The sequence below is a fragment of the Anaerobacillus sp. QJM3NY_17 genome (assembly GCF_056173665.1).
Genome location: NZ_CM149685.1, coordinates 2,068,820 through 2,126,490 on the forward strand (window position 1 = coordinate 2,068,820; position 57,671 = coordinate 2,126,490).

Genomic DNA, 57,671 nt, shown 5'->3' on the forward strand with positions numbered 1-57,671 from the left:
TCCTCAAACATCGGTTGATAGGACTCATTTTGATGAAGCGTCGCCTCAAGAAAGCCAGCAACATATGTGCGGGCTATTTGTCGTTGTTCAGTGCCTTTAAGAAGAGGCTCTTTATTTAATAAAAGCGTGAAAGGGAAATACGTATCGTTTTCTCCCCACGTTGTGTTAAATTGTCCGTGATTGGCGCGATCAATATAAAGGGCTGCTTTCATAGCTTCTTTACTGCCAGTTAAATCAATCCCATTATACTGTCGGTCGCCTTCGAATTCCGATAAATCACTATCATAAGAACCTTGAAGTAATAAATAATTGACATCATCCACTTCGATTTTTCGATCTGAAAGTGTTTGATAATCCGTCGGTGCAAGTGCGATAACAGATTCAATATTATAATGGAAATCAAAAGTCATGTTCCCGTTATTTGGGTAACGATCAAGGTCATTGAATTTTGCTGCTAAAATCGCAGCTTGACCACCGCGAGAATGACCTATTAAAGCAATTTGATCCATCTTCACTTTGTTGAATAATGGATTATCTTTTTGAGAAGATAATTTCTCCATTTCTTCAATATGTTTAAGCAGCAACCAAGCGCGTCCATTAATGTCTCCTGCGAGGCCACCAGACCATGATGAATTGAAGAAGTTCTCATCTACTGATACTGTTAAAAAGCCACGACTAGCGAGTAACTCACCTAAATAATTGTAGCCTTCATCTGAGAAGTCCTCCATCTTATGGTTTCCATGGACAATAAGGACAAGAGGAAAAGAACCATTTCCTTTAGGCACCCATACACGTCCATTAAGTGGCACATTGGTGTCTTTAAAGCCCCAGAACCACTCGCGTTCTTTGGACCATTCTCCAATCATACTTGAAGCGTTAACTGACATCGTTTGAATATCTACTTGCTCCCCAAATTCAGGACGTTGCTTATCCTTTCCACTTCCATATGTATAAGTAGTTACATCAAATGAGCCGTATTCTGAAGGGTTATCACTAACAGGTGAGAGCGGCTCTACATTAATAGAGAGACGATCATTCATTAAACCAGGTGTGAATAACCAGTATGAAAAAGCTGACGTTGCTAAAACACCAAACAGTAGCATGATCATAGACATTGGCTTTTTGATGCCTTTAGAAAGAGGGTATCCGAACATAGCGCCAAGGATGATACCGACTGCAATTAAGAGATAGGAGAGCGGAAGGATGTTCTCTAATTGACGAAATTGATCTAATGTATAAATGGTTATAGCAAGCGAGACTCCAATACTTGCAATGAGAAGAGAGGGTAATCTTTTGAAATGCTCTATGAACCATGTACCAATCTTAACGGTGAGCAGTGTACTGACAACTGCTATTAGTAGGAAAAGAATAACGTCCATTATTTGACCCAGTCCAGTATGAAAATCAAACCCAATCGAAAAGATTAGCAGCATTGTCATAATAAGAGCGCCATAGGAAGCTCCTTTCCATATGGTTTTAAAGAAGGATTGTAATGGTTGAGTAAAAGAAATCAATAAATGCTTTAATTTATTTCGGTTGTGTGTATTTTTACGCGTTTTTTCAAATTCAGGTTCGTGTTCCACGCTAATCCTCCATTTCTTATCCTGCTGCTTTCATTATAGCAAATAGGAAATGAGGAAGAATGTTAAATCTAAGAATGCCGCAATTGAATGAGAATTGGCTCGGTGAGTCTAGCACATATTTCGTTCATTTAATTGTAAAAAATGATCGCTGCATAGTATTTGCTTCTCCTTTGTATAAGTCGTACAATAGGAATTAAGAATTAATGTGAAATATTTCACAAACGTATGTTTGATGTGAAACTAAAGGTGGGGGATCAGGTGAAGAACGAACTTAAAGCGTATGCTTCAGGTTTTAAAATCACACACTTGTTCATGATTTTAGGTGCTCTTATTATTGGCGCATCCATTATTGTACAGGCGTTTCTTACAGTAGAAATAGTGAATCAGGTATTTATTGAGAGACTAGCATATTCAGAAATTTCACCGTATCTCATTGGCTTACTGGTTGTCATGGCGCTACGCCCTTGCGTATCTTATTTAATGGGAAAAGCATGCGTAAACATGGCCACTATTGTGAAACAAAGAATAAGAGAAGCGCTTTTGAATAAATTTTCTCGAGACGCACTTCTAACGTCTTACCAGGGTCAATCTGGACAGAAAGTGAGCGTTTTACTAGATGCGGTGGATGAGATTGATTCCTATTATAGTCAATACATTCCACAAGTGTTTAAAACGGCGGTTATTCCTTTCTTTATTCTAATCGCAGTTTCAACTCAGCATATTGAAACAGGGCTAATAATGATCGTGACGGCTCCATTTATTCCACTCTTTTATATTATTATCGGCATTCGTACTCAGAAAAAATCCGAGGAGAAGCTAGAGCAGATGACCGTTTTTTCTGGTCGCTTTCTTGATACAATTCAGGGTTTGACTACGTTGAACTTGTTTCGTCAATCGAAGAAATATCGCTCGATTATGGAAGAAAGTAGCTTGAATTATCGAGATGCAACGCTTGAAGTTCTTAAGGTTGCGTTTGTTTCATCCCTTATGCTTGAGCTTATTTCAATGTTAAGCATTGGGATTATCGCTCTTGAGATTGGTCTTCGTCTCATTGTGTTTAATAGCATGTCTTTTGCTACAGCCTTTTTCCTTCTTATGCTTGCTCCTGAGTTCTATCTTTCCCTAAAGGAACTAGGCAGTGCTTTTCATACTGGTAGAGGTAGCATGAGTGCAATGAAAAAGGTAAGTGAAGAACTTCATCGTGAAAGTGACGAAATGAAATGGGGAGATCGATTACTTGAAACGAAGGAGAGGCCACCACTGTTGGCGTTTAAGAACGTTTCCTATCGCTATCAGGAGAGTGGATTTGGGTTATCCTCTATTGATCTAACTATTAAACCTTATAGCAATACGGCCGTGATTGGTCGGAGTGGATCTGGAAAATCGACGCTTTTGAATTTGCTTGGTGGATTGCTTCCACCTCAAGAAGGTGCCATTACCGCCGACGAACTTCCCCTAACAAGTTTAGAAGAAGAAAGCTGGTTTTCAAAGATAAGCTTTATATCACAAAATCCGTATTTGTTTACTGGAACGATCGCTGAAAATATCGCGATTGGATCAAAAAGTACTGATAAAATACAAATTGAAGCGGCGGCTGAGAAAGCTGGTATTTCCTCGTTTATTGCTTCTCTTGAAAATGGTTATGAGACGGTTATTGGTGAATCCGGAAGAGGGATATCTGGAGGAGAGAAGCAGAGAATTGCGCTTGCTCGAGCATTTATAAAACAACCAGAGATTATTTTATTTGATGAACCAACAACGGGACTTGATTTATATACAGAGAAAGTTCTTCATACTTCGATCAAAGAACTATCAAAAAACGCAACAATTATTACTGTAGCACACCGTATCCATACAATACGAAATGCCGATCATATTATACTTCTTGATAAGGGAAACTTGATCGCGGAAGGAACCGATGAATCACTTTACGCTTCAAGTGAGTTGTATCGTGGTATGGTTGATACGCAGAAGGGGGAGGTCACATTATGAGAGAGCTAGCATTTGTATGGCGTGAGATGCTGACAGAGAAATGGGATATCCTCCTCTCGATATTATTTGGTTTTATTGCGGGGATAACAGCTGTTGCCTTGTTTGCTTCTAGCGGCTATTTAATTTCGAAGGCAGCCTTATCGTTACCTGTGTTTGCATTAGCGATTTTAACAGCTGTTGTGAAATTTTTTGGACTTGCCCGCGCAGCTGGACGCTACTTTGAAAGGATATATTCTCATCGCGCGACGTTTTCCATTTTAAGCAACATGCGCGTCTCCTTCTATAAAAAACTTGAGCCAATAGCGGCAGGGTTGTCACAGCGATATCGCAGTGGAGATCTGTTAGGTAGAATTGTAGGAGATATTGATCGACTGCAGCATTTTTACCTTCGCGTTTTTTATCCACCTATAGTTTTTATTCTCATATTCCTTGTTACGATTTGGTTTACGCTATTCTATTCTTTCGAAATTGCACTTCTAATGTTACTCGGAGTGATTTTTACAGGGATTGTGATTCCGGGTTACTTTGCGTGGAGTATTCGAAAAAAGGATCGAAAGGTTCGTTCAAGTAGAGGAGAATTTGCTGCTGATTCAGCTGAGTTTTTCGCTGGTTATCGTGATTTGAAAATCATGAGTGAGGTTGAAGGAAAGAAAAGCGATCTTAAAACAAAATCCAATGACTATGGGATTGCTCAAAGCAAAGAAGGAAAAGCAGAAGTGCTTCATCAAGCCGTTAATTCATTTGTGTCTTTATTTGTAACCTGGAGTGTTATTGGGATCGGTTCATATCTTGTCATAACGGGAGAACTAGATGGCGTGTTTCTCGCCATGCTTGTCCTGATCTTTTTAACGTCCTTTGAGAACGCAGTGCCATTGGCTATCATGCCTGCTTATTTGCAAGATAGCATAGTAGCTTCGAAAAGACTGTCATCTGTAGAAGGGAAGCCAAGGGTGGAAGAGAAAGAAAAGGTGGATCTTCCGAATGAGAAAGCTTTTTCTCTGTCGGCAAGAAATGTCACTTTTTCTTATCCCAATGAAATACGAAAGTCATTAACTAATGTAACGGTTCATATTCCAGCAGGAGGAAAAACGGCTATTGTTGGACCAAGTGGTTCTGGAAAATCGACTCTATTACAACTTTTCTTAAAGTTCTTTGAGGGAAGTGGCGCATTAGAGATGAATGATCGTTCCATTCAATCGCTTTCCGAAGAGAATATCTGGAGCAAGACGAATGTCGTCCTGCAACAAAATCATTTCTTTTCAGGTACGATTCGTGATAATTTGCTTCTAGCCGGAGAGTCATTATCCGATGAAAAGTTAATGGAAAGTCTTCAAGCTGTCCAGCTAGAACACTTTTCTCTCGATTATAGCGTGCACGAAAAAGGATCGAACCTTTCTGGTGGTGAGCAACAGCGCCTCGCTATCGCCCGTTCCTTCTTAAAGGGTAAACGAGTCTGGTTATTAGATGAACCGACTTCCTCAGTCGACCTTCTTACTGAAAGGTCAATTCTCAAGCATCTTTTTGAACAAGCGAAAGAGGATACGCTTCTACTGGTCAGTCATCGTTTAAACAATCTTGAACAAATGGATCAAATTATCGTAATGGATTCAGGGCAAATCGTAGAAAGTGGTACGTATAAAGAATTGATGAAAATAAAGGGCTATTTCTATCAAATGAGAGAAATTGAGAAAAGTGTCCTTCTTTAATATTGATGGAGTCTCATCTTCCAATCGCTTACTGAAGGAAAATAGCGATTGGAAGTTTTTTTGTTGACTTTTTTAATGGACATGTTGATTTGTGAATCAATAGAGAATCGACCTTAGAACTAATGCTATGACAAAAAGAAGGGGGAAGTCTTCTTTATATGGAATTTTATAGGGATGATCTGAAAAGGAGGGGGTTTATTGTTAAACAACGTGAGTGTGTAACCGTGAAAGTACCTAATATGAAACAAGCGCTAGCCTTTTGTACGAAAGTTTTGAATTTCGAGGTATCAAAAGAGGATGGCCCTAAAATTGTGAGCCTTGTTCATGAAAACATACCAATTGTTATAGAAGAGGAAGCGGTTCAATCTGATAATAAAAACGTGCTGCTCGGAATTCCATCTACTAGCATTCGTCAGGATCCTTTTGATCCAAGCGCCTTAGCGATAGTTGAATATAGTTAGGAACGTTAAAACACCTACTACCATATACGATCACATGTACGATATACTAATAGCTAGCGTATTTTTTTGAGAGAGGAATGTTACCTTTGGCAGCTGTTTGTATTATCGCCGAAAAGCCAGATCAGGGAACGCGTCTTGCCGCCCCTTATCCAACCGAAAAAAAACAAGGATATCTCTATATTAAACCTAATCCTGATTTTCCTGATGGAGCCTATATGACTTGGGCTGTAGGACACTTGTGTGAACTCGTTCCACCTGAAACATACGAATCTTCATGGAAGAAGTGGTCTCTTCAAACCCTTCCGATGATTCCGACACAATTTAAATATCAGGTAACGAAAGGAAAATGGAAACAATTTAATGTCATTAAAGAACTCGTTAACAAAAAAGAAGTAGGATCTATTATTCACGCGGGTGATGCTGGGAGAGAGGGTGAACTCATCGTCCGTACGATTTTGAATCAGGCTCGTTGCAAGAAACCAATGAAGCGACTTTGGATTTCTTCACTAACAGAACGTGCAGTAAAAGAAGGATTTCAATCACTGTTAGAAGAAACAGAAACGCGTAATCTTTATTACGAGGCTTATGCAAGATCTTGTGCAGATTGGGTCGTAGGAATTAACGCCTCACGCGTGTATACACTTCTTTTTAAACAAAAAGGGTTACAGGATGTTTTTTCTGCAGGAAGGGTTCAAACGCCTACACTAGCATTAGTCGTTCAACGAGAGAAAGAGATTGCGAACTTTAATTCAGAGCCGTTTTGGGAAGTGAAGGGCACATTTGATTACAATGGAAAAATGATTGTTGGAAAATGGATCAATGAAGATCAAACGAGACTTGAGTCGCCCGAAATGGCCCAAGCCATTGCTCAATTTTGTGAAAATAAGGACTGTTTAGCGAGTGAGGTTAAGAAAGAACGGAAGCAGTACAAAGCTCCCTTCTTGTATCAACTATCATCTCTTCAGTCTACTGCCAACAAGCGCTATAAATTTTCACCGAAAAAAACGTTGGATATTGCTCAGAAGCTTTACACAAAGGGGAACATTTCGTATCCAAGAAGTGATTCTAGTTTTGTCACCAAGGATGAAGCGGCAGAATTCCCTTCGATTTTATCAAAGCTTCAGAAGCAGCGAGCTTATCAAGAGTATTTTCCACTAAAACGTGACTCGCTCTTAACGGACAAGCGATTTGTGAATGCTGCGAAAGTAAGTGATCACTATGCGATCATTCCAACAGAACAGGTGCCAAACCTGGATAAATTATCAGGTGATGAAGCTAAAATATATGATTTAATCGCACGAAGTTTACTAGCGGCGCACGAAGAGGCATCGATTGTCGATTATACAACTGTGCTCACCCTCGTTGATAATAGAGCCCTATTCCAATCAAAAGGACAGGTGCGAATTCAGGAAGGATGGCAACGAATTATCCCATCGAGTCAGAAGGATGAAGAGTTACCACCTATTGAAAAGAACGAACAAGGTAAAGTTGTATCTGTAGAAGTAACAGAAGGCAAAACACAGCCGCCAAAACGATTTACTGAAGGACAGCTTATTACAATGATGAAGACGGCCGGTAAGCATCTAGATGATGAATCTCTTGAGAAGATCTTGAAAGACACAGAAGGACTTGGGACTGAAGCGACTAGAGCGGGCATCATCACAATGCTCAAAGATCGCAAATACATCGATGTTGTAAAAAACCAGGTATATGCAACGGAAAAAGGCATGTTATTGATCGATTCGATCGGAAATGCCGTTCTTTCAAGTCCTGAAATGACAGCGAAATGGGAGCAGCGGCTAAAACAAATTGGAAGTGGCGAGGCTTCTCCACAAGCGTTCATGGAATCTGTGAAGAAACTTGCAGCGAAGCTAACCTCCGATGCAGTTGAATCTTCTGCATCATGGGATTTAAAAGATATTAAGATAGAAGCACAGCCATCCAAAAAATCACTAGGAAAAAAGGTTGGCACATGCCCACTTTGCGGTTCTGACGTACTGGATAAGGGGAAATTATTTGGGTGTAGTAGTTATGCTAAAACAAGTTGCCCGTTTACAATCTCCAAACGAATTCTTGGTAAACCTATTTCGCAAACGAACGCTAAAAAAATTCTAACTGAAGGAAAATCCAATGTAATCAAAGGGCTGAAAAGTAAAAAAGGGACGTTTAATGCCGCGCTTGTATGGAGCCCGGATGAGAAAAAACTAACATTTGAATTTGAAAAGAAGTAATTTTAAGCATGCCTTTCATAGGGGCATGCTTTTTTTGAACTAATTTTCTCACCTAACACACTCTTTATCAGGATGATAAACAAGTTGCGCTTGTTAATACGTTGTGACAAATTCATAAATTTGAAAAAATAATAAAAAACCTGTTGTATATATATACTTATATATGTATAATCATTCAATAAGCAATGAAAGAGGGAGTGGAAATAGTGAAAGCAAGTATAGTCGGTGCTAGCGGATATAGCGGCCTTGAATTAATTCGCTTATTGCTTAGTCACCCTGAAGTAGAAATTAATACAATTGTATCTCCATCTAACGCAGGAACAAATGTCCATGATGTTTTCCCACATCTCACGAATATACAAGTAAGTCAGTTTGAAGCACTTGATGCAGAGAAGCTTGCTTCCGAGTCAGATGTTATCTTCTTCGCAACACCAGCTGGCGTGAGCAGTCAATCTGTTCCTTCACTACTAAATACGGGTGTTCCAATGATCGATTTATCCGGAGACTTCCGATTAAAGAGTGGAGATTTATACGAAAAGTGGTATAACCATTCATCTCCACCAGAAGGAGCTTTGGAAGAAGCGGTATATGGATTATCGGAATACTATTCAGAAGACATTAAATCCGCAAATTTAATTGCCAATCCAGGATGCTATCCGACGGCAACGCTACTAGGTATTCTTCCAATTATTCAAAAAGGGTGGGCTGATCCATCGTCTTTAATCATAGATGGAAAGTCGGGACTTTCAGGCGCAGGACGTAAAACGAGTCTGACAGCCCATTACTCTGAAGTTAATGAAAATGTATCAGCATATAAACTTGGCAAACATCAGCATATCCCTGAAATAGAACAAGTCATTTTGAATCAAATCGGTGAAAATGTAAATGTATCATTCTCTACTCACCTCGTCCCGCTTACAAGAGGGATGATGTGCAGCATGTATGTCAATCTATCTCATGATCGATCCGAAGCAGAAGTGATTGATCTTTACCAATCAATCTATGAAGATCATCCTTTTATTCGCGTGATGCCTGAAGGGAAATGGCCCTCCACAAAAGGTGTTTCCGGTTCTAACTACTGTGATATTGGTCTTTCTGTAGATCCGAGAACAAATCGCTTAACGATCATCTCGGTGATTGACAATTTGATGAAAGGTGCTGCTGGTCAAGCGGTACAAAATATGAATCTACGATTTGGCTATTCTGAGACGGCAGGTCTTAGTTTATCTCCAGTATTTCCATAAATCTACTAAACGAAAGGGTTGAATGCTTTGGCAACATCGACTGTAAGTGAGGAACTTTTTTCAATCGTAAAAGAGGGCACAGTTACTTCTCCTAAAGGATTTCAAGCTGGTGGGTTTCATGCAGGTTTAAAACGAAAGCGTAAAGATCTTGGCTGGATTAAATCGGTTGTACCAGCGAATGCTGCAGGAGTGTTTACAATGAATACTTTCCAGGCACCGCCATTAAAAGTGACAAAAGAAAGTTTAGTAGATGGAAAACTTCAAGGCCTAGTTGTTAATTCAGGAAACGCCAATGCGTTTACAGGAAAGAAAGGCCTTGAGGACGCATATGAAATGCGAAAACAATTCGCAACTGTGATGGGTCTAAAAGAAACGGAAACGGCTGTTACTTCGACGGGGGTCATTGGGGAGTATTTGCCCATGGAAGCCATTATCAAAGGGATTCATCACATTCCAAGCTATGCAGAAAAAACGAGTGGCACCGATTTTGCTGAAGCGATCGTTACGACAGATACAATGACAAAACAGGTAGCCGTAACGTGTCAGATTGATGGAAAAGACATCACCATTGGTGGTGCTGCAAAGGGATCAGGAATGATCAAGCCAAACATGGCCACGATGCTGGCTTTTGTAACGACCGATGCAGAAGTAGAAAATAACGCTCTTCAGTCCGCATTAAGCTCTGTGACTGACACGACTTATAACATGATCACAGTTGACGGTGAAACGAGTACAAATGATATGGTCCTTCTTCTAGCAAATGGTCAGGCGGAGAATGAAGCGTTATCAGAAAGTCATCCTGAGTGGCAAACGTTCTTAAGTTCACTAGAGTATGTTTGTCAACAGTTAGCGAAATTGATCGCTAAAGATGGCGAAGGGGCTACAAAACTCGTTGAAGTTCACGTAAAAGGTGCTCAAACAGAAACCGGTGCGAAAGCCATTGCCAAATCTGTTGTAGGTTCTAGTTTAGTAAAAACAGCCATATATGGAACCGATGCAAACTGGGGACGTATTGTATGTGCTATTGGGTACAGTGGTGAATCTGTTCAAGAAGATTCTCTTTCCATATCACTTGGACCCATTAAAGTAGTGGATTATGGTATAACAACGGAATTTAGTGAGGAAGAGGCAAAAACCTATTTAGAAAACGAGAACATTCATATCTATATTGATTTGCATAACGGTAATGAAGAAGCAACGGCATGGGGGTGTGACCTTTCTTATGATTATGTCAGAATCAATGCCTCCTACAGAACATAATCAAAAGTATTTTGTTATTAAATGTGGTGGAAGTATATTAAATCAGCTTCCAGAATCATTTTACCTTGACCTAGTAGCTATGAAAAAACAAGGATATCATCCGGTACTCGTTCATGGTGGAGGCCCTGAAATCTCAAGGATGCTTGATAAACTATCAATTCAGACAACATTTGTCGATGGACTACGTGTCACAACAGATGAGATGGTCAATACAGTTGAAATGGTACTGAGCGGTAAGGTGAATAAACAGCTCGTGCGGAAGATCCACCATGCAGGAGCGAAAGCCATTGGCATTAGTGGCGTAGACGGCAAGCTGTTTACATGCAAACAGTCTAATGAATCACTCGGCCGTGTTGGGGAAGTCATCCATGTAGATAAATCACTAATTGAACAACTCTCTCAAGCTGGGTACATACCTATTATCTCACCAATCAGTACGGATGAATCTTTCGAACCTCTTAATATTAATGGGGATGAAGCCGCATCAGCTGTCGCTCAGGCGCTGCGTGCAGATATTTGTCTCGTTAGCGATACACCGGGTGTGTATGAAGAAATTGATGGGCAAAAAGTTATTTTCAGAACGCTAGATGAGCCAAAAATAACAAGTTTAATAGAAAAAGGCACGATTATTGGTGGAATGATCCCTAAAGTGAAAGGAGCGATTGCCGCTCTTTCGGATAAAGTCTCCTCGGTTATTATTGTTGATGGTCGAGAAGAGAATGCCCTGCTAAAAGCAGTCGCACATGAACCTGTTGGAACGCGAATTGTTCGAAAGGAGTCTTTAGAATGTCACTAACTGAAACGTCACAAACAAGCATCATGCAAACATATAATCGACTTCCGATTACTGCCGTTAAAGGTGAAGGAAGCTTCCTATATAGTGAAGACGGAACAAAATATCTAGATTTTACTTCCGGAATTGCCACATGTAATCTTGGTCATCAACCAGAAGTGATCAAAAAAGCTGTATCAGATCAGTTAAATCTCCTCTGGCATTGCTCGAATTTATACCATATCCCAAAACAGCAGGAACTCGCTGACGTGTTAACGGCGGAAAGCTGTTTTGACCAGGTGTTCTTCTGTAATAGTGGTACGGAAGCGAATGAAGCAGCGATTAAGCTCGTTCGAAAATGGAGCGGTAAAGAAACAATTGCAACGTTCACAAAGTCCTTCCATGGAAGAACGCTAGGTTCCCTTTCCGCTACAGCTCAACCAAACCTTCAAGATGGATTTGGCTCTATGCTTCCTGGTTTTGAATATTTTCCTTACAACGATTCTGATCGTTTATCAGAAATCGAGGAACTAAAACCAGCAGCCGTCATGTTAGAGCTCGTCCAGGGAGAAGGAGGCGTTCGTCCAGCAGATCAGGAGTGGATTTCGGAGCTTGTGTCGATTTGTAAATCGAACAATATTCTTATCGTCGTTGATGAAGTGCAAACCGGGATGGGCCGAACCGGAACGCTATTTGCTCATGAGCAATATGGGTTTGAACCAGATATTATGACGCTTGCAAAAGGGTTAGGTTCAGGATTCCCGATTGGTGCGATGCTTGCGAAGGAAAGCGTAGCGTCAACATTTGGTCCAGGAACTCACGGAAGTACATTTGGGGGAAATCCACTTGCTTCTGCCGCTGCAACTTCGACGGTAAAAAAGATTGTTTCTTTACTTAACAACGCAAAAGAAATGGGAGACATGCTTATAAATGAATTAAAAAGTTTGTCGGAGCAGCACAATTCCATTAATGAAGTGAGGGGACTAGGTTTACTTCTAGGAATTGAAGTGGCGGATGCCGCGCCTTTTGTTAGTAAGCTTAGAGAAAAAGACGTTCTGGTTTTAAGTGCAGGACCTAACGTCATTCGCATTCTTCCACCTCTTAATGTGAGTAAGAAGGAAGTAGAGCAATTTTTGGAGAAGCTAACCGACGTTTTTAAGTCAACTGAAGGGGAGGATAAGGCATGAAAAAGGGCTATCTTGTATTAGAAAACGGAGCAGTATTTGAAGGCGATCTAATAGGGGCTTTAGAAGCTTCTGGTGAAGTTGTTTTCAATACAAGCATGACTGGATATCAAGAGATTGTATCTGATCCTTCTTACGCCGGGCAAATCATCGTCTTCTGTTACCCACAAATCGGTAACTATGGAATAAATAAACTTGATAGTGAAAGTGAACACCTTCATCTTCACGGTGTTGTTACAGGAGAGCAGTGTGAGGAACCTAGTCATTATTTAGCAACAGGTTCCTTCTCAAATGGTTTATTACAGAATGAAATTCCTTCTTTAACAGGTGTAGACACACGAGCCCTCGTTAAAATGCTACGGGATTATGGAACAATGAAAGGACAGATAACGGCTGAATTTCCTAGTAACAACGTTGAATGGAAATCAGAGAAATCTTTTGTTCCAAATGTATCAGTAAAAGAAAAATCACATTATCCAGGTGAGGGACCACATATCGTGCTAATGGACTACGGGTATAAGAAATCAATTCTTACGTCCCTTCAATCTCTTGGTTGTGCTGTAACAATCATGCCATTTAATACAACTTTTGAGGAAGTTGTTAACCTACAACCAGACGGAGTGGTGTTAAGTAATGGTCCTGGAGATCCTGAAGCATTATCTGCAACTTTTAAAACGATCCGGCTTATTAGTGAAAAATATCCAACATTCGGGATTTGTCTTGGTCATCAGCTTCTCGCTCTTGCACACGGGGCGTCCACTCGAAAGCTAACATTTGGACATCGGGGGTCGAATCACCCGGTGAAGCATTTGGAGACGGGGAAAGTGTTTATCACCTCCCAAAACCATGGTTATGAAGTCGTACAGGAGACCTTAGAAGATACAGGGTTTGCGCTTACTTTTGTTAATTTAAATGATGGAACCGTTGAAGGATTAAAACATCAACATTACAACATTCAATCGGTGCAATTCCATCCTGAAGCACATGCGGGACCATCTGATACAGCTTTTTTATTCGATGAATTTATGCACCAGATTACGAGAACAGGAGACCAGCATTATGCCTTTACGTAAAGAGTTAAAAAAAGTTGTCATTTTAGGATCTGGCCCTATTGTCATTGGTCAGGCAGCGGAATTTGATTATGCAGGTACACAGGCGTGCCTGGCGCTAAAAGAAGAGGGGATTGAGGTAGTTTTAATAAATAGCAATCCAGCCACCATTATGACGGATTCATCAATCGCGGATCATGTTTATATGGAACCAATGACGCTTCCTTATGTAGAGGAAATCCTCAAAAAAGAAAAGCCTGATGGCATCATTGGCACACTGGGTGGTCAAACAGGTTTAAATCTTGTCGTACAGCTTTATGAAAAAGGAATTCTAGAAAAGTTGAATGTGGAACTTCTTGGCACCTCTGTTGAATCTATTCAAAATGGGGAAGACCGTGAGAAGTTTAGACAGCTCATGCTTGATATTGGCGAACCAGTACCTGAGTCGAAAATTGCCGTGACAAGGGAAGAGGCATTAACATTCGCTCGAGAAATTGGCTATCCGATTATGGTTCGCCCAGCCTATACAATGGGTGGTGAAGGCGGTGGATTTGCAGCTGATGACAACGCCTTGCTTGAAATTGTTGATCGTGGCCTTTCCTTAAGTCCTATTCACCAGGTACTCATTGAAAAAAGCATGCTTGGTTGGAAAGAAATCGAATATGAAGTGATGCGTGACGAAAACGATACGTGCATGATCGTCTGTAACATGGAAAATATGGATCCTGTTGGAATTCATACAGGGGATTCGATTGTTGTTGCACCATCTCAGACGCTGAATGATTACCAATACCAGATGCTACGAAACGTTTCGTTGAAAGTGATTCGTGCCATTGACGTTATTGGTGGTTGTAATATTCAAATTGGATTAAACCCTGAATCAAACGATTATTACATCATTGAGGTGAATCCGCGGGTAAGTCGTTCGTCTGCATTAGCTTCTAAAGCTACTGGCTATCCGATTGCACGTATGGCTGCAAAATGTGCCATTGGCTTTACATTAGATGAGCTTCCAAATCCAATTACAGGTAATACGTATGCAGCATTCGAACCTGCCCTTGATTATTTAGTTGTCAAAATACCGAGGTTTCCATTTGATAAGTTTCCTGAAGGTGATCGCGTACTCGGAACGCAGATGAAAGCAACCGGAGAAGTGATGGCAATTGATCGAAGTTTTGAAGGTGCTTTAAACAAAGCTGTTCGATCTCTAGAGAGTGGTCATCAATCATTAACAGGCTTATATGAAGAGGTAAGTCAAGAGTATTTAAATGAACAGCTAATAACGCCAACAGATGAAAGACTTTTTTTAATTAGTGAAGCTTTTCGAAGAGGTTATTCTGTAGAGGACATCAAATCACTTACAGCCATTGATAGCTGGTTTCTTCATAAGGTGAAGCGAATTGTGGAAGCGGAAGTAAAGATAATGAATCAAACCGATCTTTCTGAAGAATTATTGATTCATGTTAAGCAATTAAACGTTAGTGATGCTTACATTTCGAAAGTAACTGGAAAAACGATCGATTCGATCATGAGTATGAGTAAAGAAGCTGGCATTCAGAGGGGAATGAAGCAAGTTGATACGTGTGCAGGGGAGTTTGAAGCCATCACGCCTTATTTCTACTCTACGTATTTAGGGAGCGATGAGATGGAGCAGATCAGTGAGCCAGGCATCCTCGTTCTTGGTTCAGGGCCCATTCGAATCGGGCAAGGTGTGGAGTTTGACTATTGCTCCGTTCACGCGACACAAGCAGTGAAGAAGTTAGGCTATCGTGCGATTGTTATGAATAATAACCCAGAAACGGTTAGTACAGATTATAGCGTTGCCGATCGTCTTTACTTTGAACCGCTCTCACTTGAAGATGTTCTTGCGGTTATCGAAAAGGAACATATTATAGGAGTGGCCGTACAATTTGGTGGTCAAACAGCTGTTAATTTAGCGGAAGAGTTGCACGAGCGCGGAGTTCCAATCCTCGGAACACCTGTTGAGAACATTAATAAAGTTGAGGACCGAGATCAATTTTATCAATTGTTGGATTCTCTTTCGATTCCTTATATTGAAGGGAAAATGGCTTACAAGCCAGATGAAATGGAGGAGCTTGCCGCAGAGTTAGGATTCCCGATCATTGTAAGACCTTCCTATGTGATAGGCGGACAAAACATGTTTATCTTCCGTCATATGGATGAATTGAAACGGTATACGCAAAAATTAGAGAGCAGTTCAAAGAAAATGTGGCCATTCCTTCTCGACCGCTTTGTGGAAGGAATTGAATGTGAGGTCGATGTGATTTGCGACGGAGAATCAATCGCCATTCCTGGCATTATGGAGCACCTTGAACGAGCGGGCGTTCATTCTGGAGATAGCACAGCGATTTATCCACCTGTATCCATTACAGAGAAGCAGAAAGAAACGATTACGATGTATTCTGAAAAGCTCTCTCAAGCGCTCGAATGTCGAGGGTTAATGAATATTCAATTTGTCATCGATCAAGGCATCATTTATGTTCTTGAAATTAATCCAAGATCTTCGAGAACGGTACCCGTTATCAGTAAAGTAACGAACATTCCAATGGTTGAATGGGCGATTAAAGCGCAATTGCAAAGTAACTCATTAGAAGCAACGGGATTATTAGAAGAGAAGCCTTATTACACTGTGAAGTTTCCTATCTTCTCAAATGGAAAGTTAAAAAACGTTGACCATGTGCTTGGACCAGAGATGAAGTCTACAGGAGAAGTTCTTGCTATGGCAAAAACATCGGAAGAAGCATTAAGAAAAGCGATTGTACCAACATGGGATCCGAATAAGCTACCTTCTTCCATCCTATGTTCAATTAGTGAAGAGCATAAAGAAGCTGCATGTGATGTACTAATGAAGCTTAAAGAAAAAGGTGTAAAAATATACGCAACATCTGGAACAGCCAAATTGTTAAATGACAAAGGCATCCAATCAACCGTGATAAAAAAAGATTTAGATGAAATTGAGACGCTAATGAAAGAAGAGCTAAGCGCAGTTGTATCGATTCCGACAATCGGCAGAGAAAAAGAACGTACTGGATTTCAAATGCGCGCACTCGCCACACGATATAAAATTCCATGTTTTACGCATCTTGACACGCTTCAGTTATTGGTCTTAGAAGGATCGAAGACACTTGAAGTCAACAGTCTAGCGCATTGGCACCAAATGAAAGAAACTCCAATCGGGCAGGAAGGATGATTGAATGATGCAGTCGGTAAAAACGCAAAATGAAATCGCAGAAGGAATGAAGGGGAAAGATTTTCTATCGATCGCTGAACTTAGCAGTGAGGAGATTCATTATCTTTTGCAAGAAGCTGAACAGTTGAAAAAACTTCAAAAAGAAGGGATACCTCATGAAGAATTAAAAGGAAAGGTGCTTGGGATGATCTTCGAAAAGTCATCAACAAGAACGCGTGTATCATTTGAAGTAGCGATGCTTCAGCTTGGCGGGCATGCTTTGTTTCTTAGTTCGAAAGACATTCAGCTTGGAAGAGGTGAGACGGTTGAAGACACCGCTAATGTGCTAGCAGGGTACCTTGACGGAGTAATGATTCGAACGTTTGGCCATGAGACGATTGAACGTTTTGCGAAAGCTTCTTCCGTTCCAGTTATTAACGGATTAACAGATACACATCATCCAGCACAAATTCTTGCTGATTTACTAACGATTATCGAGCATAAAGGTCATTTAAGTGGATTGAAAGCAGCTTATTTTGGAGATGGAAACAATGTGGCTCATTCACTTATTGAAGGGGCAGCGAAAGTGGGCATGAATTTCACGATCGCCTGTCCAGCAGGGTATGAACCAGATGAAGCGATCGTAGCGAAAGCGAACGAAGTAGCAAAAGAAAATGGTTCAGTCGTCGAAGTAACCGCTGATCCCCTTGCAGCTGCTAAGGATGCGGATGTTTTGATTACCGATGTGTGGGCGAGTATGGGGCAAGAAGACGAGCAAGCTGAACGCGAGGGCGTTTTCGAACCTTATCAGGTGAATGAGGAGTTATGCATAAATGCTGATGAAAATTACATCTTTATGCATTGCCTTCCAGCGCATAGAGGAGAAGAGGTTACAGCGGAAATTATCGATGGCTCTCATTCAGTTGTATACCAGGAAGCAGAGAATCGTCTTCACGCTCAAAAAGCACTTTTGAAACTTTTATTAAAAAGTTAAATTTTTTTCGTGCAATTTGAATAAATATACGTTATCATAGATATTAATACAAAGATAAGGAGTGGATGACATGGCAAAAGAGAAAATCATTCTTGCTTATTCCGGAGGTCTTGATACCTCCATTTCGATAAAATGGTTAGAAGAAAAATATGGATACGAGGTTATTGCTCTTGGACTTGATGTAGGTGAAGGGAAAGATCTAGAGACGATAAAGGAAAAGGCACTGAATGTGGGTGCCTCAAAAGCTTATATGATTGAAGCGAAAGAACTTCTTGCTGAGAACTATCTTTTACCCGCATTAAAAGCAAATGCATTATACGAAGGGAAATACCCGCTATCCTCAGCACTGTCACGTCCCCTCATTTCAAAGCTTCTCGTTGAAGCGGCTGAACGTGAAGGAGCTACGGCAGTGGCACATGGATGTACAGGAAAAGGAAATGATCAGGTTCGCTTTGAAGTATCGATTCAAGCGTTGAATCCGGACTTGAAAGTGATCGCTCCTGTTCGTGAATGGGGAATGACGCGTGATGAACAGATTGCTTACGCACAAGAAAAAGGGATCCCGGTTCCAGTTAAACTTGATAATCCATTTTCAATTGATGCCAACATTTGGGGACGTGCATGTGAAGCTGGTGTACTTGAAGATCCGTGGGCTGAGGCTCCAGAAGCCGCATTCGATTGGACAGCGCCAATTCACCTAACACCTGATGAGCCGGAATACATTGAAATTGATTTTGTAGAAGGCTGCCCAACAGCACTTAATGGCCAAAAGATGGGGCTAGTTGATCTTATTGAGAAGTTAAATGAAATCGGCGGCGTCCACGGTATTGGACGTATTGATCATATTGAAAATCGTCTCGTTGGGATTAAATCAAGAGAAGTATATGAAAATCCAGGCGCGCTCATTTTGATTAACGCTCATAAAGAACTAGAATTTCTAACACATACTCGTGAAGTATCACAGTTCAAAACGACGATTGATCAGCAGCTGTCAAAACTGATCTATGATGGTTTATGGTATTCACCACTTCGTCAGGCGCTTGAAGGGTTCATTAACGAAACCCAGAAAGTAGTAAGTGGTAAGATTCGTCTTAAACTACACAAAGGGTCAAATACAGTAGTTGGACGTAAATCAGAGAACTCTCTCTATAACGAACAACTTGCAACATATCTTAAAGGTGATCTCTTTGATCATGACGCTGCAGTTGGATTCATTAAACTATGGGGATTACCTACAAAAGTGAATGCGGAAGTTCATAAGAAACAAAAAGTAACTCAATAAGGAGATGTTAGTGTGTCTAAGCTATGGGGTGGACGCTTTACGAAAGAAACGAATAAGCTTGTAGAAGAATATACAGCTTCGATCCAGTATGATAAAGAACTAGCAGAAGAAGATATCGAAGGCAGTCTGGCCCATGTTCAGATGCTTAGTGAATGCGGTGTGATTAGTTCCTCTGACATGGAAGAAATCAAGCGAGGCTTACACGTTGTTCTTGAGAACATTCAGAATGGGACGTTTGAATACGATGTATCTCAAGAAGACATTCATATGAATATTGAAAAAGCACTTATTGATGAAATAGGACCTGTCGGAGGAAAGCTGCATACCGGTAGAAGCCGTAATGACCAGGTTGCAACGGATATGCATATGTACCTTATAAAAAAGGTTGACCATTTTATTTCACATATTGAAGAGGTTCAGCAGGCGATTCTAAGCCAGGCTGAATCTCATGTTGAAACTGTTTTACCAGGTTATACACATTTGCAGCGTGCTCAACCCGTATCATTTGCTCATCATATGCTAGCGTATTTCTGGATGTTTGAACGTGACAAGGAAAGGTTTCAAGACAGCTTAAAGAGAACGAGTATGTTACCGCTTGGTGCAGGCGCACTAGCTGGAACAACCTTTCCGATTGATCGTCATCGCACGGCAGAACTGTTAGGTTTTGACGCCGTTTATCCGAATAGCATGGACGCTGTTAGTGATCGTGATTTTATTGTTGAGTTTCTTTCAAATGCTTCCATGCTTATGATGCACATGTCCCGTTTGTCGGAAGAAATGGTGATCTGGAGCAGTCAGGAATTCCAATTTATCGAACTAGACGATTCTTTCTGTACGGGATCGAGTATTATGCCACAGAAAAAGAATCCGGATGTTCCTGAACTTCTTCGTGCGAAAACAGGTCGTGTTTATGGGAATTTGTTTAGCTTGTTAACGGTATTAAAGGGACTACCGCTTGCTTATAACAAAGACATGCAGGAAGACAAGGAAGGCATGTTTGATACAGCTAAGACGCTTGATGGCGCTCTTCAACTTTTGGCGCCTATGATTGAAACAATGACAGTACAGACAGAAAACATGAAGCAAGCAGTTAATGAAGATTACTCTAATGCAACCGATATTGCGGATTACCTTGTGAATAAAGGAATGACGTTCCGCGAGTCACATGAAGTCATTGGAAAAATTGTTCTTTACGGTATCGAGAGAAAGAAATTTTTACTTGATCTTACAATGGAAGAATTTAAATCATTTACGCCATTATTTGAAGAAGATGTTTTTGAAGTGCTTAAGCCTGCTAATGTGATGAATGCAAGAAAAAGCTATGGAGGTACGTCGCCAGAGCAAATCGCAATTCAGATTAGTTTAGCACATCAGCATGTGAAAGAAAATGCATAAAGGGCCCTATCCGATAGGATAAGACCCTCATGAAGAAGGAAGTTATTAGCGTTTGCTAAACAAGCGATGGGGTAGAACGGTAGTTGTCTTTTGGAGACACCTCTTTCTAATGAAAGTTGTTAGAGCCTTGTTTTACCAACAGAGTAGTTCAACGCGACCATCTCCTTAAAAGCTTCCGTTTTCCTTATGCACTTTTGTTCTTCCCTCTTCACTAATTATCATAGCCACTTTCATCTTGTTCTATACATGTTCATTTCACTTTCTTTCGGATACTTTTTTTCCGTAAGTGGGAGAATATGAAGAGATGAAAGGAGGGGTAAGATGGGCCGAGGAAAGGCATTTGATCATAAGAAAAAAGGTATGGAACGTGAACGACCTAAAACAGCAGATCAAACAAAGTTCCCTCAAGAAGCATCAACAGGGCATAAAACAATTCAGAATGAAGAACGCGAAGAATAAAGGAAGCTTCCTGCACTGGCAGGGAGCTTTTTACTTTTGACGAGTAACTAAGCTTGCTTTCTTGAGGTTCATTTACAACTCCAGTAAAATTAACTATAGATGATTGAAAAGGGGACTTTTAAATGAATTCAGTAGGTCTTGTACTAGAAGGCGGAGGGATGAGAGGCGTTTACACGGCAGGCGTTTTAGAGTATATGATGGAGCACGATTTGTATTTTCCTTACGTGATTGGCGTATCTGCTGGTGCTTGTAATGCAGCTTCATACCTCTCTAGGCAAAATGGAAGGAACCGCACAGTACTTATTGATTACGTGAACCATCCAGAATACATTTCATACAAAAATTTATTTCGTAAAAAACAGCTGTTTGGTATGGACTTGATCTTTAATGAAATTCCTTCTACTCATGTGCCCTTCGATTTTGAGGCATTTCAGAATGCTACTGAGCAATTTGTTATTGGCACAACAGACATCTCTACTGGAAAACCTTATTACTTTAATAAGAAAGATGATGGTGAACAGATTCTTTCGATTCTAAGAGCATCGAGCTCATTACCATTTATGGCGCCGCCCGTCCAAATTAATAATCGTTTTCATCTCGATGGGGGTATTACAGATCCGATTCCTGTTCAAAAATCGGAAGCCGATGGCAATAAAAGTCATGTCGTCGTTTTGACCCGTAATGAAGGATATCGAAAGCAGAAATCAAAGTTATCATGGATGATCCAACGTCTTTATCGGAAAAATCCTGCGCTCGCACAAGCCATTACAAAGCGATATATTCATTACAATCAAACACTTGATCATATAGAAGCAAATCGGGAAAATTATTTTATCATTCAACCTTCCACACCTCTTGAAGTAGCACGGATAGAAAAGTCACAGCTTCGTCTCACGACTTTATACAATCAAGGATATGAAGAGATGAAAAGGCATCATAAAGAACTAGAAGCTTGGCTTGAGAAGAGGGAGTTAGCGAAAGAACCTGTTTGAATGTGTGATCATATGTTTAAGAATATAACTAACTTGGGAACAGTTCTCCAACACTATGTAGGAGGTCTTTCAAGTGAAAAGCTATCAACTATACATTAACGGTGAATTTACAAACAGTCATTCAGAAGAAATGCTCGAAGTGATCAATCCAGCTACAGAAGAAGTGATTTCACGAATTCCGAAAAGTGATGAGAATGACGTGCAGCGTGCAATTGAAGCCGCTAAAGCTTCCCAAAGAGATTGGGAAAAGAAACCTTCAATTGAACGAGCTGATTACTTATATAAGATTGCAAGTAAAATTGAAGAGAAAAAAGAAGCTTTTATTAACATGTTGACTGAAGAAAATGGTAAAACAGTAGATGCTTCAAAGGCAGAAGTAGACCTAACGATTGATTACTTCCGCTATATGGCAGGTTGGGCAAGACGATATGAAGGAGAAGTACTCCCAAGTGATCGCCCGAATGAGAATATTCTTGTATTCAAAAAGCCGATCGGAATCGTTGGGGGTATTGTGCCATGGAACTTCCCAATGTTTATCTTTGCTCGGAAGGTAGCACCAGCGTTTGTCACAGGCTGTCCGATTATTATTAAGCCAAGTCAATATACGCCAAATACAGCATGTGAGCTAGCAAGTATTATCCATGAAATCGGCGTTCCTAAAGGAGTATTTAGCTTAGTTACCGGTAAAGGTTCAGACATTGGTACGCCACTTGCTTCTTCACCAGACGTGCAAATGATTAGTTTAACAGGAAGTTATCCGGCAGGTTCAAAAGTGATGGAAGCGGCTGCTAAAAACATTACAAAAGTGAATCTTGAGCTTGGTGGCAAAGCGCCAGCGATCGTAACGAAACATGCGAACGTTGACTTAGCCGTTGAGAAGATTACGACATCTCGTATAACAAACAATGGTCAGGCTTGTACAAATGCAGAACGTGTATATGTGCATGAAGATGTAGCCGAAGAATTCATCTCGAAAATTACTAATACTTTTAATAATACAAAAGTAGGGGACTCTTTAAACGAAGATGGATGTGACATAGGTCCACTTGCGAACAAACAGCAAATCGATTCTGTCGAAGAAATGGTGAATAATGCAGTGAAAGCTGGTGCTGTAGTGAAAACAGGTGGGAAGCGTGTAGATCGGGACAAAGGCTTTTTCTTTGAACCTACTGTTCTGACTGATGTATCCCAGGATATGAATGTTATCCAAGAAGAGATTTTCGGACCAGTCTTACCGATTGTTGTATATAGCGATTTTGACAAAGTTCTAGAAATGGCTAACGATACTCATTATGGACTATCTTCATCGATCTTTAGTGATAACATGCACGAAGTGATGAAAGCATCGAATGTCCTTCGTTATGGTGAAACTTATGTGAATCGTGAGAACTTTGAAGCGGTGCAAGGGTTCCATGCAGGTATGGGACAATCAGGTATCGGTGGTGCAGATGGCAAACATGGTCTTAATGAATATCTTAAGACACACGTAATCTATATGGAGTACGATCAAGATATCAAATAAGAAAACCGGGCGTATGCCCGGTTTTCTAATGTTTGAAGAAACTCCGGTATAGAGCGTATAATAGAAAAGGTTAAGAATATTAATTTGATGAAAAGAGGGAGAATATGTTTGATTCTCGTATTATAGAGTTTGCAGAGAAACTTGTGCAGTATTCTACAAAAATTCAACAAGGTGAACATGTCTTGATTGAAGCCTTTGATGTGAATAATTCATTAGTGCGGAGTATTGTAAAAGAAGTACATAAAGCAGGTGGCTTTCCTCATGTGAATTTAAGAGATAATCAAGTTCTTCGTGAGCTATTGATGAATGCCACAGAAGAACAAATTACAGAATGGGCTGAAATCGACTTAAATCAAATGGAGAAAATGGATGCGTATATTGGCATTCGCGGTTCTGAGAACATTAATGAACTTTCTGACGTTCCTGAAGCGAAAATGGCTCTCTATAATCAGATTTACAAAACAAAAGTTCACAGCAACCAACGTGTAAAACAAACGAAATGGGTTGTGATGAGATATCCTAATGAATCAATGGCACAGCTATCAGGTATGAGTACAGAAGCATTTGAAGATTTCTATTTCAATGTTTGTACAATGGATTACGCAAAAATGAGTGAGGCGATGGATGCCCTTGTTGAGCGTATGAACAAAGCTGACGAAGTCCGAATCGTCTCCCCGGATACAAATTTAAGTTTTTCTATTAAAGATATTCCAGCTGTAAAATGTGCGGGTGAACTTAACATACCTGATGGAGAAGTATTTACGGCACCTGTAAAAGATAGCGTCAATGGCGTCATTACGTATAATACACCTTCTCCTTATAACGGTTTTGTGTTTGAAAACGTCCAGCTTACTTTTGAAAACGGAAAAGTGATTGATGCAGTTGCAAACGATACAGAAAGACTTAATCAAATTCTCGACACGGACGAAGGTGCACGATATATCGGAGAATTCGCTATCGGCGTCAATCCTTTCATTCGTGAGCCAATGAAAGATATTCTCTTTGATGAGAAAATCGATGGATCTTTCCATTTCACCCCAGGACAAGCCTATGATGAGGCACCAAACGGCAACGATTCTTCCGTTCATTGGGATCTTGTTTTAATCCAACGTCCGGAATATGGTGGCGGGCAAATCTGGTTTGATGATGAGTTAATTCGCAAAGATGGCAAGTTTGTCCCTGAAGCACTTCAAGTGTTAAATCCAGAGAATCTAAAATAAAGAAGAGAAACGCATCCATTGGATGCGTTTTTTCGTACAGATGACCAATCACATTTTCAGTTCTTTGAATATAAATAAAGAAAACTACTTAAGACAGGAAGTGCCTTCCAATGGAAATACATTGTGATGGATGTACGAAGGAGATGAGAGACTGGGAAACCATTCATATGGTGAAGTTCGATAAATGGTATGTTGGTCATTTCAACTGTTTATTGAACTTGAAAAAAAAATTAAATCTCAATAGACCGATTAAGTGGGATAAACTAGAAGGAAAAAAGGATAACCAGAAAGACTCAGATGGAAAAACTGCAAATTAGATCGAGGGGCAAGAAAAGACGCTAATGAAACTTAGCGTCTTTTCTTGTGAAGAGGATATCTGATGTCTCTGCTTCTTATTCTCCGTTTTCTTCCATGTAGGATATTGCCTGTTCTGCATGGATCGCAAATGTTAGCGGCGTTTTTTTTATGTAGCCAGCTTTTTTAAGTTCGCTAATCGTGGCGCTCACTGTTTCTCTTGTGGAACCGATCATCGTAGCGATATCATAATGCGTTAACTTAATATCAATGGTTTGCCATTCATTTTTTCTTTTACCAAATTTTTCGCTGAGTTTCATTAAAAGCGATAGGATTCGATATTTTACACTTCTAAGCGCCAGGTTTTCACTCATTTCATAGATTTCTTTTAAACGAGATGAAAGAATTTCAATGAATTTTATGGCGAGCTTGGGGTTTTCGGAAATTAGTTCTTCAAATTGATCTTTACCGATGACGCAGACATATACGTCAGACATGGCTTCCGCATATACGGAATCATCATTGAGAGAGAAACTAGATGTTTCACCGAATATGTTGCCGTCTCCTAGAAGGTCAACAGTTAATTGTTTACCTGCAGCGTTAGAGCGAAAGAGACGTACTGTTCCTTTTTTTAAAAGGAAGAGGGCTTTCATCGGTTTTTCGGGCCCCAGTATGACTGTTCCTTTTTTTAAAGGTTGCATGTCACTTACACGATCAATTTGTATTAAGTCATTCATTTCGAGTTCTTCAAATAAGTTGATCTGAGATAACATTGTTAATTTATCTATTTTCATCACCTTCATTCATGTCAAAGTAGTTGTACTCCGTAATTTAGCTTACATCATTTTATCTGTTTTATCACTTATACTAGACTATGTTAGGAGGTTAGATGTCTAACATGGAACAGATTACATTATTTACGATTACAAGTTGTATCGATTGTTATAAAATGAAACAGCATCTAAAGGTAAAAAGCATCCCGTTTGAAGAAGTCAATTTAATGGAACAGCCGGATCGACAGGATGAACTCATTAAAGTTGCTGGGGAATTTGTTGTACCTTTTCTTGTAGGAGGAAAGGAAGCTCTTTCTTTGGAAGACCTTTAATAGCCAAGCAATAATGAGAGGAATAATATAGTGCACGTATTAAATAAGGTGTTACGAATGCTAGATTCACATCTCCAATACTTTTCCTGTTATTAGAGGAAGAGAAAAGCAATTGTTGGATATAGAGGACATTCTCCTAACGACACAGGACTTTAAAGATATATTAAATGTTCTCTTCGAAACAGGAATATGTCTTTAAATGTTTAATTTAGTTAAAACTAGGGTAAAACTTTATGTTCATAAATTATTAAGATTTTGGGGGAGGAACTTATGGTACAACAATCCATTCAATTAAACGAATTACGAGAACAATTGCTTCATGCTTATGAAGCAACACGCACAATGACGAACACCTTAGTGGAACCACTTGAAACGGAGGATTTCACTATTCAATCGATTCCAGATGTAAGTCCTCCCAAATGGCACATGGCCCACACAACGTGGTTTTTTGAAACGTTTATTCTGAAAGAATACTGTGAAAATTACAAGTCGTTTCACGAAGAATTCGAATACTTATTTAACTCTTACTATGAAAGTGTAGGAAGTTATTTCCCTCGCCATGCAAGAGGCTTGCTGAGCAGGCCAAGTATAGATAAAGTTAGAAGATATCGATCTGATATTGATGAAGAAATGGTTACTCTTATTCAAGAAATTGACGAAAGTAAACTTCACCAAGTTGCTGATTTAGTAGAAATCGGATTGAATCACGAGCAACAGCATCAAGAGCTTTTAATGACAGACATTAAATATAATTTTTCTATTAATCCATTGAAACCCGTCTACCGTTCACTTGAAGTTAATTTTAAAGAAAAAGCTACACCATTAGAGTGGATCTCATTTGAGGGAGGGCTGATTGAAACGGGTGTAAATGAAGATGATGGTTTTTCCTTTGATAATGAACGTCCAATACATAAATCTTGGCTTGAGCCATTTAAGTTAGCGACTAGAACAGTAACGAACGGGGAATATCTTGCGTTTATTAAAGCTGGTGGTTATAAAGAAGCGACATACTGGTTATCAGATGGTTGGGCAACAGTAAAGAAAGAAAATTGGCAAGCACCGTTGCATTGGGTTGAAAAGGATGGGGAGTGGTATACCTTTACGCTTCATGGGTTAGTTCCACTAAATTTAGAAGAACCTGTTACACATATTAGCTACTACGAAGCTGAAGCATATGCAAGCTTTGTAGGTAAAAGACTTCCTTCTGAGTCCGAATGGGAACTTGCAGTTCGCGATCAGCCGATTGCAGGTAATTTTGTTGAAGATGGCATCTATCATCCCGTTGCATCGGTCAAGGAAAATGAAGGTATAATTAAAAAAGCCTATGGAGATGTGTGGGAATGGACGAAAAGTCCTTATATGCCTTACCCAGGTAATAAACCGCTTGACGGGGCGTTGGGTGAGTATAATGCAAAATTCATGAGCAGTCAGATGATTCTAAGAGGCGGATCATGTGTTACCTCCGTAACTCATATTCGCCCGACCTATCGAAATTTCTTTGGTCCAGATAAACGCTGGCAGTTTACCGGCATTCGTCTTGCAGATGATGAGCTATGATAAAAACTTCGCCAAGTATTCAGCTAGTTGATCTTTTACCAGAACAATCTGATCGACTTCAAGAAGTTTTAAAGGGATTGACAGCTCCTAATAAGAAGCTTGAGCCTAAATTTCTTTATGATCAATATGGATCTGAGCTATTTGAAGAAATCACACAGCTAGAAGAATATTATCCGACTCGAACGGAACTTGGAATAATGGAAGAGTCTCTTGATGATATTCTTGCTTACATTGGCGAAGAATCTAGGGTTATTGAATTTGGAAGTGGGGCAAGTCGCAAAATCAGACTTCTTCTTGAATCTGGATTGATTCAAGAATATAGTCCTATTGATATATCGAAAACATTTTTGAAAGAGTCTGCAGCACAATTGGCATTTGATTATCCTAACATTAAAATTACTGGTATTGTTGCGGATTATACAAATGCCTTTCATCTGCCGGAACATCTGCTTGATCCTTCTAAAAAAAAGACGGTCTTTTTTCCCGGTTCTACAATCGGTAATTTTGAGAAGCAAGAAGCAGAAAGGTTTTTATCAAGAATTTCGAGTACACTATCAAGTAATGATGGATTATTAATTGGAGTTGATCTAAAGAAATCGCCATCTCTTCTGCATCGTGCTTATAATGATAGCAAGGGAGTAACTGCAAAGTTTAATTTAAACATGCTTCGTCATTTGAATCTTTCGTTAGGGGCGAATTTCTCCCTAGATCAGTTTGAGCATTACGCCTATTATAATGCTAATCTGGGAAGGGTTGAGATGCATCTTGTCAGTATGCTAGAGCAAATGGTGACCGTTGGTGATCAACATATCCATTTTGAGAACCATGAAACGATTCATACGGAGAATTCCTATAAATATAGTCTAGAGGAATTTAAACTGTTAGCAGAGAATTCAGGTTTCACATCAATGAAAACATGGACTGATCAAGAACAGCTCTTCAGTTTGCACTATCTTAGTGTGAAATAACGTAAGCTTTCTTACAGACATTCAATGATTATTTCGATATAATTGTTAATGAAGATATAGGTGAAGGAGAGATAATCATGAAGAAGATTGAAACAGCTGATTCTTATCAGTCATTCATTAACAATAATGACGTATCCATTCTAAAATATGAAGCTAACTGGTGCCCGGATTGCAAGCGCCTTGACTTTTTTATTGATGATATAATGAATGCTCATCATGAAAAACAATGGGCTCAAATCGATATTGAACAATTCCCTGAAATTACAGAGGAAAATGATGTTATGGGTATCCCGAGCCTTCTTGTCTATAAAGACGGCAAAAAGATTGGTCACTTGCATAGTGCGAATACCAAAAACCCAGATCAGGTGAAAGAATATTTAAGTCAATTCTAAACAAAAGAGAAGGTTGCGAAGGCAACCTTCTTTTATTTTGTTAGAACATATTCAATGGAGCCGTCGATTAATGAATGAACAAATGCAACTGTATATCCAATGCTAAGGTAAGTAGAAAGTGTCTCACTACAATGGGGATGTAATGGTTCTGTTGGGGCATGAAGACTTTTATACATGGTTTTTACGGTACTAGAGGTGGGTTCACAACGAAGTAGTACAACGTGTTTGCCGCTCCAGGCGGTACTAATATGATTTCTCTGCATATCACTCTTCCTTTGTGAAAAATATATTCAGGGAATACAGTTAGGATATGAGTGAAATCCTAGGATGTTAGAAGTAGAAATGAAAATTTAAAAATATTTTGAATTTTCATCAGATAACTGGTATATTAGTAGCATATAACGTCAAACTTCTCGATAATCGCATTTATTCACTAAAAAGTTGTGTGTTTTGTAAGTTTAAGGTCGGAATGTGTCAGTTCTGAATTCTCCAGACAAGGGCAAACCATCCTAAAGGGTGGGACGCAAAGACACAGGTCTAATGTTGGTTCTCCAACGATGACGGCTGGTCCTCCTGGAAAACCCAAGAAGGAGGAGAAAAGAATGACCATGGCGAAACCTAAGCCTAAGAAGGTACTTGATCAAGAATGGGTTATTCTCATGAGGGCTGCCAGGGAACTTGGATTGAAGAAAGAAGAGGTACAGGCATTCTTAAGACAAGACAAAAACCGACATCTATGAATATACATAAATGAATGACGGCCTTTAAGGTCGTTTTTTTGTGATAAGCTTTGATGAAAGCAAATACGGTGTGAAATGAATAATCCTTGACTTTAGGGCAATATTTTTTGTATCATATGTCATATCAATTGCATACATAAACCATACTAACTATGAAGGATAAATAGTAGTCAGAATAACCTTGACTTTAGCGATTCGGGGACGGTGGAAGCCCGAACGAGGTCTGATGAAACGGCAGTCTGGAGTTACGTTTCTCAAAGTGGATGCCTTATTTGCATCAACTAGGGTGGAACCGCGGGTGCATAAGCTCTCGTCCCTGGACATTTTTTGTCCATGGATTGGGAGCTTTTTATATTGATTGAGAAAAAAGGAGAGAATGACATGACAATTTCAATGGATCAGATCGTTTCAGTATCAAAGCACAGAGGATTTATTTTCCCTGGTTCTGATATTTACGGTGGACTAGCAAATACGTGGGATTATGGACCACTTGGGGTAGAACTTAAGAAAAATATTAAAGATGCATGGTGGAAGAAGTTTGTTCAAGAATCACCTTATAACAGTGGTCTAGATGCCGCCATTCTAATGAATCCAAAAACGTGGGAAGCTTCAGGTCATTTAGGTAATTTCAATGATCCTTTAATTGATTGCAAAAGCTGTAAAACACGTCATCGTGCAGATAAATTAATTGAGGACGCTCTTTCTACTGATGAAGAGGACATGATTGCAGACGGCCTTTCATTTGAAGAAATGGAGCGTTTGATGAAAGAAAATCATATTACTTGCCCTGAGTGTGGCAGTGAAGATTTCACAGAAATTCGTCAATTTGATCTTATGTTTAAAACCCATCAAGGTGTAACTAAATCGAGCACGAGTGAAATTTACCTTCGCCCAGAAACGGCGCAGGGAATCTTCGTAAACTTTAAAAATGTTCAACGCTCTATGCGTAAGAAAGTGCCTTTTGGTATTGCGCAAGTTGGAAAAAGCTTCCGAAATGAAATTACACCAGGTAACTTTACATTCCGTACTCGTGAATTTGAACAAATGGAGCTTGAATTCTTCTGTAAGCCAGGTAACGAATTAGAGTGGCATGAGTATTGGAAAGAGTACTGCAAAAACTGGCTTCTAAATCTTGGTGTAAAAGAAGATAGCATCCGACTGCGTGAGCATGCAGAAGATGAGCTGTCGCATTATAGTAATGCAACAACTGATATCGAGTACAAGTTCCCATTTGGCTGGGGCGAACTTTGGGGTGTTGCTTCACGAACAGATTACGACTTAAAGCAGCATATGGAACATTCCAATGAAGATTTCACTTATCACGATCAACAAACAGGGGAGAAGTATGTGCCTTATTGCATTGAGCCTTCACTTGGTGCTGACCGCGTCACTCTTGCTTTCTTGATTGAAGCATATGAGGAACAGGAGCTTGAAGATGGCACAACTAGAAGTGTGATGCACTTCCATCCAGCGATCGCTCCGTTTAAAGCTGCTGTATTCCCTCTATCTAAGAAGCTTTCTGAAGAAGCGCGTGCTGTTCATGCGGAACTTTCGAAATACTTTATGGTTGATTATGATGAGGCTGGCTCAATTGGTAAACGTTACCGTCGTCATGATGAAGTTGGTACACCGTACGCTATTACATTTGATTTTGATTCTGTTGAAGACCAACAAGTGACGATTCGTGACCGTGACACAATGGAACAAAAGAGAATGCCGATTTCTGAACTGAAAAGCTTTCTTGAAGAAAAAACACAATTTTAATGTAGGAAGCCGCTCAAAATACGAGCGGCTTTTCTTTATAATGAAGAATAACAATGATTCTTATTGATCGTTTACCCACGAGATTAAGCTAACTTGTTGTATAACTAATAAGGAGTGAATAGTAAGTGAAGATTCTATGGGATTTTGATGGCACATTATTTGATACATACCCTGCTTTTACAAAAGTGATGAAAGAATTAGTTTCTAAAGATGTAAAGGAAGAAGATATTTTAAAAGAGCTAAAAGTGTCTTTTCGTCATGCAACGGAAGTGTTTCATTTAACTGAAGAACAAATTAAAACGTTTCGTGAAATGGATAATGCTTTGTCACCAGAAGATAAACCACCATTTCCAGGTTTGAAAACAATCCTTCAAAAAGCTGAATTAAATGTTATTATGACTCATAAACCGCGTGAAGAGGTGATCACGATTTTAAAGTATTTTAATATGGAGCATTATTTCGCTGATCTTGTTGCCAGAGATGATGGATTTCCACGTAAGCCTGATCCTGCTTCCTATCACCATTTGAATAACAAGCATCAGCTTGACCTTGCCGTTGGTGACAGAGTACTCGATATTCTTCCTGCTAAAGAAGTGGGAATGAAAACGTGTTTATTTCAGAATGATTCTTCAGGCGCTGATCTATATGTTACTAATTATGAGGACTTGAAAAACCTGTTATGGCCATCTTCGTAAATAGCTTTTTATGGCCATTTAAAAGTTGAAGTCCTTCATATTCATATGTGATAATACACATATGAATATGAAGGGGATGGTTTTGCCGTGGATAAAAAGCTTCGGTTTATTTTAATTACATTCTTATTAGGTGTTTTTCTAGGCGCGCTTGATTCAGGGATCGTTTCTCCTGCCTTAACAACGCTTATAGAAGATCTTGGCATCGATTTGAAATGGACAGTTTGGGTCGTTACAATCTATACACTTGTTTATGCGGTAAGCATGCCGATTGTTGGAAAACTTGCTGACTTATTTGGAAGAAAGCGTATTTTTCTTGCTGGGATTACATTATTTGCACTAGGTTCCCTTCTTGCGGGATTTAGTCAATCACTGCCTGTTCTATTAGCAGGGAGAGCGATTCAAGCCCTCGGTGGAGGGGGAATCATACCAATAGCGAATGCTGTAATTGGAAGTAGTTTCCCGAAAGAAAAGCGAGGTATGGCCCTTGGTTTAGTTGGTGCTATGTTTGGCGTAGCAACTATACTAGGACCGAACGTAGGGGGGTTCTTCGTTGCACAGCTTAGCTGGCGCTGGATTTTCTTTATCAACCTTCCAATTGCTGTTGTAATTATCATAATGGGACTTAAACTTCCGGATGACCGAACAGAGAGTAAGAAACCTTCACTTGATTGGGGTGGGGCGCTTGTTCTATCATTTCTAATTGTGTCCCTTTTACTAGGTCTAACCAACCTTGAAACGAGTGAATTTCTTCAATCCATCCAATCATTGCTTGTATGGCCATTGTTACTTATCAGTCTTGTGCTTATTTACCCATTGATCAAGGTCGAAAAAGTGGCCGCAGACCCTATACTGAAATTAAGCTACTTTACTGATCGGAATATTGTTCTCGCATTACTTATTTCAACGATTACCGGCATTGGGATAATTAGTATGATTTTCGTACCGTCATTCTCTGAAATTATCTTGGCATTATCAAGGGGGCAGGGTGGTTATGTGATGACAATTTTAGCCGTTGCTTCTGGATTTGCAGCACCTATAGGTGGTGTTCTTCTTGATAAGTGGGGCGCCAAACAAGTTGTGTTATTAGGATTTTCATTAAGTCTTCTTGGCTCACTCGTCTTTACTTATCTAGCAGATGGATGGCTAACCCTTTCGCTTGGTATGGTGCTGTCTGGTGTTGGGATTGGATTTACAATGGGCACACCGCTTAATTACATTATCCTTGAGTTAACTCCTGATCGAGAAGCTGGCGCAGCGCTTTCTTTAGTAAGTTTATTTAGATCTGTTGGCACGTCGCTTGGTCCTGTTATCCTTGCAGGATTCATTGCGACTTCAGGTTCAAGTACATTTAGCGGTAGCAAAATAACGGATGGAGTAAGGGATATGATTCTATCAGGATATGAGCATATGTATCTAGCTGCTTCGGTTATATTTCTAACTGGACTTATTCTCGGCGTCTTTCTAAAAATGCCGGCAAAAGCCTCACAAAGTTAATTGATTTAAAAAACTATGTCGAGCGTATACGCTCGACATGGTTTTTTATTGTCCAAATCGGTTAAGAACTTCATAAAAATGGGTAAGAAATTCAAAAAACTTTCTTTCAGAAGGAGCTAACTCTCTTCCTTGCGGGATAATGACGCCGACTGTTCTCGTGACGTTTGGCTCTGATAACTCAATTTTGACTGTCTCACCTGGGAGCTGCTCAGATAGGGTAATCTCTGGTAGTAGACTTACGCCAAGTCCAGCTGCAACTAGTCCTTTAATCGTATCGATATCTTCACCTTCAAATGCAATACGTGGTTTGAATCCAACTTGCTGGCAGGCTGAAGTAACGAGATGATGCAGGGCATAACCAGAGCGAAACAGCACAAATGGTTCATTTTTTAATTGTCCGAGCCGTAGCATTGGATAATCGGCCAGGGGATGAGATATAGGGAGGAGGGCTAAAAGTTTTTCTGTGAAGAAAATATGTCCATCAACATCAGTTCGATCTTTCGGCACTGGGGACACGAAAGCAATATCTATCTCCCCTTTACTTACTGCATCGGTAAGATCTTGTACAGATCCCTGTCTTAATTGAAATCCAACGCTTGGATGCTCCTTTCGAAATGCAGAAATAACGGTAGGTAATGTTTTAGCGGCAAGGCTGTTTGGAAATCCAATTCGAATCGTCCCTGTATCAGGATTTAAAAATTCATATACAGCTTGTCTCGCGCGTTCGATTTCTGAAATGGCCGTTTCAGCATGATCCATAAAAATATGTCCTACTTGTGTTAGCTTTACATTCCGTCCTTCTCGAATAAATAACTGCACTCCAAGCTCAGATTCAAGATTGGCAATTTGTCTACTTACAGCTGATTGTGCGACGTGAAGGGAATTAGCTGCGTCTGTCACATGCTCCCGTTTCGCGACTTCCATAAAATAATACAGTTGCCTGAGTTCCATTTAAAGCAATCTCTCCTTTGATTCATATCAATATTAGATTAATTATATCTAAATTATATATTGGAAGCATTGGTTAAAGCAATGTACAATAAGTGTAGAATATTTAAACAATTTCGACGTTATGGCGTTAAAGCGAGAAACCATAATGAATTGGGATAAGAGCGAGGAGTGGGATTATGGATAGAAGTAACTTTCCAGAGAAACAAGGATTATATGATCCAATTCATGAGCATGACGCTTGTGGCATCGGACTGATCGCCAATATAAATAATGTGCCTGCACACGACATTATTGAAAAAGGAGTCTATATGTTACGCCAGCTAGATCACCGAGGAGGGCAGGGAAGCGATCCTGACACGGGTGACGGTGCGGGTATTATGTTACAGATTCCACACGAGTTTTTCAAAAAGAATTCAGGGTTCAACCTACCAGATAAAGGTGAGTACGGAGTAGGAATGATGTTCCTTCCGGTAGATAATCAGCTGAGACAGCGTGCAAAACAAATTGTTGAGAAAGCAATCAAGGAAGCAGGTCAAGAGTTTATTGGCTGGAGAACGGTTCCTGTAGATGAAACGACAATTGGAGAAGCAGCATGTATTGCTCAGCCTGTCATTCGACAGGTCTTTATTAAGAAAAGCGATATTTCAGCTGAAGAATTTGAACGTAAATTATACGTTATTCGTAAAAAAGCAGAGAAGCAAGTCGCTCAAGATTCACAGTTATCAAAAACAAAGTATTATGCAGCGAGCTTCTCCAAAGATACGATTGTTTATAAAGGGATGTTAACACCAGAACAGCTGGATCAATTTTATCTTGATTTGAAAGATCCTAGTTTTAAATCAGCTTTTTCAATGGTGCACTCACGCTTTAGTACAAATACTTTCCCAAGCTGGGATCGTGCTCATCCAAACCGTTATCTTATTCATAATGGGGAGATCAATACTCTTCGTGGAAATGTGAACTGGATGAGAGCAAGGGAAGGAGCTCTTCAATCGGAAGTATTTGGAGATGACATGAAAGACATTGCTCCAATTGTTCGTCCAAATGGAAGTGACTCCTCTTCATTAGATAACTGTCTTGAATTCTTGAATCTCTCAGGCCGTTCATTACCACATGCGGCTATGATGATGATTCCAGAGCCATGGGACCGTGATACTACGATGCTGGATCCAAAGAAAGCCTTTTATGAGTATCATAGTACATTGATGGAGCCATGGGATGGTCCAACAGCTATTGCGTTTACTAACGGTCGTCAAATAGGAGCGATGCTTGATCGTAATGGTTTACGTCCTGCACGATACGTGATCACAAACGACGACACGTTTATTCTTTCTTCTGAAGTTGGCGTTATCGAAATAGAAGAAGAGAAAATTACAGAAAAAGGCCGTTTAAGTCCTGGGAAAATGCTACTACTCGATCTAGAGGAAAAGCGCCTTGTTGACGATGAGGAGATTAAAGCGCAAATTGCGACTGATCAACCTTATCGTAAATGGCTTGATGAAAACCTTATGAGTCTTTCACCAGAAAAAGTGAAGACAAGACAGATAGATGAGAAAGAACTCGTCCAAACACAGCGTGCTTTTGGATACACATATGAAGAACTTACAAAAAATATCGCGCCGATGGTTACTGAGAAAAAGGATCCGATTGGCTCAATGGGAAATGATGTTCCATTAGCTGTTCTTTCTGAGCGACCACAGTTACTGTTTAACTACTTTAAACAGTTGTTTGCTCAAGTAACGAATCCACCAATTGATTCGATTCGAGAAGAATCCGTTACTTCAACAATGACGCTGCTTGGCCCTGAAGGAAATTTACTTGAAACAAAACCGGGAAGCGCTAGAAGAATTCGTCTTGAAACACCTATTTTAACAGATAGTCGATTTGAAGCGATTAAGGCATTAGACGAAGAGGACTTTCATCCTGAAACACTTAGTTTATTGTTTAATGCAGCACGTGGTGAAACGGAAATGGAGCATGCACTTCTGGCGTTATTCCGTAAAGCTGATCGCGCAATTAAAAACGGGAAAAGCATACTTGTTCTCTCCGATTTTGGAGTGAATCATGAGAAAGCGGCGATTCCGTCTTTACTTGCTCTAAGTGGCCTACATCACCACTTGATTAAACGCGAGACGCGTACGAAAGTAAGTTTGATCGTAGAAACAGGTGAAGCTAGGGACGTTCATCAGTTTGCTATGTTAGTTGGTTACGGAGCAGACGCCATTTATCCATATGCTGCTTATGACTCGATTGACCATATGATTAACGACGGGACGATTGAGGGCTTTTCTTTCGAAGATGCCATTGATAATTATATTGATGCTGCGACAACTGGAATTGTAAAAGTGATGTCCAAAATGGGCATTTCAACAATTCAAAGCTATCGAGGAGCGCAAATTTTCGAGGCAATTGGAGTTAGTAACGAAGTAATTGATCGTTATTTTGCTGGTACAGCTTCGCAAATTGATGGTATTCCAATCGATGTTATTGCAACAGAAACGTTAATGAGGCATCACTTTGCTTATCATGATTCTGAATATAGTGATCTTACACTTGAAACAGGTAGTGAACTGCAGTGGAGAAATGGGGGAGAGCACCATTCATTCAATCCGAAAACCATTCATACACTCCAACACGCTGCAAGAAGTAATAACTATGAATTATATAAGAAATTCTCTGGCATGGCGTTAGAAGAGAATCTCACTTATTTAAGACAGGCGATTGATTTTGGTTCGAAAGATGCGATCTCGATTGATGAGGTTGAAAGTGTTGAATCGATTACTCGTAGGTTTAAAACGGGTGCAATGAGCTATGGTGCCTTAAGTGGTGAAGCTCACGAAGCTCTTGCGATTGCAATGAACCGTATAGGTGGACGTAGCAATAGCGGTGAAGGTGGAGAGGACCCTTCTCGTTTCACTCCTGATGAAAATGGTGATCTTCGTCGAAGCTCTATTAAACAGGTAGCATCAGGTCGATTTGGTGTATCAAGCTACTACTTAAGCAATGCAGATGAAATTCAAATTAAAATGGCACAAGGTGCGAAGCCTGGTGAAGGTGGTCAGCTACCAGGGAAGAAAGTATACCCTTGGATTGCTGAAGTTCGTGGCTCGACTCCAGGTGTTGGACTGATTTCACCACCTCCACACCATGATATTTATTCGATTGAGGATCTTGCCCAGCTAATTCATGATTTAAAGAATGCAAATCCATCTGCACGAATCAACGTAAAGCTAGTTTCAAAAGCAGGCGTTGGTACGATTGCTGCAGGTGTAGCTAAAGGGCTTGCAGATGTTATTCTCATTAGCGGATATGAGGGTGGAACAGGAGCATCTCCAAGAACGAGTATCAAACACGCTGGTCTTCCATGGGAACTTGGTCTAGCGGAGACGCATCAAACACTCGTATTAAATGATTTACGTGATCGTGTTGTTCTAGAAGCTGATGGAAAAATGATGACTGGTCGCGACGTCGTGATGGCAGCTATTCTAGGCGCTGAAGAATTTGGATTCTCGACAGCACCGCTAGTCGTTCTTGGTTGTATTCTTATGAGAGCGTGCCATCTTGATACGTGCCCGGTTGGTGTAGCTACTCAAAACCCTGAACTACGTAAGAAATTTATGGGGAATCCGGATCACGTCGTGAACTACATGCAGTTTATTGCACAAGAAGTTCGTGAAATCATGGCTGAGCTAGGCTTTAGAACAATCGAGGAAATGATTGGACGTACGGATGTACTGAAAGTAAGTCGTCGCACGAAAGATCACTGGAAAGCAAGATACCTTGATCTAAAACCGCTTCTCTATCAGCCGCATGTGTCAGAAGAGGTTGGACGCTTCAAACAGCGTGATCAGGATCACAAGTTAGAAGCTGCACTTGACAATACGTCAATTATTCCTGCAGCACTCGGTGCGCTCGAAGAACAGAAGCCATTTGAGGGATCTTATGTTATTAGAAATACAAACCGCGTTGCAGGTGCTCTACTAGGACATGAAATTACGAAGCGCTATGGCGCAGAAGGACTTCCAGAAGATATGATTCGCTTACACTTCACAGGTTCAGCAGGTCAAAGTTTTGGAGCCTTCGTACCAAATGGCGTCACAATGCAACTAGAAGGCGATGCAAATGATTATGTAGGTAAAGGGTTATCAGGTGGGAAACTGATCATCCATCCGTCAGCTAAAGCTGAATTTGCTCGTGATGAAAATACAATTGTAGGTAACGTTGCTTTCTACGGAGCAACTTCAGGTGAAGCTTATATTAGTGGTCTCGCAGGAGAGCGATTCTGTGTGAGAAATAGTGGTGCAAGTGCGGTTGTTGAAGGTATTGGAGACAACGGATGTGAATATATGACAGGTGGCCGTGTTGTTGTTCTTGGCGAGACCGGGAAGAACTTTGCAGCAGGTATGTCAGGTGGAATTGCCTATGTTCTTTCAGATGACCAGGAGGCGTTTAAGCGCAATGTAAATGCTGAAATGGTTCACATTGAATCACTACGTAACTATGACGAGATTCTTGAAGTGAAGCATATGATTCAGCAGCATGCATACTTTACTGATAGTCCAAAAGCGATCCGTTTCATTCAAAACTGGAATGAAGTTGTCGGGAAGATCGTGAAAGTAATTCCGAAAGAATTTAAAAGAGTCACAGAATCATTAGAAGAATTGAAAGAAAAAGGCTATGAAGATGACGACGCAGCATATGAGGTGTTCCAACAGGCTAAGAACGGTCAAATGAAGCCACGTCAAAGCGACTTGGAACCGGTATAAGGGGAGGTATTCGATTGGGTAAGCCAACAGGTTTTTTAGACTATCCTAGAGAAAAAGCACGTGAAAGAGATCATTCAACACGTTTAAAAGATTGGGAAGAATACCAGCTTCCTCAATCTGAAGAAAATCTGAAAACGCAAGGGGCACGCTGCATGGATTGTGGCACGCCCTTCTGCCACTCAGGTATAGAACTAAATGGGAGTGCATCGGGTTGTCCACTTTATAATTTGATTCCTGAATGGAATCACCTTGTATATCAAGGGAAATGGAAAGATGCGCTAGATCGACTTCTTAAAACGAATAACTTTCCGGAATTCACCGGTAGAGTTTGCCCGGCACCGTGTGAGGGAGCCTGCGTAGCAGCTATTCCTGACGACGCTGTTGCAATAAAAAGCATCGAGAAGGAAATTATTGATCGCGGGTTTGCAGAAGGTTGGATGACGCCCCAGCCTCCCAAAAATCGTACAGGTAAGAAGATTGCCATTGTAGGGTCAGGTCCTGCTGGTTTAGCAGCGGCCGATCAGCTAAATAAAGCTGGTCATACTGTCACTGTATTTGAGCGTGACGATCGTATTGGTGGTTTACTAATGTACGGTATTCCTAATATGAAGCTTGATAAAGAATTAGTTGAACGACGTGTGAAGCTTCTTGAAGATGAGGGAGTAACCTTTATTGCGAATACCGAAATTGGAAAAGATGTCACACAAGATGAGCTTCGTGATCAGCATGATGCTGTAATTCTTTGTACAGGTGCTCAAAAGCACCGTGATCTTCCGATTGAAGGACGTAAGCTCGGTGGCATTCATTATGCCATGGATTATTTAAGACAGAATACGAAAAGTTTGCTTGATTCTAAGCTTCAAGATAACAAGTATGTTTCTGCAGAAGGTAAAAATGTTATTGTTATCGGTGGCGGAGATACTGGAGCGGACTGCGTGGCAACTGCGCTCAGACACGGTTGCAAAAGTGTACACCAATTTGGTAAACACCCGCAGCTAACTGCCGACCGTATGATCGATAATCCTTGGCCAGAATTCCCTAAGGTTTTTACTCTTGACTATGCTTATGAAGAAGCGCAAGCAGAGCACGGGGAAGATCCTCGTCAATATTCCATCATGACGAAAAAATTCGTTGGTGACGAAGATGGCAATGTGAAGGAACTTCATACGGTTACAATCGAAAAGCATGTTGATAAGATGGGCAATGTGTTCATGAAAGAACTTCCTGGTACAGAGCAAGTTTGGCCAGTTGAGCTTGTCTTCATTGCTATTGGATTTACTGGACCTGAAGAAGGGGTTCTCGAACATTTTGAAGTAGAGCAGGACAATCGGAAACGAGCGAAGGCTGAATTCGAAGACTATCGCACAAACGTTGATGGTGTTTTTGCAGCAGGTGATGTTCGCAGAGGACAGAGTCTCATTGTATGGGCGATAAATGAAGGTCGCGGCGTTGCACGCGAGACCGATCGTTATCTTATGAATAAAACTGTCATGCCTTAATTGAAATAAAAAAGCACTCCTATGAAGGTAGTGACCCCGAAAGTTAGAGTTAAAACTAACTTCCGGGGGTCATCACCGAAGGGGTGCTTTTTCACTTTGTTACGATGAACGATCTTTCGTGTGGATGATGGCGAGCACAAGAGCGGAAAAGCTGACCATTAACGACAGGGCCTCAAATACGCTTAGCATCACATCACTCCTTTACATATAGAATGTCACCAGCAGGGGTTGTCCTATACGCATAAGAGGAAAAGATTTGACATAAGAATACAAATTATATACACTTAAATCAAATATCTTGAATTCGAGATAAAAGACATCTAAAAGAACAAATTAGACGATTAAAAACCGTACTATACGGGAACCTTCTAAAGTGGATGTAATATTGAAAAGGAGACTTGTCATTTATGAAGCATACAACAGGAATACATCATATTACCGCAATTGTAGGAAATCCTCAGGAAAATATTGATTTTTATAGTGGGGTTCTTGGTCTTCGTCTCGTTAAAAAAACAGTGAACTTCGATGATCCAGGAACATACCATCTTTATTTCGGAAATGAAGAAGGGGCACCGGGTACAATCATGACCTTTTTCCCATGGTCGAAAGCACATGATGGAAAGATTGGCTCTGGTCAAGTTGGCGTAACTAGCTTCGTTGTGCCTGAAGGCAGTTTAACGTTCTGGAAAAAGCGTCTTGATAAATTAAATGTAGAAAACGGTGAGATGACTCGGTTTGGTGAAAAGGTTCTCGCTTTTGATGATCCACATGGACTACACCTTGAACTCGTTGAAAGAGAAGAAGGGGAGCGAAACACGTGGAGCTTTGGCGGTGTTAGCACAAAACATGCAATCAAAGGATTTGCAGGTGCTACATTATTGACCGGCAAGTCGGAAGCAACTATGAATGTGTTAGAAGAAGTTCTTGGTTTTATTCGTGTAGCTGAAGAAGAAGATTTTGTTCGATTTAAATCCAGTGATTCGATAGGCAACACGGTCGACGTGAAGAAAACACCGCTAGATTCTGGAAACATGGGCTCAGGTACTGTCCATCATATTGCGTTTCGGGCTAATGACTTCAATGATCATGAAGAATGGAGAAACTTACTCGAAGAAAAAGGGTATAAACCAACTCCGGTCGTTGATCGACAGTATTTCAATGCCATTTACTTCAGAGAAGAAGGTGGAATACTGTTTGAAATAGCGACGGATCCTCCAGGGTTTGCAAAAGATGAAGACCCTGATGAAATGGGGAAAAACCTACTTCTACCACCATGGCTAGAAGAGAAGCGATCTCAAATTGAAAATCATCTTGAACCAGCGGAAGCAAGAGTCCTAAATGGTGACAAATGATGAACCATCTTTTTAAACAAGGAAAAAAAGAGCTTCCGACTCTACTACTACTTCATGGTACTGGCGGAACAGAAGAAGATTTGGTTCCTTTAGCTGAACTTATTGCTCCTGGGCATTCCATTCTGAGTGTGAGAGGTAATGTATCAGAGAACGGGATTGCGCGCTTTTTCAAGCGATTAGCGGAAGGCGTTTTTGATGAAGCGGATTTAATAGAGAGAACACATGAATTAAATGCTTTCATCGATGAGTCAGCACAAAAATACGATTTTGAGCGCAACAACGTTATTGCAATAGGGTACTCGAATGGCGCTAACATCGCAGCTAGCCTTCTATTCCACGATGCAAATTCGCTTAAAGGCGCTGTCCTACATCATCCTATGGTGCCACTGCGTCATCTTGAGCTACCGAACCTTAAGCAAAAACCAATTTTCATAGGCGCTGGTGAAAATGATCCCATTTGCTCTCCAAAAGAGACAAAGGAACTTCAGGAAATGTTTTTTCATGCTGGGGCAGAGGTAACGGTTCATTGGGAAAGTGCAGGTCATCAATTAACGAGATCAGAAGTAGAAAAAGCGGCAGAATGGTTTAAAGAAAACTATTAGAACAGCTGGTTGATTTTAATTAGTTATACAATAAAAAAGCGGAAACGAGCATTAAAATCGAATGATTTTGATGCTCGTTTTATTATAAAGGATAAGTTCATACGATATTTAATGACTAGATTTTGAATCATTCATAAGCAATAAATCTACTTAATCTATTAAGTTTGAGGACATGGTTTTAACGGGTTTAGATCCAAAAATCATTATGATAAAATAAGGGTGATGATTTGAATTGGTTTTCAGGTAAGGAGTCGAATGTTGGATGATGAATATTGTGAAAGGTAGTACCGCACTTGTTATGCTTGTTTTATCTACATTAGGAAGCTGGTATGAAGGTAGTGAACTACGAAATAAGCCGTGGGAATGGGAATATAGCACATTTTTTTCAAGGGTGATAAACGGCCAAGTTACAGGGCAAGCAGATATATCAAGTCTAGATCACTTTATATATGCGGCTAAATTCAAACCGCTCTTCCCAATTCTTATGGTGGTAAGCGGTATTTATTTGCTGACGTTTTTATTTTCATTCGCCGTTAAGCATGATCGGAAGAAGTTAAAAGTCTATTATGGAAGTCTAGGAATGGGGTTACTTCTCGCAAGTTGTTTTAGCAATAATTCTCCCACAATTGGATTAGAAATAATTTCATGGTTGCTCATCACTGTTGGTTTACTCAATATTGGAGGATTCTTATGGATCGGTAGAAGGACAAGAGAAATTTAGTGTTAATAGAGCTTAATCGTTTAATTAGAGAAAGGCGGCCCTGTTATCGAGATAACAGGGCCGCCTTTTCATTTAAGCAACTGATTTGGATGTTTTCTTTTTATCACGATCGATGACAGCTGCCCCAATAATATCACCAAGTACGTTCGAAGCTGTACCAGCCATGCCAATCATGACGTCAACTCCAGCGATTAAAGCAACAATTTCTAAGGGAAGGTTAAACATGGTTAACACTGCTGATAATGTCACTAAGCCGGCAGCGGGAATCCCTGCCGTTCCTATGGAGAGAAGTGTACCTATGGCAACAATGGTCACATAATCCATAACGGAAAAGTTTAACCCGGTGACGTTTGCAGCAAAAACGATTGACACACCCATTCTTAAGGCCCCTCCATCTGAATTGAAGACGGCCCCGATTGGTAAAGAAAAGTTCACAATTCGTTCTGAGATGCCGGCTTTTTTAGCAGAGTCAATCGCGATTGGAAGCGAAGCGATACTACTTGATGTAAAAAATGCTGTTAAATAAGCATCTTTCGTTTGAAAAAAGAAGTTTTTAATACTTAATTTCGCGTACTTTAGAAAAGAAGTATAAATCAATGCCCAAAGTAATAGAACGCCTAAATAAAAAACACCTGTGAAAGCAAGTAAAGATTGGAACGTTTGCCAGCCTTGATTGCCGAAGGATGTGGCACTAATGGCGAAGATGCCAAGCGGTGCATAAAGTAAAATACCTTGCAGTAACAAAAAGAATAAGTCATTTGCAGCGGAGAATAGCTTATGAAGTCTCTCGCCAGATTCACGCATGTCATTTTTCTCAGAATAGCGCATTTTTCCTATAGTTAATCCAATGATCACAGCTAGAAAGAGTATACCCATGAGTTGTCCCGAAGAAAAGGTTTCAAAAAGGTTATTCGGAACGATATTTAAGAGAACATCAGAAAAACCAGGAGTGTCAGGCTTTTCAACTTTCGTATCCGGAAGTGTTAGACCAGAACCAGGGCTAATCCATAAAGCGATTGTAACACCTATTAAAACAGCGGCTGCTGTTGTTAATCCGTAATATACTAACAGTTTTCCACCTAATTTCCCAAGGTATTTAGGGTTCATTTGATTGATTGCAAGCACAACTGTTAGAAAAATAACTGGAATGGCTACCAGGTTAAGCAAGTTGATTAGAATGGTGCCAAGCGGTTTAATGAATTCTATACTTGAGCCAAAAAGAATTCCCGCTGTAATACCAAGTATAAAGCCAAGCGTCATTTTTAGTATGAATGAAGAATTTTTATACATTATCCACATTTTTTGCATTGTTCCACCTCTTATTAAATAGTGTTATTAGTATAACAGCTACATAATAATTTGTTTAGAATTTGAATTTTCATTTATCGTATTTGTTAAAATTATATGGTTTATATAACAATGAGCCAATTGTGTTTATGTTAGTTGATAGCACGTGTCCACCGAATACAGCTTCACTTCATTTTTTATTTCAATATAGTTTCTAAGGTGGAGTAGTTCTCTCCGGAAATCTTCTTAAACGACATGGTATACTAGCTTTGAAGGAAATTAAAGGAGATAATCGGATGATTTTTACAACTGCAGGGAGACCGACTGAAGCACTCATTAAAGAGGCTATAAAACTGAGTCATTATTATGAAGGTACTTACATATCAAGAGAAAAACGATCGATTCAACAAATCATTCATCTTTATCAGGAAATAGTTGTGGTTGTCGGTTTTGATCGATTATGTTTGTATAAAAAAAGCGCTGAAACACCGGTTTTCTTTCATCCAAACTCAGCCATGTTTCGTTGCAGGGCGGTTCTAAATGGACGCGATGATGCGTTTATTAAGGCGAGTGGTCTTAGTGAGGGAATGAGCTTGTTAGATTGTACAGCAGGTCTTGCTTCTGACAGCATCGTTGCGAGTTTAGTAGTAGGCGAATTCGGTAGTGTACAAGCAATTGAGGGTTCAGAGCACGCGCTATTACTTCAAGAAGGATTAAAAAAATGGGAAAGTAATAATAACTACATAGATAAGGCGATGAGGCGAATAACAGTTCGAAGTAATAAATATGAAGACGTACTACCTCATTTAATGGAGAACTCGGTTGATGTTGTATATTTTGACCCAATGTTTGAAGATTCTATCTTAGCATCTGACGGCGTATCTGGTATCAAACAGGTTGCGCTTTATGATGCACTCACAGAAAATATGGTGATGGAAGCTAGACGAGTTGCTCGCATAAGAGTGATTTTAAAAGATTCTTGGAACAGCTCGCGGTTTGAACAGTTAGGTTTTCAACAACAAATTCGAAAAACATCGAAATTTCATTATGGAATACTTGAATGCAAGGAGTGAGGAGCTTTGTTACCAGACCATCTTGATCATCAGTTGAAAATTTTGTTTATCGGTTTTAACCCTGGACTCCAGTCCGAGAATGAGGGGCATCATTATGCAAACCCAACAAATCGTTTTTATTCCGTAGTAAAAGAAGCGGGTCTTACAGATCGTAAGCTCTTACCAGAGGAAGATCATAGGCTTTTAGAATATGGGTATGGACTCACGAATATCGTAGATCGTCCTACGCGAGGAGCGGCTGACTTAACGTCTGATGATTACACAAAAGGACGAGAGCAGCTTAGCAAGAAAATTAGATTGTACAAGCCCGAAGTCAATTGTTTTGTAGGAAAAGGAGTTTACCAGAAATTCGCGGGTGTTAGAAAGGCTGAGTGGGGATATCAACCCGTTAATCAAATAGATGGTGTGCAAGATTTTGTGGCACCATCAACTAGCGGATTAGTTAGGATGACGCTTGAGGAATTAGTAGAAATCTATCGGCATTTAAGTACAATGCTAAGAAAATGAACGACATAGATTTTGTTCTCATTCGAGAATCAACAGTATCTAGCTAAGTACAGAGAAATAGTCCCTTCGTAAGAACATGTCGTACATTACTGGTGCAACATTAATCGAAAATTCTCTAATGATTAGCCATTACGAGCATATATTATTTAAAAAGCTATGTTAGTTAATAGTGATGATATATCGGCTTTCGGTAAAAAACAACAACGTTCAATCTAGCCATTAAAGAGGGTGAATGGTGTGGCTTTTATGTTTGATAAAGATCGATTTGTAGATGATCGTTCCTTAAGTCTGAGCGTGAAAAACAAAGGGCTAAACTATGGTTTAGGCTGCATAGAAGGTATACGCGCTTTTTGGAATAAAGAACAAAAGCAGCTTTTTGTTTTTCGATTAGATGATCATTTTAAAAGGTTCCACGGCTCTGGAAAAAGCTTGTATATTCCCATTCCCTATTCTATAGATCAGTTGTCTGAGATTACCAGACAGTTACTATTAATCAACCAAGTGACTCAAGACGTTTATATACGGCCGCTTTGTTTCAAAGGAGCTAATACGTTACGTCCAGATTTAAATGATCCATTAAATCATCTAGCAATCTATCTGGATCTTACCGAGTATGAGCCAAAAGCTTCTATAAATGTATGTGTTTCCTCTTGGACAAGAGTAGGAAGTAATATGATTCCTCCACAAACAAAATCAACAGCTGGTTACTTGAATTCAGGGTTGGCAATTAATGAAGCGATGTTAAACGGTTATGATGGGGCTCTTTTTTTAACTAGAGAAGGGAATGTTAGTGAAGGAGCTACTAATAACCTCTTTATCGTACGAGGGAATGAAGTTGTGACTCCTCCAGTATCAGATGATATTCTTCCTGGAATCACTCGGAATACCGTTGCTCAAATTGTATACAGAGAGTTAGGATTATCAATGCGAGAACAGAGTATTACGAGAGTTGAGTTATACGAGGCAGATGAAGTGTTTCTTACGGGAACGGCTATTGGAATTAAGCCAGTAGTGGAGATAGATCGGAGAATAACAGGAAATGGTAAAATCGGTCTGATTACACAGAAAATCCAAAAAACGTATGACCAGATCGTTCGTGGGGAAATGTCATCCTATATTAGCTACTGTACTTCTGTGTATTAAAATGCAAAGATCTTCGAGCTAAATCGCTTAAGGTACTATATCCTTTACGATGTAATTTTTTATTAAACGAGTAAATAGAAGAGAAAATCAATTTGCCAAACCGTTAATCTTAGCACCAGCATAAACTGCTTTTATTTCTATTTATGTAGTATTTAATTTTATTTCAATATACTTTACTGACGATTTCTACCATTATTTCTTAGCGGTTTAGCGAATTGGTTTATTAGTTGGATGAGACAGGATATAGAAATGGGGTCCATCAATAAAAGGGATGTCAAGTATATTTATTATAGATAAAACGGTTATCACCATTTAGGGACAAAGTGATAACCGTTCATATTTTCTATACAAATCGTAGCAACAATCGCTTCAACAGAGGCGTTAAATAAGCGGGAATCTCATTAGCAGAAGGAATCACAAGGCTTTGTGTGCCGTAGATATTTCGCATCGTATTTTTTTCCTTTTCCTGTGGTTCCCCGTTAGATAAGAAAACACCGATTACTTCAAAGCCTTTTTTCCTTGTTTGCATCACGGCTTCATGAGTATCAATGATACCATTTTCGCTGTAATCGTATGCGGAAGGCTCGCCGTCTGTAAACACAAGTAAAATTTTATGTTTTTCATTTCGTTCAGCTAATTCTTGAGCAACTTTTCGAATCGCATACCCATCCCGATTGTCTTCTTCAGGTTCCAATTGCATAATTTTAGCCCCTTCATGAGCTTGAGTCGATCGGTTGTAATCAACAATTTGAAACAGGGTATTCGGTTGTTCCTGATCATCAGCATCGAATGCATCTTCATAGAATCCAGTGATCGAGTGTTTAATATTTAGTCCTTTTAGCGTCTCATGGAAAAGCGTAATACCTAGTCGTGTTTCTTCCATCTTGTCGTACATCGATGCCGAGCAATCGACGAGTAACGAGAACGTTACATCAAGCTCTGTACTAGGCGCATTCTTTTTATAAAAGAGACGAGGGTTTTCGTCTGTTAATAGCCTTAGTAGCTTGCGGTTCAATCGTCCAAAATGAAGATCACTTCTAGGAGCAATTTGTTTTTGCTCGATCGTTTTCTGGATCGCAGCACGAAGTGATTTTTCAGCGTATTGGATGTCAGCCTTCGCAGTTCGATAATTCGAAAGCTCTTCAGAAGTTGGTTTTTCGGCATGACGAATCACTTCTTTTACGTTTCGATTCGCTTCACCTAGAGGATCCTGTGAAGAAGCAACTGCTTTTGTATCACGACTTTCAAGAATTGCCTCTTCATCAAACTGACTGCCCTCTGACTGCTTAGAAGCACCTTGGACACTGACAAAGGCCTGATCACCAGATTCTTCTTTTCGCTCGCCTTCTCCGATCAGATCTGATTTAGCGCCTTCTTCTAAGTCAAATTGAAGGAAGTTGGATCCTTCTTGCTCCTGCTCTTCATGCCACGTATTCATTTCCTCATCATACGTTTCTTTATCTTCTTTATCAGTCGTTTCCATCGTATCGTCACTTTTTAACTGACGAGCTTCTTCATCTTCAACAACAGTGGAAGCGTTGACCGAGGTTCCATACATCGTTAAATATTCTGTTGTCATATCGAAATGATCAACATTCAGCTCCTGACAAAATGCGCTTGTGAGAGTGGCAACGTCTTTTGTTGAACTAGCTTTAGAAATCTCTATAATTAAATGGCGCAGATAGGGCTTATATTCTGCTAGTTCATTTCCTAGAGCAACTGGTTTACCGATCGCTTGTAGATAGATTGCGCAGAATAATGCATCAAGCAGCTGATTCTGGCGATTATGAACTTCAAGACGACCACGAAAACGCTTTTGAAATAATGTTCGTCTTGTATCAAAAGCAGCGCTCATTCCTGGTCGGATAGACATACAAATCTGCTCGAGTCTTATATCCTCTAATAATGCAAACAGTTGTTTACGGAAAAGAGGATGTGATTGTTGTTTGATAGTGGAGAGGTAGTGATCTACTTCATTGAAATTCGTATAATGAACATTACCAAGTGCACGAAGGTAGATATCACTTTTCATACCATCATATTGCGTTCCATCAAAAATATCATTCCAATAATGACTGACCGTAATCAACTGTTCAGCTGGTCTGTAGTAAGAATGGAAAGCGAACTGAACTTCACTCTCTAGATGACTCAGTGTTTCCGCGAGATCAGATAAACTTAGATGAAGAAAAGGATCAGTCTGATTCTCAGCAAAGTTTAGAAACTTCATTTATGATTTCTCCTGATAACGTCCGAAAATTGTTTCTGCGATGTTTTCCACTGCAGCTTTTTCACGCTCATCTTCAAGCTTATCTGTAATCGCTCGTTTAATCGCGCGTCTCGCTTCCATAAATGTTGTTAAGTCACAAGCGTCTAGAAGTGAACGAGGAGAGGCGGCTTCCTCTGAAATTTGACCATCTCTTACTTTTGATTGAAGGTCAGCAGATAACGTAACAAACTGATCCAGCTGTTTTGAATCATCTAAAAGCGATTGTTCACTTAACATTTCTTTTAAAGCTTCTCCCTGTAGGTAAGGTACTTCTATCACGATAAAACGATTTTTTAATGCTTCATTTAATGGTGCTGTTCCAATATATCCTTCATTAATTGCAGCAATGACGCCAAAGTTCTCTTTTGCCCGAACCGTTTCTCCTGTGAAAGGGTTTAGAACCATACGACGATAGTCAAGTACACCATTTAGAATGGGAAGTGTTTCTGCTTTAGCTGTATTAATTTCATCAATATAGAGAAGTTCGCCGTTTTTCATCGCGTTTTCTACTGGTCCAGGAATGAATGTAATATGAGCATTGTTTTGTTCGTCATATGTTAACGTTTTATACCCTAGAAGCGCTTCCGCATCAAGGTCAACAGAACAGTTAATCGAGTACATTGGCTGGTTAAAGAAGTAGCTAATTAGTTCGGCAAGTTTTGTCTTACCAGCACCTGTTGGACCTTTAAGAAGCACATTTTTACCTAGAATCAAAGCTGTGACGGCATCTTTTACGATCGACATATCTGGTGCTGTATAGCCTTCAGATCCGATGAGATAGTGCTCTGGATTGGAGTTTGCCTCGCGTCTTGCTTCAATACGGTCTTGTATTTTATCTGGAATATCAAACGTTTCATATAATTGCATCTTTCATACCTCCGAGTTTCGAATTCATGTCTATTCAAAAGTTAACTATAACGGAAAAAAACGGTCTCTGTCTAATGAAAGTCGTTCTAATGCCAACGTCAATCATTTTACCAGGCGGAATAGATGAGCTATACTAGTTCTAGCAAGTAGGCCTAAGAAAGAAGGGGGCATAAGAATGAAGCCTATTCAAATAGAAAAAGTACAAGAAATCCTTGAAACATTTGAGAACAAAGAACTGTATTTTCACTTAGAAACAACGAGTGGAGCCTATGCTGCTCAAGATAAAGAAAAGCTTGCGGTTGGAGCTTACATAAGAAATGGCTCAATCAAATTCACCAATGTCAAAATGGCAGGTAGCGGTCCATTCCGCGTTGGGTTTAAATTAAATGACGGTTGGATGTATGCTGAAGGCTTAACGGATTATCAATTGGATGATGGTCGTTTATTAATGGCAGGTCATGATTCGAGCGGCCGTTTAGCAGTAGCTGTTCAATTAAGCTATACACCATTCGACTAAGGAGGAAACGATTATGGAGAAACAAGTCCTCGTTGTTTTCCCGCATCCGGATGATGAAGCTTTCGGAACTGCAGGGTTGATAACGAAATTTGTAAATGAAGGCGTGCCCGTCACTTATGCATGTGCAACGCTCGGAGAAATGGGACGCAATATGGGGAATCCATTTTTTGCGACAAGAGAAACACTTCCAGAAGTACGAAAGAAAGAATTACAAGATGCCTGCAACGCTATGGGCGTAAAAGATCTTCGCATGCTCGGGTTTAGAGACAAGACGCTTGAGTTTGAAGACCCTGAACTGCTTGTTTCTACAATTGGAGAGCTAGTTGATGAATTAAACCCATCATTAATTATTACATTTTATCCAGAATACGGTATCCATCCGGATCATGATGCTTGCTCTGCAGCTGTCATAGAAACGTTAAAACGGATCCCGAAGGAAAAACGTCCAACGGTTTATGCTTTACCAATTACTCCGGACCGTGAAGTGGTACTTGGTAAACCTGATAAAGTTTTTGACGTAACGGATGTGTTAGAAACGAAGATCAAAACCATTGAAGCTCACCGCTCCCAAACAGAGGCGATGGTGGCAAGACTTGAAGATGGTTCAATGGATCCGAATTCTGAAATGATGTCGTTTATTAAACAAGAATCCTTCTGGATCTATCCATTTGATGAATAAGATCTGTTGGGTTCATATCTATTCCGTGTAGAACATGTTATAATTTGCACTATATTACGATAGATGGAGGAATACGACCTAAATGATTACAGTTACAGATGTCGGCTTACGATATGGTGATCGTAAGCTTTTTGAAGATGTTAATATTAAATTTACTCCAGGAAACTGTTATGGACTAATCGGTGCTAATGGTGCTGGTAAGTCAACGTTTCTTAAGATTTTATCAGGTGAAATCGAACCACAAACTGGCGATGTTCATATGGGACCGGGAGAACGACTTGCCGTCCTGAAACAGAACCATTTCGAATACGAAGAGTATGAGGTTCTTAACACCGTAATTATGGGACATGCACGTCTTCATGAAGTGATGCAGGAAAAGAATGCGATCTACATGAAAGAGGATTTCTCTGATGAAGATGGTATGAAAGCTGCAGAGCTTGAAGGTGAATTTGCTGACCTTAACGGGTGGGAAGCTGAATCAGATGCAGCTGTATTGCTTAGAGGACTTGGTATTTCTGAAGATCTTCATGATAAGAAGCTTGCAGACCTTACTGGTTCTGAAAAAGTGAAAGTACTTCTTGCACAGGCTCTTTTTGGTTCTCCTGATATTCTTCTACTGGATGAGCCTACGAACAACCTTGATCTTGGCGCAATTCAATGGTTAGAAGAGTTCCTTATTAACTTTGAGAATACCGTTATTGTTGTGTCCCATGACCGTCACTTCCTAAACAAAGTATGTACGCACATGGCTGACCTTGATTACGGTAAAATCCAAGTGTATGTGGGTAACTACGATTTCTGGTATGAATCAAGCCAGCTTGCTCGTACGATGAAAGAGGATGCGAACAAGAAAAAAGAAGAGAAAGTAAAGGAACTTCAAGCGTTTATCCAGCGCTTTAGCGCGAACGCGTCGAAGTCTAAACAGGCTACGTCACGTAAGAAGCTTCTTGATAAGATTACGCTTGATGATATTAAGCCTTCTTCAAGAAAATATCCTTACGTAGCCTTTACACCAAATCGTGAAATCGGAAACGACGTGCTTCACGTTGAAGGTTTAACAAAAACGATTGATGGTGTAAAAGTACTTGATAACGTAAGCTTTATGCTAAATAAAGACGATAAAGTGGCACTCGTAGGTCGTAATGAAATTGCGAATACGGCGCTCATTAAAATTTTGATGGGTGAAATGGAAGCAGATAGCGGAACGTTCAAGTGGGGTGTTACCACTTCTCAAGCTTACTTCCCTAAAGATAACTCTGATTACTTTGAGGGTGTGGATACGAACCTTGTTAACTGGCTTCGTCAATATTCCCCAGAAGATCAAAGCGAAAGCTTCCTACGCGGCTTCCTTGGAAGAATGCTTTTCTCTGGTGAAGAAGTATTGAAGAAAGCGAGCGTTCTTTCCGGTGGCGAAAAAGTTCGCTGCATGCTTTCAAAAATGATGCTTAGCGGTGCGAATGTTCTTGTACTTGACGATCCGACAAACCACCTGGATCTTGAATCAATTACTGCACTCAACAATGGTCTTATGAATTTCAAAGGTGCAATGATCTTTACATCTCATGACCACCAGTTCATTCAAACGATCGCAAATAGAGTAATTGAAGTAACACCTAAAGGGATCATTGATAAAGAAGCAACTTATGATGAGTACCTTGAAAACACTGAATTACAAGCAAAAGCACAAGAAATGTACAAGTAATACAAAAAGCGGCACCCTTCTGGGAGCCGCTTTTTGTTTATATAATTCTTCCGACTCTTTGTACGTGACGGAGACGTAGGAAGAGCGTAATAGCAGCAACGAAAAGTCCCGCACTAAGCCCAACCCAGTAGCCGTATGGACCGAACGCTGTGTATTTCGCTAGTAAGTAGCCTGAAGGAAGGCCAATCACCCAGTAAGAAATGAGACTCATAACAAGCGTTACGTTAACATCTTTATATCCTCTGAGCGCTCCTTGTATGGGAGCAGCAACGGCATCGGAAAGCTGAAAGAAGATGGCGTAAATAAGGAATACTTTAATTAAATCAAACACTTCCATGTTGCTTGTATACCAACTCGCGACGGTGTCATTGAAGAGAAATAAACAAAGAGCTGATAGTAAGGCCATTAGAACAGCAAAGACAATGCCCATATAGCTGTATTGCTTTGCATCCTGTAATCTTCTTGCCCCAACCTCAAATCCAATAGCAATTGTTAACGCCATTGATATACTAAGGGGGATCATATATAGAAGAGAAGCAAAATTAATGGCTGCCTGGTGAGCAGCGATCGTTTCGGTTGTATACGTGCTCATTAAAAGTGTAACGGCCGCAAAAATACTGACTTCAAAAAAGATAGAAAAACCTATCGGAACACCGATTTTTAGCTGTTCTTTCCAGGTAGAAAAGGATATTGGATAAAAACGTTTGAAAATCCTATACGCTCGGAATGGCCTTACTCTAATGACAACAAGTAAGGCGATTAAAAGAATAAACCAATAAGTGATCGCTGATGCATATCCAGCACCAACACCTCCTAATTGGGGGAATCCCCATTTACCGAAAATCAAAACATAATTGAAGAATACATTGATTGGAAGAGACGTGAGCGTGACTAGCATCGTCGTCCTTGTTTCTCCAAGTGCATCAAAGAAACTCCTTAGAACGGAATAAATAAACAGTGGAATAATCCCGAAGGAAAGTCCGATGAGGTAATCTTTTGCAATTTGAGCAACTTTGTTATTAAGATCCATGGTGTTTAAAATAGGGTCTAATATAAAATAACCAACAACTAATATACTAACGGAGAGAGCAACCGAAAGATAAATGCCCTGAAGTACTGAAAATGAAACCCGATCTTCCTGCTTTGCACCGATATAATGCGAAACAATCGGAGTGATGGCAAGCAATATGCCACTTAATCCTGTAAATACAGGAACCCAGAGACTTGAACCAATGGCAACTCCTGCAAGATCATTTGCTCCAGCTCTTCCACTCATAATCGTATCTACGAAATTCATTGAGTAGAGACCAACTTGAGTGATTAAAATGGGATAAAGAATGATGACTAATAATTTGATCTTTTCCTTGATCGTTTTAGTTGGATACATGGTGCAACATCCTTGCTATGTAGAATACTGAACATGGAAATTATAGCATATTCCCCATCTTAGATTATGTAGTTATGATATACTTAGTATGTGAAGTAATGAGCATGTTTTAAAACGAGGTGAATGGAACAGTGGATACAACCAGAGAATCGAAAACAAACGTTATTCTTTTTGATGGGGTTTGTAATTTATGCAATGGATTAGTGAAGTTTATGTTTAAGTATGACAAAAAAGCTGTATTTTCTTTTGCCTCCCTCCAATCGGAGACGGCTAAACATCTCCTTCATGACGCTGAACTAACAGACGTTCCGGATAGTGTGATTGTCATTAAGGATGGAAAGGCACTCGTTAAATCAGATGCAGCTCTTTATATTGTAAAGCAGCTAGGAGGCTTTTTTAGTCTTTTTCTTGTACTCCGACTTTTACCATTAAGGCTAAGAGACAAAATTTATGACGGCATTTCGAAGCGCCGTTACAAATGGTTTGGGGAAAATGAAAGTTGTATGATTCCATCAAAAAAACAAAAAGAAAGGTTTCTATAATTTTAGGTCTAACTTTTTAATAGTTATTGTTAATTATCGTTAATTCCCATTAAATCTTTCTATATACTTCTCGAAAGCAATGAATGGCGAACGATTTTATTAAAAATATATTTAATGTTCATGTTTTAGTTGTGATGATCAAGAATGTCTGTTATGGTATTAAAGTACTAACTTAATCATTTCTTACTCGTATATTCTCAGAAATATGGTCTGAGTGTTTCTACCCGGTTCCCGTTAAAGTACTGGACTACGAGTTGAAGTATGCATGTAGCTGACTTAACATTTAGTTTTACTAATAACTTTGGCAGGGATATTTGACGCATATTTTAACTTTCGTAGGTCTGGACGGTAGAACATCTTCTACAAAATCCTGGCCTATTTCTTTTGATTTTAATACGAGAATCACATTCTAGAAAGGGAGAATGACGACAGAAGAAAAGTTTACTATTGTCAGTCACAAATCACGTATTTGATGAAGAAGAGTGTCCGAACTTACATACTAGGGAGAGAAAATCGATGAGGAAACCATTTTTTAAAAAATACGCTACATCAGCTATGATAACTTTACTTTTGTTAGTTGTTTTGTCAGCCTGTAACTCTGCACCAGAATCTTCAGCTGAACAAGAGAAAACAGAAAGACCAATCATTGTACAGGGACCAATGCCAATTGAAGCAGAAGAGTTCGCACAAAAATTAGAGAATGTAACAGAAGAAAATTCAGGTTCGTTCGTTTTTTACAAAGGAACGGTGGATGATTATCCTGTTATCGTTACGAAAACAGGTAAGGGAATGGAGAATACGGCAGCTGCAACTGCACTAGCAATAGAGAAGTATAACCCGATCGCGATTATCAATCAAGGAACATCAGGAGGACATGATCCTGAATTGGACGTATTTGATATCGTATTAGGGCAAAGAACCACAAACACGGGTTCATTAAAAACAACTAATCTCGAGGAGAATGAGGGTATTAAGCCAACGGAATGGAAACCAATGGACTTAATGGCGTCTGAAGGTAGCGCAGGAGAAGATCCAGATGCAGAAAATATCCGATACTTTGATGGAGATAAGGACTTACTTGCTGCCGCGAACGCCGTGAAGGATGAATATACAAAAGGAAAAGTTGTGGAAGGAACAATTGGTTCAGCGGATGTATGGAATAATGAAATTGATCGTATCAAGTGGTTTCATGAAAATTATGGTACATCCGTTGAAGAAATGGAAGGTGCTGCAGGAGCACAAATCGCTCAAGCTTTCGATGTGCCTTTCCTAGGGATTCGTATTCTTTCAAATAATAAAGTAAATGGAGGAGAATACAACCCAAATACTGCTGAAGCAAATCAGGAGTATGTTTATAAGGTCGTTCAACAATATATTAAGGATCAAAAAGATAACTAGCATCCATGAAGTGTCTAGTAATCGTAGACCATAAATACAACCATGGGATTTAACAAAAACAGCTTAAGTAGTAAGTGCGGAGAGAGCCGTACTTCACTTAGGCTGTTTTTTTGATCCATCTTCTTTTAAAGACTCGCGACAGAATGCTAGTTTTTTGTACATTTTATTTTACATTTTGTATAGTGCATGGAGGAAATGAATCTTCTACACTTTTATTAGAAAGAAAATTCAGTTAACTAATGTGAATAGGAGGGCATACATATGGCAGATTCAGTGAAAATTGGCCTAATTCAGGCAAAAAATGATGTGGAAGGTAGTGAATCAGTTGACCTTCACAAAGAAAAAGCCATTGAAAAACATATTCACCTTGTAAGAGAAGCAAGTGAAAAAGGAGCTCAAATTGTTTGTCTTCAGGAGATCTTCTATGGACCGTATTTTTGTGCAGAGCAGAACACAAAGTGGTATGACGCTGCAGAAGAGATCCCCGAGGGTCCAACGACAGTGAGATTTCAGGCGCTTGCTCGAGAACTTGGTATTGTCATTGTTCTACCTATTTATGAGCGAGAAGGCATCTCAACCTATTATAATACTGCTGCTGTTATTGATGCTGATGGGTCTTATCTTGGTAAGTACCGGAAACAACACATTCCACATGTAGCAGTTGGAGACAAAGGCCACGGATTCTGGGAAAAATACTACTTTAAGCCTGGTAATCTTGGTTATCCGGTATTCGACACGGCTTTCGCAAAGATAGGCGTGTATATTTGTTATGATCGTCATTTTCCAGAAGGAGCAAGACTGCTTGGTTTAAACGGCGCAGAGATCGTTTTTAATCCTTCTGCAACGGTAGCTGGACTTTCTGAGTAC

Annotated in this window: 49 protein-coding genes and 2 riboswitches (2 of these 51 running past the window's edge); of the genes, 40 read left to right on the plus strand and 9 right to left on the minus strand. The window is 39.9% G+C overall.

Features of this window, described 5'->3' with window-relative positions:
* Positions 1–1,583 carry the 5' portion of a hypothetical protein gene (locus tag AC0VYV_RS11075; protein ID WP_475374844.1) on the minus strand. 661 nt of this gene lie to the left of the window's left edge, so 1,583 of the gene's 2,244 nt are visible here — the first part of the coding sequence; the start codon lies at positions 1,581–1,583; the stop codon falls past the left edge of the window.
* Between the two features lie 258 nt (positions 1,584–1,841).
* On the opposite strand from AC0VYV_RS11075, the gene cydD reads away from it, so the two are divergent.
* The 18 genes from cydD (at position 1,842) to AC0VYV_RS11165 (ending at position 24,853) form a co-directional block, all read left to right on the plus strand.
* A complete protein-coding gene (gene cydD / locus AC0VYV_RS11080; protein ID WP_475374845.1) occupies positions 1,842–3,575 on the plus strand; it encodes a thiol reductant ABC exporter subunit CydD in 1,734 nt (577 codons plus the stop codon).
* Positions 3,572–5,281, plus strand: coding sequence for a thiol reductant ABC exporter subunit CydC (gene cydC, locus AC0VYV_RS11085; RefSeq protein WP_475374846.1), 1,710 nt, complete (start codon positions 3,572–3,574; stop codon positions 5,279–5,281). Before cydD ends, cydC begins: the two co-directional genes overlap by 4 nt.
* Before the next feature lie 224 nt (positions 5,282–5,505).
* Complete coding sequence (locus AC0VYV_RS11090) at positions 5,506–5,742, plus strand: hypothetical protein (protein ID WP_475374847.1); 237 nt, start codon at positions 5,506–5,508, stop codon at positions 5,740–5,742.
* Positions 5,743–5,828: 86 nt separating this feature from the next.
* Positions 5,829–7,973, plus strand: coding sequence for a DNA topoisomerase III (locus tag AC0VYV_RS11095; protein WP_475374848.1), 2,145 nt, complete (start codon positions 5,829–5,831; stop codon positions 7,971–7,973).
* Positions 7,974–8,158: 185 nt separating this feature from the next.
* A complete protein-coding gene (gene argC / locus AC0VYV_RS11100) occupies positions 8,159–9,217 on the plus strand; it encodes an N-acetyl-gamma-glutamyl-phosphate reductase (protein WP_475374849.1) in 1,059 nt (352 codons plus the stop codon).
* Between the two features lie 27 nt (positions 9,218–9,244).
* Entirely contained in the window at positions 9,245–10,477 is a 1,233-nt protein-coding gene (gene argJ / locus AC0VYV_RS11105; protein WP_475367377.1) for a bifunctional glutamate N-acetyltransferase/amino-acid acetyltransferase ArgJ, read from the plus strand.
* Entirely contained in the window at positions 10,440–11,273 is an 834-nt protein-coding gene (gene argB, locus AC0VYV_RS11110; RefSeq protein WP_475374850.1) for an acetylglutamate kinase, read from the plus strand. The genes argJ and argB overlap by 38 nt, the downstream gene beginning before the upstream one ends.
* Positions 11,264–12,436, plus strand: a complete 1,173-nt coding sequence (locus tag AC0VYV_RS11115) for an acetylornithine transaminase (protein ID WP_475374851.1) — start codon at positions 11,264–11,266, stop codon at positions 12,434–12,436. Before argB ends, AC0VYV_RS11115 begins: the two co-directional genes overlap by 10 nt.
* Positions 12,433–13,506 (plus strand): carbamoyl phosphate synthase small subunit, encoded by a 1,074-nt coding sequence (locus AC0VYV_RS11120; RefSeq protein ID WP_475374852.1) that lies wholly within the window; start codon positions 12,433–12,435, stop codon positions 13,504–13,506. The genes AC0VYV_RS11115 and AC0VYV_RS11120 overlap by 4 nt, the downstream gene beginning before the upstream one ends.
* Positions 13,493–16,693, plus strand: a complete 3,201-nt coding sequence (gene carB, locus AC0VYV_RS11125) for a carbamoyl-phosphate synthase (glutamine-hydrolyzing) large subunit (RefSeq protein ID WP_475374853.1) — start codon at positions 13,493–13,495, stop codon at positions 16,691–16,693. The genes AC0VYV_RS11120 and carB overlap by 14 nt, the downstream gene beginning before the upstream one ends.
* A gap of 4 nt (positions 16,694–16,697) precedes the next feature.
* Complete coding sequence (gene argF / locus AC0VYV_RS11130) at positions 16,698–17,666, plus strand: ornithine carbamoyltransferase (RefSeq protein ID WP_475374854.1); 969 nt, start codon at positions 16,698–16,700, stop codon at positions 17,664–17,666.
* A 70-nt stretch (positions 17,667–17,736) separates the two neighbouring features.
* Positions 17,737–18,948, plus strand: coding sequence for an argininosuccinate synthase (locus AC0VYV_RS11135; RefSeq protein WP_283152123.1), 1,212 nt, complete (start codon positions 17,737–17,739; stop codon positions 18,946–18,948).
* 12 nt (positions 18,949–18,960) lie between these two features.
* Positions 18,961–20,343 carry an argininosuccinate lyase gene (argH, locus tag AC0VYV_RS11140; RefSeq protein WP_475374855.1) on the plus strand — a complete coding sequence of 461 codons (1,383 nt, stop codon included), beginning with the start codon at positions 18,961–18,963 and terminating at the stop codon, positions 20,341–20,343.
* Positions 20,344–20,664: 321 nt separating this feature from the next.
* Positions 20,665–20,802 (plus strand): hypothetical protein, encoded by a 138-nt coding sequence (locus AC0VYV_RS11145; RefSeq protein ID WP_475367385.1) that lies wholly within the window; start codon positions 20,665–20,667, stop codon positions 20,800–20,802.
* A gap of 122 nt (positions 20,803–20,924) precedes the next feature.
* Entirely contained in the window at positions 20,925–21,794 is an 870-nt protein-coding gene (locus AC0VYV_RS11150; protein WP_475368990.1) for a patatin-like phospholipase family protein, read from the plus strand.
* A gap of 73 nt (positions 21,795–21,867) precedes the next feature.
* The gene (aldA, locus tag AC0VYV_RS11155; protein WP_475374856.1) at positions 21,868–23,316 is read left to right on the plus strand and encodes an aldehyde dehydrogenase; all 1,449 of its coding nucleotides are present in this window, start codon (positions 21,868–21,870) and stop codon (positions 23,314–23,316) included.
* 104 nt (positions 23,317–23,420) lie between these two features.
* Positions 23,421–24,536, plus strand: a complete 1,116-nt coding sequence (locus AC0VYV_RS11160) for an aminopeptidase (protein ID WP_475367388.1) — start codon at positions 23,421–23,423, stop codon at positions 24,534–24,536.
* Between the two features lie 110 nt (positions 24,537–24,646).
* A complete protein-coding gene (locus tag AC0VYV_RS11165; protein ID WP_098443633.1) occupies positions 24,647–24,853 on the plus strand; it encodes a hypothetical protein in 207 nt (68 codons plus the stop codon).
* A 75-nt stretch (positions 24,854–24,928) separates the two neighbouring features.
* On the opposite strand, the gene AC0VYV_RS11170 is transcribed toward AC0VYV_RS11165, so the two are convergent.
* Positions 24,929–25,624 carry a Crp/Fnr family transcriptional regulator gene (locus tag AC0VYV_RS11170; RefSeq protein WP_475367389.1) on the minus strand — a complete coding sequence of 232 codons (696 nt, stop codon included), beginning with the start codon at positions 25,622–25,624 and terminating at the stop codon, positions 24,929–24,931.
* Between the two features lie 95 nt (positions 25,625–25,719).
* On the opposite strand from AC0VYV_RS11170, the gene AC0VYV_RS11175 reads away from it, so the two are divergent.
* The 4 genes from AC0VYV_RS11175 (at position 25,720) to AC0VYV_RS11190 (ending at position 28,852) form a co-directional block, all read left to right on the plus strand.
* Positions 25,720–25,935 (plus strand): glutaredoxin family protein, encoded by a 216-nt coding sequence (locus AC0VYV_RS11175; RefSeq protein ID WP_475367390.1) that lies wholly within the window; start codon positions 25,720–25,722, stop codon positions 25,933–25,935.
* Positions 25,936–26,205: 270 nt separating this feature from the next.
* Entirely contained in the window at positions 26,206–27,492 is a 1,287-nt protein-coding gene (egtB, locus tag AC0VYV_RS11180) for an ergothioneine biosynthesis protein EgtB (protein ID WP_475374857.1), read from the plus strand.
* Positions 27,489–28,460, plus strand: a complete 972-nt coding sequence (gene egtD, locus AC0VYV_RS11185; RefSeq protein ID WP_475373758.1) for an L-histidine N(alpha)-methyltransferase — start codon at positions 27,489–27,491, stop codon at positions 28,458–28,460. The genes egtB and egtD overlap by 4 nt, the downstream gene beginning before the upstream one ends.
* Positions 28,461–28,537: 77 nt before the next feature.
* Positions 28,538–28,852 carry a thioredoxin family protein gene (locus tag AC0VYV_RS11190; protein WP_194221634.1) on the plus strand — a complete coding sequence of 105 codons (315 nt, stop codon included), beginning with the start codon at positions 28,538–28,540 and terminating at the stop codon, positions 28,850–28,852.
* A gap of 32 nt (positions 28,853–28,884) precedes the next feature.
* Here the strand turns inward: AC0VYV_RS11190 and AC0VYV_RS11195 are convergent, their stop codons facing one another.
* Positions 28,885–29,115 carry a hypothetical protein gene (locus tag AC0VYV_RS11195; protein ID WP_475367393.1) on the minus strand — a complete coding sequence of 77 codons (231 nt, stop codon included), beginning with the start codon at positions 29,113–29,115 and terminating at the stop codon, positions 28,885–28,887.
* Between the two features lie 225 nt (positions 29,116–29,340).
* Positions 29,341–29,429: riboswitch (cyclic di-GMP riboswitch) on the plus strand.
* A gap of 25 nt (positions 29,430–29,454) precedes the next feature.
* Between AC0VYV_RS11195 and AC0VYV_RS11200 the strand changes: the two genes are divergently transcribed.
* The 4 genes from AC0VYV_RS11200 to AC0VYV_RS11215 all read left to right on the plus strand — a co-directional run bounded on the left by AC0VYV_RS11200 (position 29,455) and on the right by AC0VYV_RS11215 (position 33,545).
* Positions 29,455–29,592 (plus strand): anti-repressor SinI family protein, encoded by a 138-nt coding sequence (locus AC0VYV_RS11200; RefSeq protein ID WP_475367394.1) that lies wholly within the window; start codon positions 29,455–29,457, stop codon positions 29,590–29,592.
* Positions 29,593–29,973: 381 nt separating this feature from the next.
* Entirely contained in the window at positions 29,974–31,356 is a 1,383-nt protein-coding gene (locus tag AC0VYV_RS11205) for a glycine--tRNA ligase (protein ID WP_194221635.1), read from the plus strand.
* Between the two features lie 125 nt (positions 31,357–31,481).
* Complete coding sequence (locus tag AC0VYV_RS11210) at positions 31,482–32,051, plus strand: HAD-IA family hydrolase (protein WP_475374858.1); 570 nt, start codon at positions 31,482–31,484, stop codon at positions 32,049–32,051.
* 87 nt (positions 32,052–32,138) lie between these two features.
* Positions 32,139–33,545 carry an MFS transporter gene (locus AC0VYV_RS11215; RefSeq protein ID WP_475374859.1) on the plus strand — a complete coding sequence of 469 codons (1,407 nt, stop codon included), beginning with the start codon at positions 32,139–32,141 and terminating at the stop codon, positions 33,543–33,545.
* Between the two features lie 45 nt (positions 33,546–33,590).
* Here the strand turns inward: AC0VYV_RS11215 and gltC are convergent, their stop codons facing one another.
* Complete coding sequence (gltC, locus tag AC0VYV_RS11220; protein WP_194221638.1) at positions 33,591–34,496, minus strand: glutamate biosynthesis transcriptional regulator GltC; 906 nt, start codon at positions 34,494–34,496, stop codon at positions 33,591–33,593.
* A gap of 176 nt (positions 34,497–34,672) precedes the next feature.
* On the opposite strand from gltC, the gene gltB reads away from it, so the two are divergent.
* Together gltB and AC0VYV_RS11230 are read left to right on the plus strand one after the other, a co-directional pair.
* Positions 34,673–39,262, plus strand: coding sequence for a glutamate synthase large subunit (gene gltB, locus AC0VYV_RS11225; RefSeq protein WP_475374860.1), 4,590 nt, complete (start codon positions 34,673–34,675; stop codon positions 39,260–39,262).
* A 14-nt stretch (positions 39,263–39,276) separates the two neighbouring features.
* Positions 39,277–40,761, plus strand: a complete 1,485-nt coding sequence (locus AC0VYV_RS11230) for a glutamate synthase subunit beta (protein ID WP_475367398.1) — start codon at positions 39,277–39,279, stop codon at positions 40,759–40,761.
* A gap of 99 nt (positions 40,762–40,860) precedes the next feature.
* Here AC0VYV_RS11230 and AC0VYV_RS11235 read toward each other — a convergent pair whose 3' ends face one another.
* Positions 40,861–40,950, minus strand: a complete 90-nt coding sequence (locus AC0VYV_RS11235; protein WP_224880206.1) for a putative holin-like toxin — start codon at positions 40,948–40,950, stop codon at positions 40,861–40,863.
* Between the two features lie 218 nt (positions 40,951–41,168).
* Between AC0VYV_RS11235 and AC0VYV_RS11240 the strand changes: the two genes are divergently transcribed.
* From AC0VYV_RS11240 to AC0VYV_RS11250, 3 genes are all read left to right on the plus strand, one after another.
* Entirely contained in the window at positions 41,169–42,113 is a 945-nt protein-coding gene (locus tag AC0VYV_RS11240; RefSeq protein ID WP_475367399.1) for a ring-cleaving dioxygenase, read from the plus strand.
* A complete protein-coding gene (locus tag AC0VYV_RS11245) occupies positions 42,110–42,715 on the plus strand; it encodes an alpha/beta hydrolase (RefSeq protein WP_475374861.1) in 606 nt (201 codons plus the stop codon). Before AC0VYV_RS11240 ends, AC0VYV_RS11245 begins: the two co-directional genes overlap by 4 nt.
* Before the next feature lie 262 nt (positions 42,716–42,977).
* On the plus strand, positions 42,978–43,436 hold the full coding sequence (locus AC0VYV_RS11250) for a DUF4306 domain-containing protein (RefSeq protein WP_475367401.1): 459 nt from the start codon (positions 42,978–42,980) through the stop codon (positions 43,434–43,436).
* A gap of 72 nt (positions 43,437–43,508) precedes the next feature.
* Here AC0VYV_RS11250 and AC0VYV_RS11255 read toward each other — a convergent pair whose 3' ends face one another.
* Positions 43,509–44,744, minus strand: coding sequence for a dicarboxylate/amino acid:cation symporter (locus AC0VYV_RS11255; protein ID WP_475367402.1), 1,236 nt, complete (start codon positions 44,742–44,744; stop codon positions 43,509–43,511).
* 275 nt (positions 44,745–45,019) lie between these two features.
* Here AC0VYV_RS11255 and AC0VYV_RS11260 point away from each other — a divergent pair, with 275 nt between their 5' ends.
* From AC0VYV_RS11260 to AC0VYV_RS11270, 3 genes are all read left to right on the plus strand, one after another.
* Positions 45,020–45,796, plus strand: coding sequence for a class I SAM-dependent methyltransferase (locus tag AC0VYV_RS11260; protein WP_475367403.1), 777 nt, complete (start codon positions 45,020–45,022; stop codon positions 45,794–45,796).
* A 6-nt stretch (positions 45,797–45,802) separates the two neighbouring features.
* A complete protein-coding gene (gene mug / locus AC0VYV_RS11265; RefSeq protein WP_475374862.1) occupies positions 45,803–46,303 on the plus strand; it encodes a G/U mismatch-specific DNA glycosylase in 501 nt (166 codons plus the stop codon).
* Positions 46,304–46,549: 246 nt separating this feature from the next.
* Positions 46,550–47,446 carry a branched-chain amino acid transaminase gene (locus AC0VYV_RS11270; RefSeq protein WP_475367482.1) on the plus strand — a complete coding sequence of 299 codons (897 nt, stop codon included), beginning with the start codon at positions 46,550–46,552 and terminating at the stop codon, positions 47,444–47,446.
* A 343-nt stretch (positions 47,447–47,789) separates the two neighbouring features.
* On the opposite strand, the gene AC0VYV_RS11275 is transcribed toward AC0VYV_RS11270, so the two are convergent.
* Together AC0VYV_RS11275 and AC0VYV_RS11280 are read right to left on the minus strand one after the other, a co-directional pair.
* Complete coding sequence (locus AC0VYV_RS11275) at positions 47,790–49,673, minus strand: vWA domain-containing protein (RefSeq protein WP_475373761.1); 1,884 nt, start codon at positions 49,671–49,673, stop codon at positions 47,790–47,792.
* Positions 49,674–50,579, minus strand: coding sequence for an ATP-binding protein (locus tag AC0VYV_RS11280; RefSeq protein WP_430246428.1), 906 nt, complete (start codon positions 50,577–50,579; stop codon positions 49,674–49,676).
* 175 nt (positions 50,580–50,754) lie between these two features.
* Here AC0VYV_RS11280 and AC0VYV_RS11285 point away from each other — a divergent pair, with 175 nt between their 5' ends.
* From AC0VYV_RS11285 to AC0VYV_RS11295, 3 genes are all read left to right on the plus strand, one after another.
* Entirely contained in the window at positions 50,755–51,096 is a 342-nt protein-coding gene (locus tag AC0VYV_RS11285; protein ID WP_160919492.1) for a YojF family protein, read from the plus strand.
* Positions 51,097–51,109: 13 nt separating this feature from the next.
* On the plus strand, positions 51,110–51,775 hold the full coding sequence (gene bshB2 / locus AC0VYV_RS11290) for a bacillithiol biosynthesis deacetylase BshB2 (RefSeq protein ID WP_194221648.1): 666 nt from the start codon (positions 51,110–51,112) through the stop codon (positions 51,773–51,775).
* 82 nt (positions 51,776–51,857) lie between these two features.
* Positions 51,858–53,477 carry an ABC-F family ATP-binding cassette domain-containing protein gene (locus AC0VYV_RS11295; RefSeq protein ID WP_226613088.1) on the plus strand — a complete coding sequence of 540 codons (1,620 nt, stop codon included), beginning with the start codon at positions 51,858–51,860 and terminating at the stop codon, positions 53,475–53,477.
* Positions 53,478–53,514: 37 nt separating this feature from the next.
* Here AC0VYV_RS11295 and AC0VYV_RS11300 read toward each other — a convergent pair whose 3' ends face one another.
* On the minus strand, positions 53,515–54,864 hold the full coding sequence (locus AC0VYV_RS11300; protein WP_430246431.1) for an MATE family efflux transporter: 1,350 nt from the start codon (positions 54,862–54,864) through the stop codon (positions 53,515–53,517).
* A gap of 131 nt (positions 54,865–54,995) precedes the next feature.
* On the opposite strand from AC0VYV_RS11300, the gene AC0VYV_RS11305 reads away from it, so the two are divergent.
* From AC0VYV_RS11305 to AC0VYV_RS11315, 3 genes are all read left to right on the plus strand, one after another.
* Positions 54,996–55,406 carry a thiol-disulfide oxidoreductase DCC family protein gene (locus AC0VYV_RS11305; RefSeq protein ID WP_475367406.1) on the plus strand — a complete coding sequence of 137 codons (411 nt, stop codon included), beginning with the start codon at positions 54,996–54,998 and terminating at the stop codon, positions 55,404–55,406.
* A 167-nt stretch (positions 55,407–55,573) separates the two neighbouring features.
* A riboswitch (purine riboswitch) is annotated at positions 55,574–55,676 on the plus strand.
* A gap of 246 nt (positions 55,677–55,922) precedes the next feature.
* Positions 55,923–56,804 carry a 5'-methylthioadenosine/S-adenosylhomocysteine nucleosidase gene (locus AC0VYV_RS11310; RefSeq protein WP_475367407.1) on the plus strand — a complete coding sequence of 294 codons (882 nt, stop codon included), beginning with the start codon at positions 55,923–55,925 and terminating at the stop codon, positions 56,802–56,804.
* A 261-nt stretch (positions 56,805–57,065) separates the two neighbouring features.
* A protein-coding gene (locus AC0VYV_RS11315; RefSeq protein ID WP_475367408.1) for a nitrilase-related carbon-nitrogen hydrolase crosses the window boundary here: on the plus strand, positions 57,066–57,671 show its 5' portion. Its footprint extends 285 nt past the window's final position; 606 of the gene's 891 nt are visible here — the first part of the coding sequence; it begins with the start codon at positions 57,066–57,068; its stop codon lies beyond the right edge, outside the window.

Coding starts and splice junctions, on each gene's coding strand:
- AC0VYV_RS11245 (WP_475374861.1), top strand. CDS start 42,110: ATGATGAACCATCTTTTTAAACAAGGAAAAAAAGAGCTTCCGACTCTA.
- AC0VYV_RS11145 (WP_475367385.1), top strand. CDS start 20,665: ATGGGCCGAGGAAAGGCATTTGATCATAAGAAAAAAGGTATGGAACGT.
- AC0VYV_RS11160 (WP_475367388.1), top strand. CDS start 23,421: ATGTTTGATTCTCGTATTATAGAGTTTGCAGAGAAACTTGTGCAGTAT.
- AC0VYV_RS11270 (WP_475367482.1), top strand. CDS start 46,550: ATGTTTGATAAAGATCGATTTGTAGATGATCGTTCCTTAAGTCTGAGC.
- AC0VYV_RS11260 (WP_475367403.1), top strand. CDS start 45,020: ATGATTTTTACAACTGCAGGGAGACCGACTGAAGCACTCATTAAAGAG.
- AC0VYV_RS11170 (WP_475367389.1), bottom strand. CDS start 25,624: ATGAAAATAGATAAATTAACAATGTTATCTCAGATCAACTTATTTGAA.
- AC0VYV_RS11200 (WP_475367394.1), top strand. CDS start 29,455: ATGACCATGGCGAAACCTAAGCCTAAGAAGGTACTTGATCAAGAATGG.
- egtD (WP_475373758.1), top strand. CDS start 27,489: ATGATAAAAACTTCGCCAAGTATTCAGCTAGTTGATCTTTTACCAGAA.
- AC0VYV_RS11275 (WP_475373761.1), bottom strand. CDS start 49,673: ATGAAGTTTCTAAACTTTGCTGAGAATCAGACTGATCCTTTTCTTCAT.
- AC0VYV_RS11195 (WP_475367393.1), bottom strand. CDS start 29,115: ATGCAGAGAAATCATATTAGTACCGCCTGGAGCGGCAAACACGTTGTA.
- bshB2 (WP_194221648.1), top strand. CDS start 51,110: ATGGAGAAACAAGTCCTCGTTGTTTTCCCGCATCCGGATGATGAAGCT.
- AC0VYV_RS11190 (WP_194221634.1), top strand. CDS start 28,538: ATGAAGAAGATTGAAACAGCTGATTCTTATCAGTCATTCATTAACAAT.
- AC0VYV_RS11205 (WP_194221635.1), top strand. CDS start 29,974: ATGACAATTTCAATGGATCAGATCGTTTCAGTATCAAAGCACAGAGGA.
- AC0VYV_RS11310 (WP_475367407.1), top strand. CDS start 55,923: ATGAGGAAACCATTTTTTAAAAAATACGCTACATCAGCTATGATAACT.
- AC0VYV_RS11135 (WP_283152123.1), top strand. CDS start 17,737: ATGGCAAAAGAGAAAATCATTCTTGCTTATTCCGGAGGTCTTGATACC.
- argB (WP_475374850.1), top strand. CDS start 10,440: ATGATTATGTCAGAATCAATGCCTCCTACAGAACATAATCAAAAGTAT.
- cydC (WP_475374846.1), top strand. CDS start 3,572: ATGAGAGAGCTAGCATTTGTATGGCGTGAGATGCTGACAGAGAAATGG.
- egtB (WP_475374857.1), top strand. CDS start 26,206: ATGGTACAACAATCCATTCAATTAAACGAATTACGAGAACAATTGCTT.
- AC0VYV_RS11295 (WP_226613088.1), top strand. CDS start 51,858: ATGATTACAGTTACAGATGTCGGCTTACGATATGGTGATCGTAAGCTT.
- AC0VYV_RS11250 (WP_475367401.1), top strand. CDS start 42,978: ATGATGAATATTGTGAAAGGTAGTACCGCACTTGTTATGCTTGTTTTA.
- AC0VYV_RS11255 (WP_475367402.1), bottom strand. CDS start 44,744: ATGCAAAAAATGTGGATAATGTATAAAAATTCTTCATTCATACTAAAA.
- AC0VYV_RS11300 (WP_430246431.1), bottom strand. CDS start 54,864: ATGTATCCAACTAAAACGATCAAGGAAAAGATCAAATTATTAGTCATC.
- AC0VYV_RS11240 (WP_475367399.1), top strand. CDS start 41,169: ATGAAGCATACAACAGGAATACATCATATTACCGCAATTGTAGGAAAT.
- carB (WP_475374853.1), top strand. CDS start 13,493: ATGCCTTTACGTAAAGAGTTAAAAAAAGTTGTCATTTTAGGATCTGGC.
- argF (WP_475374854.1), top strand. CDS start 16,698: ATGATGCAGTCGGTAAAAACGCAAAATGAAATCGCAGAAGGAATGAAG.
- AC0VYV_RS11120 (WP_475374852.1), top strand. CDS start 12,433: ATGAAAAAGGGCTATCTTGTATTAGAAAACGGAGCAGTATTTGAAGGC.
- AC0VYV_RS11285 (WP_160919492.1), top strand. CDS start 50,755: ATGAAGCCTATTCAAATAGAAAAAGTACAAGAAATCCTTGAAACATTT.
- gltB (WP_475374860.1), top strand. CDS start 34,673: ATGGATAGAAGTAACTTTCCAGAGAAACAAGGATTATATGATCCAATT.
- AC0VYV_RS11165 (WP_098443633.1), top strand. CDS start 24,647: ATGGAAATACATTGTGATGGATGTACGAAGGAGATGAGAGACTGGGAA.
- argC (WP_475374849.1), top strand. CDS start 8,159: ATGAAAGAGGGAGTGGAAATAGTGAAAGCAAGTATAGTCGGTGCTAGC.
- AC0VYV_RS11280 (WP_430246428.1), bottom strand. CDS start 50,579: ATGCAATTATATGAAACGTTTGATATTCCAGATAAAATACAAGACCGT.
- AC0VYV_RS11175 (WP_475367390.1), top strand. CDS start 25,720: ATGTCTAACATGGAACAGATTACATTATTTACGATTACAAGTTGTATC.
- AC0VYV_RS11235 (WP_224880206.1), bottom strand. CDS start 40,950: ATGCTAAGCGTATTTGAGGCCCTGTCGTTAATGGTCAGCTTTTCCGCT.
- AC0VYV_RS11150 (WP_475368990.1), top strand. CDS start 20,925: ATGAATTCAGTAGGTCTTGTACTAGAAGGCGGAGGGATGAGAGGCGTT.
- gltC (WP_194221638.1), bottom strand. CDS start 34,496: ATGGAACTCAGGCAACTGTATTATTTTATGGAAGTCGCGAAACGGGAG.
- AC0VYV_RS11115 (WP_475374851.1), top strand. CDS start 11,264: ATGTCACTAACTGAAACGTCACAAACAAGCATCATGCAAACATATAAT.